At 72.7% G+C, this 57,079-nt stretch carries 51 protein-coding genes and 2 tRNA genes (2 of these 53 only partly in view); 35 read left to right on the top strand and 18 right to left on the bottom strand.

Going from position 1 to position 57,079, the window contains the following annotated elements; all coding sequences use genetic code 11:
• Positions 1 to 542 carry the beginning of an alpha/beta hydrolase gene (locus OG373_RS14650; RefSeq protein WP_405438705.1) on the bottom strand. 1,054 nt of this gene lie to the left of the window's left edge, so the window shows 542 of its 1,596 coding nt (coding positions 1–542); it begins with the start codon at positions 540 to 542; its stop codon lies off the left edge, out of view.
• 159 nt (positions 543 to 701) lie between these two features.
• Here OG373_RS14650 and OG373_RS14645 point away from each other — a divergent pair, with 159 nt between their 5' ends.
• The gene (locus OG373_RS14645; RefSeq protein WP_405438703.1) at positions 702 to 2,252 is read left to right on the top strand and encodes a hypothetical protein; all 1,551 of its coding nucleotides are present in this window, start codon (positions 702 to 704) and stop codon (positions 2,250 to 2,252) included.
• Here OG373_RS14645 and OG373_RS14640 read toward each other — a convergent pair.
• Complete coding sequence (locus tag OG373_RS14640; RefSeq protein WP_405438701.1) at positions 2,249 to 5,050, bottom strand: YbhN family protein; 2,802 nt, start codon at positions 5,048 to 5,050, stop codon at positions 2,249 to 2,251. The two genes, OG373_RS14645 and OG373_RS14640, sit on opposite strands and share 4 nt — an antisense overlap.
• Positions 5,051 to 5,217: 167 nt before the next feature.
• Between OG373_RS14640 and OG373_RS14635 the strand changes: the two genes are divergently transcribed.
• The 5 genes from OG373_RS14635 (at position 5,218) to nudC (ending at position 15,429) form a co-directional block, all read left to right on the top strand.
• Positions 5,218 to 5,580 (top strand): MGMT family protein, encoded by a 363-nt coding sequence (locus tag OG373_RS14635; protein WP_405438700.1) that lies wholly within the window; start codon positions 5,218 to 5,220, stop codon positions 5,578 to 5,580.
• 207 nt (positions 5,581 to 5,787) lie between these two features.
• Positions 5,788 to 9,333: a UvrD-helicase domain-containing protein gene (locus OG373_RS14630; RefSeq protein ID WP_405444057.1), complete on the top strand. Its 3,546-nt coding sequence runs from the start codon at positions 5,788 to 5,790 to the stop codon at positions 9,331 to 9,333.
• Between the two features lie 44 nt (positions 9,334 to 9,377).
• Positions 9,378 to 12,998: a UvrD-helicase domain-containing protein gene (locus OG373_RS14625; RefSeq protein ID WP_405438698.1), complete on the top strand. Its 3,621-nt coding sequence runs from the start codon at positions 9,378 to 9,380 to the stop codon at positions 12,996 to 12,998.
• Between the two features lie 10 nt (positions 12,999 to 13,008).
• A complete protein-coding gene (locus tag OG373_RS14620; protein ID WP_405438696.1) occupies positions 13,009 to 14,418 on the top strand; it encodes a dipeptidase in 1,410 nt (469 codons plus the stop codon).
• Between the two features lie 54 nt (positions 14,419 to 14,472).
• Positions 14,473 to 15,429: an NAD(+) diphosphatase gene (gene nudC, locus OG373_RS14615; RefSeq protein WP_405438694.1), complete on the top strand. Its 957-nt coding sequence runs from the start codon at positions 14,473 to 14,475 to the stop codon at positions 15,427 to 15,429.
• An 86-nt stretch (positions 15,430 to 15,515) separates the two neighbouring features.
• Here the strand turns inward: nudC and OG373_RS14610 are convergent, their stop codons facing one another.
• Positions 15,516 to 15,776, bottom strand: a complete 261-nt coding sequence (locus OG373_RS14610; RefSeq protein WP_030850057.1) for a mycoredoxin — start codon at positions 15,774 to 15,776, stop codon at positions 15,516 to 15,518.
• 170 nt (positions 15,777 to 15,946) lie between these two features.
• On the opposite strand from OG373_RS14610, the gene OG373_RS14605 reads away from it, so the two are divergent.
• The 5 genes from OG373_RS14605 (at position 15,947) to OG373_RS14585 (ending at position 19,831) form a co-directional block, all read left to right on the top strand.
• Positions 15,947 to 18,121, top strand: a complete 2,175-nt coding sequence (locus tag OG373_RS14605) for an ATP-dependent DNA helicase UvrD2 (protein ID WP_405438692.1) — start codon at positions 15,947 to 15,949, stop codon at positions 18,119 to 18,121.
• A gap of 167 nt (positions 18,122 to 18,288) precedes the next feature.
• Positions 18,289 to 18,612, top strand: a complete 324-nt coding sequence (locus OG373_RS14600) for a hypothetical protein (protein ID WP_371588414.1) — start codon at positions 18,289 to 18,291, stop codon at positions 18,610 to 18,612.
• A gap of 197 nt (positions 18,613 to 18,809) precedes the next feature.
• Positions 18,810 to 19,181 carry a WhiB family transcriptional regulator gene (locus tag OG373_RS14595; protein WP_052873852.1) on the top strand — a complete coding sequence of 124 codons (372 nt, stop codon included), beginning with the start codon at positions 18,810 to 18,812 and terminating at the stop codon, positions 19,179 to 19,181.
• Positions 19,178 to 19,531, top strand: coding sequence for a hypothetical protein (locus OG373_RS14590; RefSeq protein WP_405438689.1), 354 nt, complete (start codon positions 19,178 to 19,180; stop codon positions 19,529 to 19,531). Before OG373_RS14595 ends, OG373_RS14590 begins: the two co-directional genes overlap by 4 nt.
• A gap of 93 nt (positions 19,532 to 19,624) precedes the next feature.
• The gene (locus OG373_RS14585) at positions 19,625 to 19,831 is read left to right on the top strand and encodes a hypothetical protein (RefSeq protein WP_189972249.1); all 207 of its coding nucleotides are present in this window, start codon (positions 19,625 to 19,627) and stop codon (positions 19,829 to 19,831) included.
• Positions 19,832 to 19,852: 21 nt separating this feature from the next.
• On the opposite strand, the gene OG373_RS14580 is transcribed toward OG373_RS14585, so the two are convergent.
• On the bottom strand, positions 19,853 to 21,181 hold the full coding sequence (locus OG373_RS14580) for an ABC1 kinase family protein (protein WP_405438687.1): 1,329 nt from the start codon (positions 21,179 to 21,181) through the stop codon (positions 19,853 to 19,855).
• 55 nt (positions 21,182 to 21,236) lie between these two features.
• Positions 21,237 to 22,379, bottom strand: a complete 1,143-nt coding sequence (locus tag OG373_RS14575; protein WP_405438685.1) for a TOMM precursor leader peptide-binding protein — start codon at positions 22,377 to 22,379, stop codon at positions 21,237 to 21,239.
• 131 nt (positions 22,380 to 22,510) lie between these two features.
• Between OG373_RS14575 and OG373_RS14570 the strand changes: the two genes are divergently transcribed.
• The 4 genes from OG373_RS14570 (at position 22,511) to OG373_RS14555 (ending at position 26,426) form a co-directional block, all read left to right on the top strand.
• Positions 22,511 to 23,149, top strand: coding sequence for a M48 family metallopeptidase (locus tag OG373_RS14570; protein ID WP_397729179.1), 639 nt, complete (start codon positions 22,511 to 22,513; stop codon positions 23,147 to 23,149).
• Between the two features lie 138 nt (positions 23,150 to 23,287).
• On the top strand, positions 23,288 to 24,952 hold the full coding sequence (locus tag OG373_RS14565; protein ID WP_405438683.1) for a TerD family protein: 1,665 nt from the start codon (positions 23,288 to 23,290) through the stop codon (positions 24,950 to 24,952).
• Between the two features lie 20 nt (positions 24,953 to 24,972).
• The gene (locus OG373_RS14560; RefSeq protein WP_030011152.1) at positions 24,973 to 25,653 is read left to right on the top strand and encodes an AIM24 family protein; all 681 of its coding nucleotides are present in this window, start codon (positions 24,973 to 24,975) and stop codon (positions 25,651 to 25,653) included.
• Between the two features lie 17 nt (positions 25,654 to 25,670).
• A complete protein-coding gene (locus OG373_RS14555) occupies positions 25,671 to 26,426 on the top strand; it encodes an AIM24 family protein (protein WP_405438681.1) in 756 nt (251 codons plus the stop codon).
• Between the two features lie 131 nt (positions 26,427 to 26,557).
• On the opposite strand, the gene OG373_RS14550 is transcribed toward OG373_RS14555, so the two are convergent.
• Positions 26,558 to 27,088 (bottom strand): NUDIX hydrolase, encoded by a 531-nt coding sequence (locus OG373_RS14550; protein ID WP_405438679.1) that lies wholly within the window; start codon positions 27,086 to 27,088, stop codon positions 26,558 to 26,560.
• Entirely contained in the window at positions 27,085 to 28,491 is a 1,407-nt protein-coding gene (locus OG373_RS14545; protein WP_397729176.1) for a zinc-dependent metalloprotease, read from the bottom strand. The genes OG373_RS14550 and OG373_RS14545 overlap by 4 nt, the downstream gene beginning before the upstream one ends.
• Positions 28,492 to 28,683: 192 nt before the next feature.
• On the opposite strand from OG373_RS14545, the gene OG373_RS14540 reads away from it, so the two are divergent.
• From OG373_RS14540 to OG373_RS14525, 4 genes are all read left to right on the top strand, one after another.
• Positions 28,684 to 29,850, top strand: coding sequence for an SDR family oxidoreductase (locus tag OG373_RS14540; protein WP_405438677.1), 1,167 nt, complete (start codon positions 28,684 to 28,686; stop codon positions 29,848 to 29,850).
• A 147-nt stretch (positions 29,851 to 29,997) separates the two neighbouring features.
• Complete coding sequence (locus tag OG373_RS14535; RefSeq protein ID WP_405438675.1) at positions 29,998 to 30,459, top strand: molybdenum cofactor biosynthesis protein MoaE; 462 nt, start codon at positions 29,998 to 30,000, stop codon at positions 30,457 to 30,459.
• Positions 30,460 to 30,605: 146 nt separating this feature from the next.
• The gene (locus tag OG373_RS14530) at positions 30,606 to 30,812 is read left to right on the top strand and encodes a hypothetical protein (RefSeq protein WP_397729173.1); all 207 of its coding nucleotides are present in this window, start codon (positions 30,606 to 30,608) and stop codon (positions 30,810 to 30,812) included.
• 183 nt (positions 30,813 to 30,995) lie between these two features.
• Positions 30,996 to 32,081 (top strand): PDZ domain-containing protein, encoded by a 1,086-nt coding sequence (locus OG373_RS14525; protein ID WP_397729172.1) that lies wholly within the window; start codon positions 30,996 to 30,998, stop codon positions 32,079 to 32,081.
• Between the two features lie 73 nt (positions 32,082 to 32,154).
• Here OG373_RS14525 and OG373_RS14520 read toward each other — a convergent pair whose 3' ends face one another.
• Positions 32,155 to 32,724 carry a PPA1309 family protein gene (locus tag OG373_RS14520; protein ID WP_397729171.1) on the bottom strand — a complete coding sequence of 190 codons (570 nt, stop codon included), beginning with the start codon at positions 32,722 to 32,724 and terminating at the stop codon, positions 32,155 to 32,157.
• A gap of 130 nt (positions 32,725 to 32,854) precedes the next feature.
• Here OG373_RS14520 and OG373_RS14515 point away from each other — a divergent pair, with 130 nt between their 5' ends.
• The 3 genes from OG373_RS14515 (at position 32,855) to OG373_RS14505 (ending at position 37,906) form a co-directional block, all read left to right on the top strand.
• Positions 32,855 to 35,734, top strand: a complete 2,880-nt coding sequence (locus OG373_RS14515) for a UPF0182 family protein (protein WP_397729397.1) — start codon at positions 32,855 to 32,857, stop codon at positions 35,732 to 35,734.
• Positions 35,735 to 35,783: 49 nt separating this feature from the next.
• Positions 35,784 to 35,857 (top strand) — tRNA-Met (locus OG373_RS14510).
• Positions 35,858 to 36,049: 192 nt separating this feature from the next.
• Positions 36,050 to 37,906: a sel1 repeat family protein gene (locus OG373_RS14505; protein ID WP_405438673.1), complete on the top strand. Its 1,857-nt coding sequence runs from the start codon at positions 36,050 to 36,052 to the stop codon at positions 37,904 to 37,906.
• A 94-nt stretch (positions 37,907 to 38,000) separates the two neighbouring features.
• Here the strand turns inward: OG373_RS14505 and OG373_RS14500 are convergent, their stop codons facing one another.
• Complete coding sequence (locus OG373_RS14500) at positions 38,001 to 39,077, bottom strand: FAD-dependent oxidoreductase (RefSeq protein WP_405438671.1); 1,077 nt, start codon at positions 39,075 to 39,077, stop codon at positions 38,001 to 38,003.
• Positions 39,078 to 39,184: 107 nt separating this feature from the next.
• Here OG373_RS14500 and OG373_RS14495 point away from each other — a divergent pair, with 107 nt between their 5' ends.
• A complete protein-coding gene (locus OG373_RS14495; protein ID WP_405438669.1) occupies positions 39,185 to 39,781 on the top strand; it encodes a TetR/AcrR family transcriptional regulator in 597 nt (198 codons plus the stop codon).
• A 47-nt stretch (positions 39,782 to 39,828) separates the two neighbouring features.
• A tRNA-Met gene (locus tag OG373_RS14490) sits at positions 39,829 to 39,902 on the top strand.
• Positions 39,903 to 40,032: 130 nt separating this feature from the next.
• Here OG373_RS14490 and OG373_RS14485 read toward each other — a convergent pair.
• Complete coding sequence (locus OG373_RS14485) at positions 40,033 to 40,449, bottom strand: Fur family transcriptional regulator (protein WP_397729168.1); 417 nt, start codon at positions 40,447 to 40,449, stop codon at positions 40,033 to 40,035.
• A 129-nt stretch (positions 40,450 to 40,578) separates the two neighbouring features.
• Between OG373_RS14485 and OG373_RS14480 the strand changes: the two genes are divergently transcribed.
• The gene (locus OG373_RS14480; RefSeq protein WP_405438666.1) at positions 40,579 to 42,048 is read left to right on the top strand and encodes a catalase; all 1,470 of its coding nucleotides are present in this window, start codon (positions 40,579 to 40,581) and stop codon (positions 42,046 to 42,048) included.
• A gap of 70 nt (positions 42,049 to 42,118) precedes the next feature.
• Here the strand turns inward: OG373_RS14480 and OG373_RS14475 are convergent, their stop codons facing one another.
• Both OG373_RS14475 and hisN read right to left on the bottom strand, forming a co-directional pair.
• Entirely contained in the window at positions 42,119 to 42,511 is a 393-nt protein-coding gene (locus OG373_RS14475) for a cyclic nucleotide-binding/CBS domain-containing protein (RefSeq protein ID WP_383196603.1), read from the bottom strand.
• Positions 42,512 to 42,691: 180 nt separating this feature from the next.
• Positions 42,692 to 43,495 carry a histidinol-phosphatase gene (gene hisN, locus OG373_RS14470; protein ID WP_405438664.1) on the bottom strand — a complete coding sequence of 268 codons (804 nt, stop codon included), beginning with the start codon at positions 43,493 to 43,495 and terminating at the stop codon, positions 42,692 to 42,694.
• Between the two features lie 125 nt (positions 43,496 to 43,620).
• Between hisN and OG373_RS14465 the strand changes: the two genes are divergently transcribed.
• Positions 43,621 to 44,163, top strand: coding sequence for a TetR/AcrR family transcriptional regulator (locus OG373_RS14465; RefSeq protein WP_405438662.1), 543 nt, complete (start codon positions 43,621 to 43,623; stop codon positions 44,161 to 44,163).
• Here the strand turns inward: OG373_RS14465 and OG373_RS14460 are convergent.
• From OG373_RS14460 to OG373_RS14445, 4 genes are all read right to left on the bottom strand, one after another.
• On the bottom strand, positions 44,129 to 44,452 hold the full coding sequence (locus tag OG373_RS14460; protein WP_030011402.1) for a multidrug efflux SMR transporter: 324 nt from the start codon (positions 44,450 to 44,452) through the stop codon (positions 44,129 to 44,131). The two genes, OG373_RS14465 and OG373_RS14460, sit on opposite strands and share 35 nt — an antisense overlap.
• A 103-nt stretch (positions 44,453 to 44,555) precedes the next feature.
• Positions 44,556 to 45,566 carry a ribosome small subunit-dependent GTPase A gene (gene rsgA / locus OG373_RS14455; RefSeq protein WP_189972269.1) on the bottom strand — a complete coding sequence of 337 codons (1,011 nt, stop codon included), beginning with the start codon at positions 45,564 to 45,566 and terminating at the stop codon, positions 44,556 to 44,558.
• 8 nt (positions 45,567 to 45,574) lie between these two features.
• On the bottom strand, positions 45,575 to 46,948 hold the full coding sequence (aroA, locus tag OG373_RS14450; RefSeq protein ID WP_405438659.1) for a 3-phosphoshikimate 1-carboxyvinyltransferase: 1,374 nt from the start codon (positions 46,946 to 46,948) through the stop codon (positions 45,575 to 45,577).
• Between the two features lie 64 nt (positions 46,949 to 47,012).
• Positions 47,013 to 47,726 (bottom strand): M50 family metallopeptidase, encoded by a 714-nt coding sequence (locus OG373_RS14445; protein WP_405438657.1) that lies wholly within the window; start codon positions 47,724 to 47,726, stop codon positions 47,013 to 47,015.
• A gap of 79 nt (positions 47,727 to 47,805) precedes the next feature.
• On the opposite strand from OG373_RS14445, the gene OG373_RS14440 reads away from it, so the two are divergent.
• From OG373_RS14440 to def, 8 genes are all read left to right on the top strand, one after another.
• Entirely contained in the window at positions 47,806 to 48,624 is an 819-nt protein-coding gene (locus OG373_RS14440) for an SOS response-associated peptidase (protein ID WP_405438655.1), read from the top strand.
• Positions 48,625 to 48,662: 38 nt separating this feature from the next.
• Entirely contained in the window at positions 48,663 to 49,319 is a 657-nt protein-coding gene (locus OG373_RS14435; protein ID WP_405438652.1) for an alpha/beta family hydrolase, read from the top strand.
• Between the two features lie 288 nt (positions 49,320 to 49,607).
• On the top strand, positions 49,608 to 50,252 hold the full coding sequence (locus OG373_RS14430; RefSeq protein WP_030385954.1) for a sigma-70 family RNA polymerase sigma factor: 645 nt from the start codon (positions 49,608 to 49,610) through the stop codon (positions 50,250 to 50,252).
• A complete protein-coding gene (gene rsrA, locus OG373_RS14425) occupies positions 50,249 to 50,554 on the top strand; it encodes a mycothiol system anti-sigma-R factor (protein WP_030012982.1) in 306 nt (101 codons plus the stop codon). Before OG373_RS14430 ends, rsrA begins: the two co-directional genes overlap by 4 nt.
• Before the next feature lie 220 nt (positions 50,555 to 50,774).
• A complete protein-coding gene (locus OG373_RS14420; RefSeq protein ID WP_405438650.1) occupies positions 50,775 to 52,235 on the top strand; it encodes an HD-GYP domain-containing protein in 1,461 nt (486 codons plus the stop codon).
• Positions 52,232 to 53,494, top strand: coding sequence for an HD-GYP domain-containing protein (locus tag OG373_RS14415; protein ID WP_405438648.1), 1,263 nt, complete (start codon positions 52,232 to 52,234; stop codon positions 53,492 to 53,494). The genes OG373_RS14420 and OG373_RS14415 overlap by 4 nt, the downstream gene beginning before the upstream one ends.
• A gap of 105 nt (positions 53,495 to 53,599) precedes the next feature.
• Positions 53,600 to 54,586, top strand: coding sequence for a hypothetical protein (locus OG373_RS14410; RefSeq protein ID WP_030385957.1), 987 nt, complete (start codon positions 53,600 to 53,602; stop codon positions 54,584 to 54,586).
• 82 nt (positions 54,587 to 54,668) lie between these two features.
• Positions 54,669 to 55,304: a peptide deformylase gene (gene def / locus OG373_RS14405; RefSeq protein ID WP_030385958.1), complete on the top strand. Its 636-nt coding sequence runs from the start codon at positions 54,669 to 54,671 to the stop codon at positions 55,302 to 55,304.
• Positions 55,305 to 55,496: 192 nt separating this feature from the next.
• Here def and OG373_RS14400 read toward each other — a convergent pair whose 3' ends face one another.
• Positions 55,497 to 56,462, bottom strand: a complete 966-nt coding sequence (locus OG373_RS14400; protein WP_405438644.1) for a helix-turn-helix domain-containing protein — start codon at positions 56,460 to 56,462, stop codon at positions 55,497 to 55,499.
• 81 nt (positions 56,463 to 56,543) lie between these two features.
• On the opposite strand from OG373_RS14400, the gene OG373_RS14395 reads away from it, so the two are divergent.
• On the top strand, positions 56,544 to 56,756 hold the full coding sequence (locus OG373_RS14395; protein WP_397729158.1) for a hypothetical protein: 213 nt from the start codon (positions 56,544 to 56,546) through the stop codon (positions 56,754 to 56,756).
• Positions 56,757 to 56,859: 103 nt separating this feature from the next.
• Here OG373_RS14395 and OG373_RS14390 read toward each other — a convergent pair whose 3' ends face one another.
• A protein-coding gene (locus OG373_RS14390) for a ribonucleotide-diphosphate reductase subunit beta (protein WP_405438641.1) crosses the window boundary here: on the bottom strand, positions 56,860 to 57,079 show its final stretch. The gene runs 797 nt beyond the window's last position; only the last 220 of its 1,017 coding nucleotides appear in the window; its start codon lies off the right edge, out of view; the stop codon is at positions 56,860 to 56,862.

Below are 57,079 nucleotides of genomic sequence, written 5' to 3'. Positions count from 1 at the left end.
CGGATGTTCTCGACGAACGCCTTCTCCTCCTCCGGGGTCTCGGGGGAGGAGTCCTCGCTGAAGTACTGGTCCAGCTGCTTGTCGTTCTCGCACAGGACGGGGTCGCTGCCGCCCACCCCGCGGGGGTCGAAGCTGACGAGGTCGTACCGGGCGCGCAGAGTCTCGTACTCCTTCGCAGCGCCCGGCAGCGTACTGATCCCGGAGCCGCCGGGGCCGCCGAAGTTGAACACCAGCGAGCCCAGCCGGTTCTTCCGGTCGCGCGCCTTGGCCCGGATCAGGGCGATCGGGATGGTCTCGCCCTCGGGCTTCGCGTAGTCGAGCGGGACGTCGAGGGTGGCGCACTGCCAGTCCTTCGGCGGGGCCTGGCCGCCGCCCTGGGCGGCGCTCGGAGCCTCGCAGTCACCCCACTTGAGGGGCTTGACCTCCGGGGTGCCGTCGGCCGTCGTCTTCTTCCCGTCGCCGTCGTCGGAGCAGGCGGCCGTGGTGAGCAGCCCGGCGGCGAGCGCGGCGGCGGCGGTGACCCGCCAGGCGTGTGTCGGCATGTCCCCATCCTGTGCGCCCGGCGGCGACCCCGCCCGCGCGCTGACCCGAACGGGGGGCGCGCCCGGACGTCGCCGGCGCGGTGTCCGGCAGCCGTGTCGCCCAAGGGTGAAACACCTGATGGAAGCGGTCCGGGCGCGAGGGGGTGGCAGGATGACGCGGTGTCCGACTCTCTCCGTGAACCGTGGCTGCGCGGCATCGCCCTCAATCCGGCGGCGCCCTCCGACGTACTGATACGCCTGCTGGATCCAGCGGCCGGTGAGGTCGGCCTGCTGATGTGCAAGGACCGCGACCTGCCCGACGCCGTCATCGACGCAGCCCTGTGCCACCCGCAGTGGCGGATCCGCGGCGCGCTCGCCCGCAACCAGCACGTGGACCCCTCGCGACTCGCCCCCTTGGCAACGGACCCGTCGGGACTCGTCCGCGCGCGGCTCGCCCACCCCCACCTCCGCCCCTGGCCCCGCTGGGTCCGACCGCTGCCGGACGACATCCTCGTCACCCTCCTGACCGCCCGGGACGGGGGCGAGGACGGCAAGGTCACCGCGAAAGAGATCGTCTGGGAGCTCGACTCGTCCCGGCAGATCCCGCTGTCCTTCTTCCGCTCCATGGCCGGCAGCGAGGACCCCGAACTCCGGATACGGGCCACTTGGCGGTGGGAGTCGCTCACCCCGGCGCAGCGGGCGGGGCTGCTCGACGATCCGGACCCCGCGGTCCGTGAAGCGGCGAAAGTCAGGAACTGGGAGCTGGACCCGGAACGGGTGGAGGCCGAGCTGCCGTCCATCCGTCCGGGCAGCAGGCCGTACGTGCTCGGCAGGTGCGCCCTGTCGCCCGCGCTCGTCGAGCAGTGCTTCGCCGACGACACGGTGCACCCCCTGGCCCGGAACCCCCACACTCCGGCCGTTGTCGTCGCCCGGCTCGCCCGGCATCCCGAGGCGAAGGTCCGCGAGATGGTTGCCGCCCGGCCCGACCTGGGACCGGACCTGGTGGCGGAGCTGATGAAGGACCCGGACGAGGACGTGCGGATGCGCGCACGACTCCACCCCTTCCCCCGCACCTGGGTCGAGTACGACGTGATCGACCGGGTCATCGGGCACGGTCCTGGATGCATCTGCCCGATCACCGAGCCGGACCCCGACCCGGCCACCGTGCCGTCGCCCGACTGGTTCGCCGCCTGCGCGGTGTCCGGGGAACCGGTGCTCCGCCGGATTGCGGCGAGCTGGCCCGGCCTGCCCGCCGCACTTGTCGGGACACTCGCGCAGGACGACGACGAGGAGGTCCGGATCCGGCTGGCCTGCAACCACCCGCTGGCTCCGCCACGCCTCCTCCTGGACGTCTTCGTCACCCGCCCGGACCACCGTTCGGACCTGCTGACGCTGCCCGGCTTCCCGCGCACCGGCCGGACCCACCTCATCGGCCACCCGGATCCCGAGGTGCGAGCCCTGGCCGCAGCCGATCCCACCCTGCCCGAACCGCCGGTGGAGGACGCCGACGAGTCGGTGCGCCGGGCCGCCGCCGCCAATCCGGTCCTGACGCCCGAAGTCCTGGAGGCCCTCCTCGCCGACCCCCGGACCGCGGAGGGCGCCGCGGCCAACGCGTCCCTCCCCGTCCCCCGCATGCACGCGCTCCTCGACCGCTGCCTGAACGGCGCCGCCACCGCGCCGGCGCCGGACGTACCGGCCGGAGCCGCATCGGCAGACCGGGCCGGAGACTAGATGGCTTCCTTGCGGGTCAGGAAGTTGAACGAGATCCACCCCGGCAGCACCGGCAGCCAGAAGGTCATCAGGCGGAACAGCAGCACCGCCGAGATCGCGACCTCCTTCTCCAGCCCCGCCGCGATCAGCCCGAGGGTCAGCGTGGTCTCCACCGCGCCCATACCGCCGGGCGTCGGAGCCGCCGAGCCCAGCGCGTTGCCCGCCAGGAACACCACCGCGATGCTCGCGTAGCTGATGGCCTCGCCGCCCCCGAACGCGCGGATCGACGCGTCCAGGCACATCACGAAGCAGCCCGTCAGCAGCAGCATTCCGCCGATGCCGGTCATCAGCTTCTTCGGCCGCTGGAGCACGTCCAGCATGCGCGGCACCACACCCGCGAACAGCGCCCGGACCCGCGTCACCACGAACTTCCGCATGAACGGGACCGCCGTCACCACCAGCACCAGCACGGCCACCGTCAGCAGACCCGCGATCACCGCCCGGGACGGGGTCATCTCCGGGGTCTTCTCGGTCCCGGTCAGATAGCCGAAGGACAGCAGCAGCACGATGTGGCTGGCCAGCCCGAACAGCTGGGAGGCGCCCACGCTCGCGACGGCCAGCCCCGGCCGGACCCCTGCCCGCTGCAGGAACCGCGTGTTCAGCGCGACACCGCCGACGGCCGCCGGGGCCACCAGCTTCACGAACGACCCCGCGACCTGCGCGACCACGGTCCGCAGGAAGGACACCCGCTCCGGCACGAAGCCCAGCAGGCTCATCGCCGCCGCGAAGTACGTCAGCGCCGAGAAGGCGAGCGCCGCCCCGACCCAGCCCCACTCCGCCTGGCCGATGATCGTCGCGAAGTCCACGTGGGCCAGCTGCGTGAGCAGGAAGTACGCACCGAACGCGCCCGCGATGAACGAGACCAGCGTGCGCGGCCGGATCCGCTCCAGCCGGGCCGGCTCCACCGGCGCCTGAGGGCGGATCAGCAGCACCTGGTGGCGGATCTGCGTCAGCAGGTCCTCCTCGCGCGCCCCGTCCAGCGCGTCCTCCAGAGCCTTCTTCTCGGCCTTGCGGTCGGCGGCGGCCGACGCGGAGACCGGGGTCGCGGAGGCCGCCGACTCCGCCTCGCGCGCCGCCTTCGCCGCGCGCGAGGACTCCAGTACGGCCTCCCGCTGCCGATCGGCCCGCTCCCGGGCCAGCTTGCGCAGCGTCGCCCGGGTGGAACGGCTGAGCGCGATCGGCTGGAGCAGCGGCAGGCAGTCCGCCACCGCGTCCGGGCCGAGCACCGACACGGCCGAGGCCACCGCGCGCTCCGCGCCGACCCGTAGGCCGACGGTGGTCAGCAGCTGGGCGATGTCCATCCGCAGCACCAGGTCGCCCGCGGCGATCTCACCGCCGCGCAGGTCCGTGAGGACGACATTGCCGGAACGATCCACCACCAGGGCGTCCCCGGTGAGCCGCCGGTGGGCGATCCGCCGCGACTGCAGGGCCCGTACCTGCTTCCACGTGGTGTGGATCAGCTCGTCGGTGATCTCGTCGTCGGCGAGCGCGTCGAGGGGCCGGGCGTCCAGGTGCTCGTACACGAGCATCACCGCGTCCGGGCCGAGCTCGGAGGTGGCGATCAGCTTCGGCGCGTTCGCCCCGGCCGCGATGGCCGCGTACGCGAGCAGCGCCTCCTGCTCCAGCGCCTGGCGCAGCGACTGCAGACTGCGGCCCGTGGTGATGCCGCGCAGCGTGAGCCGGCGCCAGACCCGGTAGAAGAAGCCGTGGGCCTGCTGCTCGCGGTCGACGATCGTGACGTCGAGCGGCGGCCCGTCCTCCAGGGTCACGTGGTAGCGGCGCCCCCGGTCGTTCGCCTCGGACGGCTCGGGGCCCTCGGGCAGCTCGGCGCGCATCGCGCTGACCGGCTGGAAGCCGACCCGGCGCAGCCCGGCGAGGAGGTGCTGCCCGGTGGGGCGCACGTTGGGCGAGCCGACGGCGTACAGGGTGCCGTAGGCGACGCTCCAGCCGATCAGCACGGTGAGGATGATCGAGAAGGGGGTGGTGTAGCCGTTGACCAGCATGGCCAGGGCGTTCAGCAGCAGGACGACCCACAACGCGACGCGCCAGTGGGGTCTGCGGGTCATGCCGACCGCGGTCATGTACGCGATGACGGGTGCCAGGTAGCCGTGGACCGGATCGGTGAGGGTCCCGCCGGCCGCGGGGCGGGTGAGGGCGTCCTGGATGGTGTCGGGGGCGGCCTGCGAGACCCACAGGTCGGTGGCGAGGGTGACGCCGTGCGCGAGGACGGCGGCGAGTACGCCGTCGGCGATGCGCAGCCCGTCGCGTTTGATCAGCCGCTCGATGGCGAAGGCGACGGGCAGCAGCAGCACCGCGATGCTGGACACCAGCGCGGCGACCTTGATCAACAGGGCGGGCGCCTGGCCGGTGCCCTTGCTGATGTCCTCCTCCAGGCCGACGGTGGTGCCGTGGGCGAAGGCGGCGATGGCGAGGAGGACGGCGATGCCGAGGATGCCGACGAGCAGGCGTACGAGGTCGGAGGGGCGGTGCACGCGGGCGGCGAGCAGCGGTTCGTCGACCTCGACCCGGTCGGCGGCCGTGGAGGCGTGGCCGTGCGACCCCTCGGCCTCAGGGCCCTCCGCCGCCCCGGCTGCTTCCGGCGCCCCGGCTGTTCCCGCGGCTTTCGCCCCGTCGGCGCGCGGGGGCTCCGGACGGGGCTCGGGGACGGGTTCGCGGTGGGAGGCGGAGCCGTCGTCAGGGCGTGCGCCGTCGTCAGGGCGTGCCCCGTCGTCCGTCGCCGCGCCGTCCGGAGGGCTCACACCCTGCTCCTTCGTCGTCACTTCCGTCTCTTCTTGATCACGTATCACCAGTCACCGCCCGGAAGATGGTGGCACGGACCGACGGGCCTGCGGGGCATCAGGGTGCGCGCCGGTGCGGAAGCGAGACCTCCGCCGGAGCGCGGCCGATGTACTGCACCATGTGCCGAATGAGTGAGGAGCTGCCCGCCTACGCGGAGCGCGTGCTGGAGGTGGTCGAGCGTATTCCGCCCGGCCGGGTGATGACGTACGGGGACGTCGCCGAGTGGCTCGGCGAGGGAGGACCGCGTCAGGTCGGGCGTGTCATGGCCCTGTACGGGGGAGCCGTGCCCTGGTGGCGCGTGGTGCGGGCGGACGGCCTGCCGCTCCCCGACCACGAGGTGCGCGCCCTGGAGCACTACCGGACCGAGGGCACCCCGCTGCGCATGACGGCGGGCGGCGAGCCGCGGCTGGACATGCGCCGGGCCCGCTGGGACGGGTCCCCCGGACAGGCTGGCGGACAGGACGGCATGCGCGACGAGGGTCACATCTGACAGCTTCGGCCATGCGGGGCCGAGGCGGGCGATCGGGCGACGGTCCGAACGCCCGTCCGGGGTACCCGGGGGGACTGCGCGGCGTCGGCGGGTTGCCGTAGCGTGGCCCCTTCGGCTTCCGCCTCGGCCGCTGCTCCGGCCTCCGCGCGAGCCGTCACGGCAGCACCGCCACACCCCGCAGACCCACCAGGACCGGCACCCCACGTGATCACCTCTTCCTCCGACCGCACCGAACGGCGGCGTACGCGGACCCCCGACGCGTACCGCCTCGTGCGCACCGGGCCGGAACGGGTGGATCCCCCTGAGCTGGACGCAGCGCAGCGGGCCGTGGTTGACCACACCGGCGGACCACTGCTGGTCCTCGCCGGACCGGGCACCGGCAAGACGACGACGCTGGTCGAGGCCGTCACCGCCCGGGTGGAAGCGGGCACCGACCCCGCCCGGATCCTCATTCTCACCTTCAGCCGCAAGGCGGCGGTGGAACTGCGCGACCGGGCCGCCCTGCGCCTCGGCGGCGCACGCGCCCCGCAGGCCACCACCTTCCACTCCTTCTGCTACGGACTGGTCCGCAGCCACCAGGACACGGACCTCTTCGCCGACCCGCTGCGGCTGCTGTCCGGCCCCGAGCAGGACGTCATGGTCCGCACCCTCCTGGAGGGCCAGCGCCGGATCCGCTCCATCCGCTGGCCGGACGACCTGCGGGCGGCGCTGACCACGCGCGGCTTCGCCGACGAGGTCCGTGCGGTGCTGGCCCGCGCCCGCGAACTGGGCCTCGGCCCGCAGGCCCTCTCCTCGTTCGCCGAGCGCATCGGCCGTCCGGACTGGAAGGCGGCGGCGGCGTTCCTCTCCGAGTACCTGGACGTCCTGGACATGCAGGGCACGCTGGACTACGCGGAGCTCCTGCACCGCGCGGTGCTCCTCGCGGAACGCACGCCGTCCCTCGCCTCGGCCTACGACGTGATCTACGTCGACGAGTACCAGGACACGGACGCCTCCCAGCTGCGCCTGCTGCGGGCCCTGACCGGCCCGGGCGGCACGCTGGTCGCCTTCGGCGACCCCGACCAGTCGATCTACGCCTTCCGCGGCGCGGACATCAACAACATCCTGGACTTCGAGTCGGCCTTCCCGGGCGCGCGGGTCAAGGCCCTGACCGTCGGCCGCCGCTCCGGCGCGGCCCTCGTGGCCGCGACCCGCCTGCTCACCACCCGGATGCCGGTACCGCGCCTGCCGTCCGAGGCGGTCCGCGCCCACCGGAACCTCGCACCCGTGCGGGAGGGCGGCCGGGTGGAGGTCCTCACGTACCCGACGGCGGGTGCCGAGCTGGACAACATCGCGGACATCCTGCGCCGGGCCCACCTGGAGGACGGCGTGCCCTGGCAGGACATGGCCGTCCTGGTCCGCGCCGGCGGCCGCACCCTCCCGGCGATGCGCCGCGCCCTGATCTCGGCGGGAGTCCCCACCGAAACGGACGCCACGGACACCCCCCTCCGCCACGAACCGGCGGTCGCCCCCCTCCTGACGGCCCTCCGCATCACCGCCACCTCGGCGGAGACCGAGCCGCGCGAACCGGCGGCGGGTCGCGCCGCCGACGCCCACACCGCTGACGCGGCCGAGCCCGGCCAGGGGCGGAGCCCCGAGGCCCCCACCGGCTCCGCCGAGGCCGAGGCCCAGGCCGACGCGGTCGGGCCGGACCCGCAGACCCCCGTCGGCCCCGCCGCGGGCGAGCCGGACGCGGACCGGGACCCCGAGGCCGCCGACAGCCCGGCGGTGCCGCTTGCGGCCGACGCCGTCGAGCCCGGGACCGGCCCCGAGGCACCCGTCGGTCCCGCCGGCGAGCTCGGCCCGGGGGCCGGGCCCGGGGACTTCGCCGACCCCGCCGGAGGCGTCACCGTCGAGGCGGCCCTCACCCTGCTCGCCTCCCCCCTCGGCGGGATGGACGCCGCCGACCTGCGGCGGCTCGGCCGGGCCCTGCGCGACGAGGAGCGCGCCGCGGGCGTCAAGGTGCCCGCGCCCTCCGACGTACTGCTCGCCCGCGCCCTCGCCGAGCCCGAGCGGCTCACCGCGCACGACCCCGCCTACGCCCGCGGCGCCCAGCGCCTCGGCCTGCTCCTGCGCAAGGCCCGTGAGCTGCTCCAGGGCGGCGGCACCGCCGAGGAGGCCCTCTGGGTCCTCTGGGACGGCACCCCCTGGCCGCAGCGGCTGGAGCGCAGCGCCCGCCGCGGCGGCGCGGCCGGCCGCAACGCCGACCGCGACCTCGACGCCGTCTGCGCCCTCTTCGACACCGCCGCCCGCGCCGAGGAGCGCACCGGAGGCCGCGGCGCGCTCAACTTCCTCGAACAACTGGAGGCGGAGGACATCGCCGCCGACACGTTGACGGCCCGCGCCACCCGCTCCGACGCCGTCCGCCTGATGACCGCCCACCGTTCCAAGGGCCTGGAGTGGTCCCTCGTCGTCGTCGCCGGCGTCCAGGAGGGCCTGTGGCCCGACCTCCGCCGCCGCGGCTCACTCCTGGAGGCCGACCGCATCGGGCGGGACGGTCTCGCCGAGCCCCTCACCCCCGGCGCGCTCCTGGCGGAAGAGAGAAGGCTCTTCTACGTCGCCGCCACCCGCGCCCGCGACCGCCTCGTCGTCACCGCCGTCAAGGCCCCCGCCGACGACGGCGACCAGCCCTCCCGCTTCCTCACCGAGCTCGGCGTCCCCCTGCGCGACGTCACCGGCCGCCCCCGCCGCCCCCTCGCCGTCGCCGCGCTCGTCGCCGAGCTGCGCGCCACCACCGTCGACCCCGACGCCTCGCCCGCCCTGCGCGACGTGGCCGCCCGCCGCCTCGCCCGCCTCGCCGCGCTCACCGACGACGAGGACCGCCCCCTGGTCCCCGCCGCGCACCCGCAGCGCTGGTGGGGCCTGTACGAGCCCACCCGCAGCAGCGTCCCGCTGCGCGACCGGGACCGGCCCGTCGCCCTGTCCGGCAGCGCCCTGGAACAGCTCGCCAACACCTGCTCCCTCCAGTGGTTCCTCGGCCGCGAGGTCAAGGCCGACACCCCCTCCACCGCCGCCCAGGGCTTCGGCAACGTCGTCCACGTCCTCGCCGACGAGGTCGCCTCCGGCCGCACCCCCGCCGACCTGGCCGTCCTCATGGAACGCCTCGACTCGGTGTGGGACGCGCTCGCCTTCGACGCCCCCTGGAAGTCCCGCCAGGAGAAGGACAACGCCCGCGCCGCCCTGGAGCGCTTCCTGCGCTGGCACACCACCGACCGCGGGGGCCGCGCGGCCGTCGCCACGGAGCACGAGTTCGACGTCACACTCGAAGCCGGTGACGTTGCCGTTCGCATCCGGGGCTCCATGGACCGGGTCGAAGCGGACGCGCAGGGTCGTGCGTACGTCGTCGACTTCAAGACCGGCAAGGCCGCGCCCACCCGCGACGAGGTGGCCCGCCACCCCCAGCTCGCCGTCTACCAGCTGGCCGTGCGCGAGGGCGCCGTCGACGAGGTCTTCGACGGCCTGCGCCCCGCCCCCGGCGGCGCCGAGCTCGTCCAGCTCCGCCAGGGCGCGCCGATCCGCGAGGGCGGCGACACCGTGCCCAAGGTCCAGGCCCAGCAGCCGCTCGACGGCGAGTGGGTCGGCGACCTGCTGGCCACCGCCGCCGGCCGGGTCCTGGACGAGCGGTTCGCGCCCGCCGCCGGCCGTCACTGCGACCACTGCTCCTTCCGCAGCTCGTGCAGCGCCCGCCCGGAGGGCCGCCAGACGGTCGAGTGAGCTCGGCGGTCGGGGCTGTCGGTGGGGGCGGCTAGCCTTTTTGGGTGCCCGCGCGTCCGCCCGCCCTCTCCGACCCCGAGCAGCTCAAGGAGCTCCTCGGGATCCCTTTCACGCCCGAGCAGATGGCCTGCGTCACCGCCCCGCCCGCCCCGCAGGTCGTCGTCGCCGGCGCGGGCTCCGGCAAGACCACGGTCATGGCCGCCCGCGTGGTCTGGCTCGTCGGCACCGGCGCGGTCGCGCCCGAACAGGTCCTCGGCCTGACCTTCACCAACAAGGCCGCCGGTGAACTGTCCGAGCGCGTACGCAAGGCCCTGGCGCGGGCCGGCATCACCGACCCCGACCCCTCCCCGGCCGACGCCGACGCGGCCGGCGGCGAGCCGCGCATCTCCACGTACCACGCCTTCGCCGGACAGCTCCTGAAGGACCACGGCCTGCGCATCGGCCTGGAGCCCAGCTCCCGGCTGCTCGCCGACGCCACCCGCTTCCAGCTCGCCGCGAAGGTGCTGCGCGAGGCCCCCGGCCCGTACCCCTCGCTCACGAAGTCCGTCCCCGACCTGGTCGGCGACCTCCTCGCGCTCGACGGGGAGCTCTCCGAGCACCTGGTCGAGCCCGAGCAGCTGCGCCTCCACGACACCGGACTGCTGGGTGTGCTCGCCGACACCAAGCTCACCAACGAAGACCTCCGCAAGGTCCCGGAGGCCGTGCGCGGCCGCCTCGAACTGCTGGAGCTGGTCGCCCGCTACCGCACCGCCAAACGCTCCCGCGACCTCTTCGACTTCAGCGACCAGATAGCCCTCTCCGCGCAGCTCGCCACCACCCGGCCCGAGGTGGGGGTGATGCTGCGCGAGGAGTTCCGGGTGGTCCTGCTCGACGAGTACCAGGACACCTCCGTCGCGCAGCGGCTGCTGCTGTCCGGCCTCTTCGGCGCGGGCTCCGGCCACGCCGTGACCGCCGTCGGCGACCCCTGCCAGGCGATCTACGGCTGGCGCGGGGCCTCCGTCGCCAACCTCGACGACTTCCCGGAGCACTTCCCGCACGCCGACGGGACCCCCGCCACCCGGCTCTCCCTCAGCGAGAACCGGCGCAGCGGCGGCCGCCTGCTCGACCTGGCCAACGGCCTCGCCGCCCCGCTGCGCGCCATGCACGAGGGCGTGGAGGCCCTGCGCCCGGCGCCGGGCGCGGAGGCCGCCGGGCAGGTCCGCTGCGCCCTGCTGGAGACCCACGCGCAGGAGCTCGACTGGCTCGCCGACTCCGTCGCCCACCTGGTCCGCACCGGGACGGAGCCGCGCGAGATCGCCGTACTGTGCCGCTCCGCCGGGGACTTCGCACAGATCCAGGCCGTGCTGGTGGACCGGGACGTCCCGGTGGAGGTCGTCGGGCTCTCCGGGCTGCTGCACCTGCCCGAGGTCGCCGACCTCGTCGCCGTCTGCGAGGTCCTCCAGGATCCCGGCGCCAACGCCTCCCTGGTGCGGCTCCTGATCGGCCCGCGCTGGCGGATCGGTGCGCGCGACCTGGCCCTGCTGGGCCGCCGGGCGCGGCTCCTGGTGAGCCGTGCGCCCGCCGGGTCCGACCCGGACGAACGCCTCGCGGCGGCCGTGGAGGGCGTGGACCCGGCCGAGATCGTGTCGCTGGCCGACGCCCTGGAGACCTTCCTCGACGGCGCCGGACAGGCCCCGGACGACCTCCCCTTCTCGGCGGAGGCCCGGATCCGCTTCGCGCACCTCGCCCAGGAACTGCGCGACCTGCGGCGCTCCCTCGCGGACCCGCTGATGGACGTCCTGCACCGGGTGCTGACCGCCACCGGCCTGGAGGTGGAGCTGTCCGCCTCCCCGCACGCGCTGGCGGCCCGCCGCCGCGAGACCCTGTCGAACTTCATGGACGTGGCGGCCGGTTTCGCCGCCCTGGACGGCGAGGCCACGCTGCTGGCCTTCCTGGCCTTCCTGCGCACGGCCGCCCAGTACGAGAAGGGCCTGGACCATGCCCTGCCGGGCGGCGAGAACACGGTCAAGGTGCTCACCGCCCACAAGTCCAAGGGCCTGGAGTGGGACGTCGTGGTGGTCCCGGACCTGTGCGCGGGCGCCTTCCCGAAGGAGAAGCCGCCGGAGGCCTGGACCTCGTACGCGAAGGTGCTCCCGTACGCGCTGCGCGGCGACGCCCCCACCCTGCCCGGGGATCCGGCCTGGACCTCCGCGGGCCTGAAGTCCTTCAAGGCCGAGCTGAAGCACCACAAGTCGGTGGAGGAGCTCCGCCTCGGCTACGTGACCTTCACCCGGCCGCGTTCCCTGCTGCTTGCCTCGGGCCACTGGTGGGGGCCGAGCCAGAAGAAGCGCCGCGGCCCGTCGCAGTTCCTGGAAGCCCTGTACGAGCACTGCGCGGCCGGTTTCGGCGAGATCGAGGCCTGGGCGGACGAGCCCGACCCCACCGCCGAGAATCCGGCGCTGTCCGGCGAATCCACCCCGGACCACTCCTGGCCCCTCCCGCTCGACCCGTACTCCCTGACCCTGCGCCGCGCGGCGGCCGCCCTGGTGGAGTCCTACCTCGCGGCCCCGCCGCCGGAGGAGGACGACTCCTACCTCTGGCCCCCGGACTGCGAGGACCCCTCGTACGAGGAGGAACCCTGGCCGGACGACGCCCCCTGGCCCGACGACACCCCCTGGCCGGACAGCCCGCAGGGCGACGGCCTCGCGGCCCCCGCCGGGGTCCGCGGCAGCGCCCCGGATTCGGGACGGGGCGGGGCGGGGGAGGAACCCGGCTCCGCCGGCCCCGCCGCGCCGCTCGAGGCCGACCTCTGGCCGGAGGCGGCCCTCTGGGCCCCCGCCCCGCCGGACGGCGCCCTCCGGCCGGAGGCCGAGACCCGGCCCGCTCGCCGCGGCGGCGCAGCCCCCTCGCCGGGCACCGGCGCGGCCCGCACCGGCGGCGCCGCAGCCGGACCCGACCTGTCCCCCGAGGAGGCGCGGGCCGTCGCCTCCTGGGACCGTGACCTCGACGCCCTGGAGGGCGAGCTCCGCCGTGCCCGCGCGGCCGTCCGCGACGTCGAGCTGCCCTCCGCCCTGTCCGCCAGCCAGCTGCTCCGGCTCGCCGCCGACGAGCAGGGCTTCGTACGCGACCTCGCCCGCCCCATGCCCCGCCCCCCGCAGCCCGCCGCCCGCCAGGGCACCCGGTTCCACGCCTGGGTCGAGTCCCGCTTCGACGAGCTGCCGCTGCCGTTCCTCGACGTGCTCGACCCCGTCACCGATCTCCCCGGCGCCGGCTCCGACCAGGAGATCGCCGACGAGGCCGACCTCGACTCCCTCAAGGCGGCCTTCGAGCGCAGCCCGTACGCGGACCGGCCCCCCCACCGCATGGAGGCCCCGGTCCAGCTCACCCTCGCCGGCCGGGTCGTCCGCGGCCGGATCGACGCCGTCTACCGGAACGAGGACGGCTCGTACGAGATCGTCGACTGGAAGACCGGCCGCACCACCGAGGCCGATCCCCTCCAGCTCGCCGTCTACCGCGTGGCCTGGGCCGAGGCCACGAACACCCCCCTCGACCGGGTCTCCGCCGCCTTCCTGCACGTTCGCAGCGGCCGCGTGATCCGCCCACGCAACCTCCCGGACCGGGCCCGCCTTGAGCGGATCCTCCAAGGCGAATCGGACCCGGACGGTGACCATCAGGCGGACAGCTAGGCTCGTGGGCATGAGCGACACCCCGCCGGACAACGTCGTCCGCACGTACATCGACACCCACCGCGCCGCCTTCCTCGACGACCTCGCCGAGTGGCTCCGCATTCCCTCCGTCTCGGCCCAGCCCGAGCACGCGGGCGACGTACGCCGCAGCGCCGAATGGCTCGCCGCGAAGCTCAAGGAGACCGGCTTCCCGGTCTCCGAGGTGTGGGAGACCCCCGGCGCGCCCGCCGTCTTCGCGCACTGGCCGAGCGAGGACCCGGACGCCCCGACCGTCCTCGTGTACGGGCACCACGACGTGCAGCCCGCCGCCCTCGCCGACGGCTGGCACACCGACCCGTTCGAGCCGGTGATCCGCGACGGCCGGATGTACGGGCGCGGTGCCGCCGACGACAAGGGCCAGGTGTTCTTCCACACCCTCGGGGTACGGGCGCACCTGGCGGCCACCGGCGCCGCCGCCCCCGCCGTGCACCTCAAGCTGATCGTCGAGGGCGAGGAGGAGTCCGGCTCCGCCCACTTCCGCGATCTCGTCGAGACCCGCGCCGCCGAGCTCGCCGCCGACGTCGTGATCGTCTCCGACACCGGCATGTGGTCCGAGACCACCCCCACCGTCTGCACCGGCATGCGCGGCCTCGCCGACTGCGAGATCGACCTGCACGGTCCGGACCAGGACATCCACTCCGGCGCCTTCGGCGGGGCCGTGCCCAACCCGGCCACCGCCGCCGCCCGGCTGGTCGCGGCCCTGCACGACGCCGACGGACGGGTCACGGTCCCCGGCTTCTACGACAACATCGCCGAACTCACGGACGCGGAGCGCGCGCTCATCGCCGAGCTGCCCTTCGACGAGTCGGAGTGGCTGCGTACGGCCAAGTCCCACGCGGCCGCGGGCGAGGCCGGGTACTCCACGCTGGAGCGCGTCTGGGCCCGCCCCACGGCCGAGGTCAACGGCATCGGCGGCGGCTACCAGGGCCCCGGCGGCAAGACCATCGTGCCCGCCTCCGCCCACCTGAAGCTTTCGTTCCGCCTGGTGTCCGGCCAGGACCCGTACGAGGTCGAGGCGGCCGTCAGGGACTGGGTCGCGGCCGGGATCCCGGACGGAATCCGCCACTCCATCACCTTCGGCGCACCGACCCGGCCGTGCCTGACCCCGCTGGACCACCCGGCCCTCCAGTCGGTCGTCCGGGCCATGGGCCGCGCCTTCGGCGAGAAGATCCGCTTCACGCGGGAGGGCGGCTCCGGCCCCGCGGCCGACCTCCAGGACGTTCTGGACGCGCCCGTCCTCTTCCTCGGCATCTCGGTACCGTCCGACGGCTGGCACGCGCCGAACGAGAAGGTCGAGCTGGACCTCCTGCTCAAGGGCGTCGAGACAAGCGCCTACCTCTGGGGAGACCTCGCCGCCGCCCACCACCGCACCACCGCCTGACACCCGACGCACACACATGACGTACCGAGCCTGCCTGTCCCACCACCGGGGGAGTTGGAAGTACCTGTGAGCACCCATACCGAGCGCCCTCTCACCGAGCGCCCTCTTTCGCTCGCCGCGCCGAGCGGGATCGACCGCGCCGCGCACCACCGTCTCGACGAGGCGTGGCTCGCCGCGGCCTGGAGCCACCCGACGACCCGCGTCTTCGTCGTCTCCGGCGGGCAGGTCCTGATCGACGACACCCCCGACGGCGGCACCGGCATCGTGATGACCCCGGCCTTCGAGGCCCCGGTCACCGAGACCCACCGCTACTTCCTGGGCACCGACGAGGACGGCGTACGGTACTTCGCGCTGCAGAAGGACGCCCTGCCCGGCCGCATGGACCAGTCGGCCCGCCCGGCCGGCCTGCGCGAGGCCGGACTGCTGCTGAACGACCGCGACGCCGGGCTGATGGTGAACGCGGTGGCGCTGGAGAACTGGCAGCGGATGCACCGCTTCTGCTCCCGCTGCGGGGAGCGGACGGTGGTCGCGGCCGCCGGGCACATCCGCCGCTGCCCGGGCTGCGGCGCCGAGCACTACCCGCGCACCGACCCGGCCGTGATCATGCTGGTCACGGACGAGCACGACCGCGCGCTGCTGGGCCGCCAGGTGCACTGGCCGGAGGGCCGCTTCTCCACGCTCGCCGGTTTCGTGGAGCCGGGCGAGTCGATAGAGCAGTCCGTCGTCCGCGAGGTGTGGGAGGAGGCGGGCGTCCGGGTCGGGAAGGTCGAGTACGTGGCCAGCCAGCCCTGGCCCTTCCCGTACAGCCTGATGCTGGGCTTCACGGCCCGCGCCACCACCTCCGAGATCACGGTGGACGGCGAGGAGATCCAGGAGGCCCGCTGGTTCTCGCGGGAGGAGCTGCGTGCGGCGTTCGCCTCGGGCGAGGTGCTGCCGCCGTCGGGCATCTCCATCGCCGCCCGGCTGGTCGAGCTCTGGTACGGCGAGCCGCTGCCGAAGGCGGCCGCGTAACCTTCGTCACTTTCCCGCTTCGTGACACAGCGGAGGGCCCCCGCTCCTCGGCGGGGGCCCTCCGCTGTGTTCGTTCCTGGAGCCGGTCAGACGGCGAGGGCCTGCTTGACCTGGGCCAGGCTCGGGTTCGTCATGACGGACTCGTTGCCCGCGGCGGAGGTCACGAGCACGGTGGGAACGGTCTGGTTGCCGCCGTTGGCCTTCTCCACGAACGCGGCGGACTCCGGGTCGAGCTCGATGTTGATCTCGTTGTACGCGATGCCTTCCCGGTCCAGCTGGGTCTTCAGCCGACGGCAGTAGCCGCACCAGGTCGTGCTGTACATCGTGACGGTGCCCGTGTCCTGCATGCTGCGCTCTCCTTCGTGAGGGCTCGGTGGTCCGAGTAGACGAACGTACGGGACCCGGCGGCCATTCCCGTACGGTCGCCTCCGGGCACCCGGTGTGACCGATACGACTGCGAGGCGCTGCCTGTGGACAACTTTCCCGCCCGCCCCACGAGACCTGGCAGCATGGCGGGGTGACAGCAGCAACGCACTCCTCATCGTTCCCGGGTGGCCCCGCCTCCGCCGACTCGGCCGACGCGGTGCTCCTGGGCCTCGACCCGGAGCAGCGCGAGGTCGCGACGACCCTGCGCGGACCGGTGTGCGTGCTGGCGGGCGCCGGTACCGGCAAGACCCGCGCGATCACCCACCGCATCGCCTACGGCGTCCGGTCCGGCCAGCTCATGCCGGCCAGCGTGCTCGCCGTCACCTTCACCAACCGCGCCGCGGGCGAGATGCGCGGACGCCTGCGCACCCTGGGCGCGGACGGGGTGCAGGCCCGCACCTTCCACTCCGCCGCCCTGCGCCAGCTCCAGTACTTCTGGCCCAAGGCCGTCGGCGGGGAGGTGCCACGGCTGCTGGAGCGCAAGATCCAGTTCGTCGCCGAGGCCGGCGCGCGCTGCCGTATCCGCCTCGACCGGGGCGAGCTGCGCGACGTCACGGGCGAGATCGAATGGGCCAAGGTCACCCAGACCGTGCCCGCCGACTACCCGGTGGCCGCCCTCAAGTCGGGCCGCGAGGCCCCCCGGGACCTGGCCGAGATCGCCCAGATCTACGGGACGTACGAACAGCTCAAGCGCGACCGCGGCATGATCGACTTCGAGGACGTGCTGCTGCTGACCGTCGGCATCCTCCAGGACCGCCACGACATCGCCGAGCAGATCCGCGCCCAGTACCAGCACTTCGTCGTCGACGAGTACCAGGACGTCAGCCCGCTCCAGCAGCGGCTGCTGGACCTGTGGCTCGGCGAGCGCGACAGCCTCTGCGTCGTCGGTGACGCCAGCCAGACCATCTACTCCTTCACCGGCGCCACCCCCGACCACCTGCTGAACTTCCGTACCCGCTACCCGCAGGCCACCGTGGTCAAGCTGGTCCGCGACTACCGCTCCACCCCCCAGGTGGTCCACCTCGCCAACGGGCTCCTGAACCAGGCCAAGGGCCGCGCCGCCGAGCACCGGCTGGAGCTGATCTCCCAGCGCGAGACCGGCCCCGACCCCGTCTACGCCGAGTACGCGGACGAGCCCGCCGAGGCCGAGGGCGTCGCCCACCGGATCCGCGACCTGATCGCCGCGGGCGTCCCGGCCGGCGAGATCGCCGTGCTCTACCGCATCAACGCCCAGTCCGAGGTCTACGAGCAGGCCCTCGCCGACGCCGGGGTCCCCTACCAGCTGCGCGGGGCCGAGCGGTTCTTCGAGCGCCCGGAGGTCCAGAAGGCGATCCTCGCGCTGCGCGGAGCCGCCCGCTCCGGCGGGAACGACCCGCTGCTCGACGACGTCGTGGAGCTGGGTTCGCAGGTCCGGGCGGTGCTCAGCTCCACCGGCTGGACCACCGAGCCGCCCGCCGGCTCCGGCGCCGTGCGCGACCAGTGGGAGTCGCTGGCCGCGCTGGTCCGGCTCGCCGAGGACTTCGCCCGCAGCCGGCCCGGAGCCACCCTCGCCGACCTCACGATCGAGCTGGAGGAGCGCAAGGCCGCCCAGCACGCCCCGACCGTCCAGGGCGTGACCCTGGCCTCGCTGCACGCGGCGAAGGGCCTGGAGTGGGACGCCGTGTTCCTCGCCGGCCTCACCGACGGCATGGTGCCGATCACCTATGCGAAGACCGACGAGCAGGTCGAGGAGGAGAGGCGGCTGCTCTACGTCGGCGTCACCCGGGCGCGGTTGCACCTGACCCTCTCCTGGGCCCTCTCCCGCGCTCCCGGCGGCCGGCCCTCCCGGCGGCCCAGCCGCTTCCTGAACGGCCTGCGGCCGGGCTCCGTGGCCCCGGGCGCCGGGCCCGGCTCCGCGGACGGGCGAGGGGCGCGCAAGCGCGGCCGTCGCGGTCCCGCGCTGTGCCGGGTCTGCGGCAAGACCCTGACCGAGGCCGGCGAGCTGAAGCTGATGCGCTGTGAGGACTGTCCGTCCGACATGGACGAGGGGATCTACGAGCGGCTGCGGGAGTGGCGCGCGGCCCAGTCGAAGGAGCAGGGCCTGCCCGCCTACTGCGTCTTCACCGACAAGACGCTGATCGCCATCGCGGAGGCCGCGCCCTCCGAGGCGGGGGAGCTCTCGATGATCTCCGGAGTGGGGGGTCGTAAGCTTGAGCGGTACGGAGCCGAGGTCCTGGCCATCTGCGCAGGTCAGGAGCTTGGGGCCGGACAATCTGACGACGCGTAGAAACTCGTCGGAAAAATAGTTTGCACATGCCCAGCGAAGACCCATAGGTTCTTAGCAACGGAAACGGTGGCTTCTCCGAAGCCCTGGATCCGTGCTGTACTTATCCGAATACGCATGGGACAGGCCCTCGGGCCGAGTCCCCGAGACGCCGAGAGGAGGCGAGACCAGTGACCAGCTTCATGACCTTCACCAAAATGACCGATCGCTCGGTCGACGCTTCCTGCCTGCTCGGTTCCGTCTCCCTCCTGGGTACCGGTGTGTCCGCGATTTCCGCCGACCGCCCCGCCCTGCTGGCGACCCTTCCGGTCAGTGAGCGCAACGAGCGACCGACCCAGGCACCGGTGGCAGTACTGGCAGCAGAAGCGCAGACGCATGGCGCCTATGGATTCGCTGCCGCAGCCGGTGCCGGATCCCTGAAGAAGCAGACGAAGCAGCAGCACCACCTGATGTGGGCCTTCCGCGGGCTCGAACCCTGGAGTGATCCAGCCTGATCGCATGATCAGGCCGGCGCCTTCAGGGCCGCGGAACCCCACCCGGGATCCGCGGCCCTTCTGTTTGTCCCCCACCGGGGGCGACGGAGCGAAGGGGTCTCGGGACTGGCAGAGCCAGTCGGTGTGAGAGCACAACCCAGCCGAACCCGGCCGACCGGCCGGAACGACTAGCCGAACAAGACGAGGAAGAAACCACCGTGCAACTCGAAGCGCACGCCCCGTCCGTACCGCAGACCCGACTGATCTCCCCGCCCGCAGTCCCGGAGGACCACACCTTGACCCCGCTCACCGCGCTGACCGCGCTCGACGACGCCATCGAGAACCTCGGCGTGCCCGTCCCCTGCCGCACCTTCGACCCCGAGGTCTTCTTCGCCGAGTCCCCGGCCGACGTCGAGTACGCCAAGTCCCTCTGCCGCACCTGCCCGCTGGTCGAGGCCTGCCTCGCCGGGGCGACCGAGCGCCGCGAGCCCTGGGGTGTCTGGGGTGGCGAGCTCTTCGTCCAGGGTGTCGTCGTAGCCCGCAAGCGTCCCCGTGGCCGTCCGCGCAAGAACCCGGTTGTCTCGGCATGACCGCCATCGGAACCATCGACCGCCCCCTGACGCACGACCCCTTGAAGCAGGCCCTCATGACCGCCCACACCACGAGCGAGCAGCCCCACGGCGCCGCCCACGCAGACTTCATCACCGCCGGCGCGATGACCTCGCGTCAGAACAGGACCCGCGAAATGCAACTCATCCCAGAAGCCCTGGCTCGTGCCCATATGGACGAGCTCATGCGTGAGGTGGACGCCGAGCGTCACGCCGTGCGCCTGGTCGCCGCCCGCCGCATGCAGCGGCGTGCCGAGCGCGTCTCCATGCGCGCCCGGCGTGCGCTGGCCATGGCCGTCATGCAGCAAGAGCCGTCATGCAGTAAGAGCTGAAAACAGCATCCCCGGGGGGACCGGTCCGCACGGACCGGTCCCCCCGGTGCGTTGCGGCCCGTTGTCCGCCCCGGACGGGGATATCGTCCGGAGGTGGACCAGCCGACTCCCCATCCCGGCCCGTCGGGATCCGAGGCCCAGCCCGTCGTCTGCGCGAGCTGTGGCACGAGGCCCCCGGGCGAGATCCCGCCCACCTGGACCTGCTCCGTGGAGAACGGGACCAGACAGTACTTCTGCGTCGACTGCGCGCGCGCCAACCTCCGGGCGATCGAGGGCAGGCTCGACTCGTCCTGGTGGTGACGTCGGGTCACCCCGCAGCCGTCACTCGGCCGGGGCGAACCCCGGCAGCCAGGTGTCCAGTTCGTCCCGCAGCCGCACCGTCGCGCCCAGCTGGCACAGCACTCCGATGGTGCTCAGCGTCACGCGGTGGATCAGCAGGTACGAGGGCGGCAGATTGATCTGGCGGCCCAACTGGTGCGCCGGGGAGCGGGGATCGGCGATCCTCGCGGCCTGGCCGCGCAGCCACGGCCGGGTGAAGGTGAACTCCTCGGCCTCGGCGGGCTCGATGATCGGCTTCAGGTAGTCCAGCACCGCGTCGGGGTCCAGCTCGATGGACTCCTTCACGAATCCCTCGGCGCACAGGTGCCCGTAGACCCCCTCGGCGTCACCGTCCAGCGTCATCCGCAGCGACCTGCCGATCGGCTTGGGCCAGCCGCCGGGCAGCCGGTCGACCGTGCCGAAGTCCAGGACCCCCAGCCGCATCCGGCCGTCCGCGCCCGGTATCAGCCGGAAGTTGCCCGGGTGCGGGTCCGCGTGCAGCAGGCCGGTGCGCGCCGGCCCGGAGAACAGGAACCGGGACAGGAGCTGTCCCGCGCGATCCCGCTCCTCCTGGGTGCCGTCGGCTATCACCTCCGACAGCGGGGTCCCTTCCATCCACTCGGTCACCAGCACCTGGTCGCCCTGGTGCACGACTTCCGGCACGACCACGTCCGGGTCGTCCACGAAGGCGTCCGCGTGCGTCCGCTGCGCCTCGGCCTCCAGCTCGTAGTCGAGTTCCTCGGCGACCCGGTCGCGCAACTCCTTGATCAGGGGCTTGATCTCCATGCCGGGGATCAGCGGTCCCAGCAGCCCCGCGAACCGGCCCAGCTGCTTCAGGTCCGACAGCAGCGCCTCACCGGCCCCCGGGTACTGGACCTTGACGGCCACCTGCCGCCCGTCGTGCCACACCGCCCGGTGCACCTGCCCGATGGAGGCCGCTGCGGCCGGCTTGTCCTCGAACTCCTCGAACATGTCGCGCCAGTCGGAGCCCAGACGGTCCGTCAATACCTGATGCACCGTCGCCGCGGGCAGTGGCGGAGCCGCCTCCTGAAGCTTGGTCAGCGCCGCCCGGTAGGGCCCCGCGACCTCCTCGGGCAGCGCCGACTCGAAGACCGACAGGGCCTGCCCGAACTTCATCGCGCCGCCCTTCAGTTCCCCGAGCGTGCGGAACAACTGCTCGGCGGTGCGCTGCTGGAGCTCGCGCGCCACGATCTCCGCGGACTTGCCCCCGATCCGCTTGCCCAGCCCCCACGTGGCCCGTCCCGCGATGCCGAGCGGCAGCGCGGCCAGCTTGACGGTACGGGTGACCGCCTTCCGGGGAAGATCAGACATACGCCCCTCCATGTCCCAGACAGCTGCGCCGCGAACAGCGGTTCTCCGCATCCTGTCATGGCCTCCTCGCGGCTCGGAGGAGGGCACCATCCCCAGACCCCTGCGGGGTGGCCGTGCGCTCCGCGGCCGCCCCGCAGGGGCAGTCGGGATGGGGGAGGAGCGGGGTGTGTTCCCAGTGGAGGGTGGGGAGGGCCGCCTCCCAGCGGGCGGCGGTCGACGCGGGGAGCCGGCCGTCGAGGAAGGCGAGGGCGTGGGCCGCGGCCAGGCCGGCCACCGCCGTGGACAGGCCCAGGTCGCACGGCGCGGCCGCGCGGCGGCGGTGGGCCGAGCGCCACTGGACCAGCATCCTCGGCCAGGCCGCGTCCCGGTCCACGCGGTCGCGCTCCATGCACCCCGCGCAGGCCGTCGTGCCCGGCAGTACCAGAGGTCCCACCAGGCCCGTGCCCTCCAACACCCCCGCGTACAGGTGGGGGATGCCCGCGCCGACCCAGTCGGCCGCGGTGTCCGGGTCCGGGGCCCAGGCGTGCAGACCGTCCCGGGGCGCGACCACCACCAGGGCCAGCGCCGGCTCCGCCCCCTCGTCCTCCCCGGCCCGCGGGGCGCGGCCCGGGGCCGACTCGCGGACCAGCCGGCCCGCGGACTCCGCCCGCGGCCGGCCCACGCTCGCGGGGTCCAGCCCGCCCGGCGCCACGTCCGCCGGCTCCACCCGGCCGCCGTCGAGCACCTCGACCCGGCCCACGCCCGCTCCCGCCAGGACCGCGGCGATCACGGCCCCCACCCGGCCGCTCCCGCGCACCCGGACCCGTATCGCCCGGCGGGCGGCGATCCCCCGTAAGTCCCCGCCCGGCTCCCGGTGGACCAGTGACAGCGAACCCAGGTCGGGCCCCAGTCGCTCCACGGTCTCCGGATGCCCCCGCAGGGCCTGGGCCCGCGGGCCGCCGGCCGTGGCGTCGTCGAGCAGGCCGGCCCCCGCGAGTGTCCTGACCACCTCGTCGACCCGGCCGTCCGGCAGTCCCATCCCGCAGGCCTCGGCCCGCAGCAACTCCATCCCCCGGGTCCCGTCGATCCGGTCGATCAGCGTGCCCGTCGCCGTGTCCACGGGTCCGAGCACCACCGCATGGGCGGGCGTCACCCCGAACTGAACCGTCTGCAGATCCCGCCATGCCCGTGCCAGCGCCGGCTTCACCTTCGGATACATGTCGCGTCCCCCTCGATCTCGATATCCCGAGCGCATGTGCGCCGCCCGTTTCCCGTTCTTCCGCAACAGTGCCCGCCCGCCGGAATCCATGCCGGAATTTGTCCACAGGTGCGAGCTATTAGGCATATGAGATGAAGGGAAATGCCGTTCCGGAAATCGGCCTGGAATCCCTCGTGTTCGAACCCCGGACGGACGGGACTTCCGCCGCCACGACCGGGTACCGTCGTGGCGTGTCCGCCGACCCACCGCAGCGCGCCGTCGAAGTCCGCCGGAGCGCGCGCCGCCGCAGGACCGTATCGGCCTATCGCGAGGGTGACCGTACGGTCGTCCTCATCCCTGCCCGGATGTCCGAGGCGGAGGAGCAGCGCTGGGTGGGCGTCATGCTCGACAAACTGGCCGCACAGGAGAGCAGGCGCACCTTCGGGGACGCGGAACTCACCGAACGCGCCGCCCAGCTGTCCGAGCAGTACTTCGACGGCCGCGCCCGCCCCCGTACGGTCCGCTGGGTCACCAACCAGAACACCCGCTGGGGCTCCTGCACCCCGGCCGAAGGCAGCATCCGGCTCTCCCACCGGCTCCAGGGGATGCCCGAGTACGTCGTCGACTACGTGCTCCTGCACGAGCTGGCCCACCTCCTCGTACCCGGCCACGGGCCCCGCTTCTGGGAACTGCTGGAGGCCTACCCGCGCACCGAGCGGGCCCGCGGCTACCTGGAGGGCGTGGTCGCCGCCGAGCGGCTGCCGAAGGTCCCGGCCGCCCGCGAGGAGTGAGCCCGCGGCGGGCGACGGCGTTCGTCACGTCACGCAGAGTGTTTTGTACCGGGTCGGTACCGGCTTGGCCGGATGTCGGCAGTTGCCGTTAGCCTGAGCGGCACGCATTCACAGTCGGGATGGGGGACGGTCGTACGTATGGCCAGGGAATTCCAACGCGGCCACAAGGCCAAGATCAGTGATCTCACCGCGGGCACCGATCTGTACGTAGGTGTCCAGATCGCCGGGTCCGGACTCGCCTTCGACATCAGCTGTTTCGGCCTGGACGCCAATGAGCAGCTGTCGGACGACCGTTACTTCGTCTTCTTCAATCAGCCGAAGTCGCCGGAAGAGTCCATTCAGCAACTCGGTGCGCAAGCGGGCGACACCGAATCCTTCCGGGTGACGCTGGACCGCATTCCGGCGTCCATCCACAAACTGTCCTTCACCGCCACCATCGACGGCGCCGGACAGATGTCGCAGATCGGCCCGGGCCACATCCGGATCGTGGCCGGCGGCGAAGAGGTCGTCCGCTACGCGTTCACCGGTGCGGAGTTCACCACCGAGCGGGCCGTGATGCTCGGCGACTTCTACCTGAAGGACGTGTGGCGCTTCGCCGCCGTCGGCCAGGGCTTCGACGGCGGACTCGACGCGCTGCTGCGGAACTTCGGCGGCGAGGTCGCCGAGGAGGCGCAGCCGGAGCCGCAGGCCCCGGCCGCCGCCGCCTCGCCCGGGTTCGCCCCGCCGCCGCAGGCGGCCGCCCCGGCCCCGTCCTTCGGCGCCCCGGCCCCGGCGCAGCAGGCCCCCCAGGCCCCGGCTCCCGCGCCGTCCTTCGGCGCGCCCGTGCCGGCGCCCGGCGCCGCGCCGCAGCCGCAGTACCAGCAGCCCGCGGCCCAGGCTCCCGCCCCGGTGCACGCCGCGCCCACCATGGCCGCGCCGCTCGCCCCGCCGGCCCCCGCGCCGTACGGCCAGCCGCAGCAGCCCTCGTACGGCCAGGTCCCCGGACAGGTACCGGGCCAGGTCCCCGGTCAGTACCCCGGCCAGGTCCCGCCGCCCGCCCCGGCCCCCGCCCCCTACGGGCAGCAGCCGGGCTACGGCCAGGTCCCCGGCCAGCCCCCGGGCCAGCAGCCCGGGTACGCCCCGCAGGGCGTACCCGCCGCCGGCGCCGGTCTCGCCGCCGCGCTCCAGCCGTACAAGGAAGCCCCCACCGGCACCCGCTGGACCCCGCAGAACGCACAGCTCATGCGCGTCGACCTCGCCATGGGCGGCCAGGCCGTCCTCGCCCGCCAGGGCAGCATGGTCCTCTACCAGGGCAAGGTCGACTTCAGTTATAAGGGCGCGGGCTTCGCCGGCCGCATCGTCGGCAACGCCACCGGCCAGGAGATGCAGCTCATGCGCTGCACCGGCCGCGGCCAGGTCTTCCTCGCGGAGGACGGCGCCCACCTGCACGCCATCGAGCTGCAGGGCGACGGGATCTGCGTCTCCGCCGAGGCGGTCCTCGCCTTCGACGAGTCGCTCCAGCACGAGGTCCGCCGCATCGAGGGCCACGGCATCCCCGGCGGCGCCCTGTTCACCATGCAGTTCCAGGGCACCGGCACGGTGATCGTCAAGACGCACGGCGTCCCGGTGGTCCTGCCCGTCACCCCGACCACCTTCGCGGACAGCAACGCCATCGTCGCGTGGTCCTCCGCCTCGCAGGTGATCATCTCCAGTCAGGTCCGGCTGCGGCGCAACGCCTACCCCGGCCACAGCGGGGAGACCGTGAACCTCCAGTTCCGCGGCGCTCCCGGCAACTTCATCGTCGTCCAGCCGTACGAGGTCTGAGGGAGCCCGACATGAACGCAATGAACCAGCAACTCGCGGGCTTCGCCCCGACCCCCGTCACGGCCCGCATGGAGAACCACGGCCGGGCCATGCTCAAGGTCGCCATGCAGAGCGGCCAGGACCTCTTCGCCCGCACCGGCTCGATGGTCGCCTACGAGGGCTTCGTCCAGTACGAGCCCAACCCGCCGGCCGTCCGCCAGATGGCCTCGCAGTGGATCACCGGCGAGGGCGCACCGCTGATGAAGTGCACCGGAGACGGCCTGCTCTACCTCGCCGACTACGGCGCCGACGTGGTCGTGATCAACCTCAACAACGACTCGCTCTCGGTCAACGGCACCAACCTGCTCGCCTTCGACGCCCACCTCCAGTGGGGCGTCGAGCGGGTCAAGGGTCTCGCCAAGTTCGCCGGTCAGGGCCTGTTCAACGTGCAGATCGCGGGCACCGGGTGGGTCGCACTGACCTCCCGCGGCACCCCGATCGTGGTCGACTGCGGCCGTGGCGAGGACGAGACGTACGTCGACCCCGACGCGCTCGTCGCCTGGTCGCCGAATCTCAAGGTCAAGGGCAAGCGCAGCTTCAAGGCCTCGTCGATGATCGGCCGGGGCAGCGGGGAGGCCTACCAGATGGCCTTCTCCGGCCAGGGCATCGTCGTCGTACAGCCCAGCGAGGACAGCACCGACCGGCTCCGGGCCCGGGGCTGAGGGGGAGCGGACACATCATGCAGAGCGCACTTTTCGCCCACACCGAGGCGCAGTCCCAGGACCGGTACGCCATCCAGAACCCGCAGCTGCTGCGGGTCTCGCTGACCGGCTCCGACGACGTACTCGCCCGCAAGGGCGCGATGGTCGCCTACCAGGGCATCATCGACTTCGACGGCGAGTACCAGAGCAGCAGCCAGCGGGGCGCCCGCCGCCGCACCGGCGAGGGCCTGGACCTCATGCGCTGCTCCGGCCAGGGCACGGTCTACCTGGCCAACCTGGCCCAGTACGTGCACGTGGTGGACGTGGACCAGGACGGCCTCACGGTCGACAGCAGCTATGTGCTGGCCCTGGACTCCACCCTGCACACCGAGGTCATCGCGGTGGACAGCCAGTACGGGATCTCCGGCTCGGGCAAGTACCAGCTCAACATCTCCGGCCGCGGCAAGGTCGCCCTGATGACCTCCGGTCAGCCGCTGATGATGCACGTCACGCCCGACAAGTACGTCAACGTCGACGCGGACGCGATCGTCGCCTGGTCCACCTCGCTGCGGGTGCAGATGCAGGCCCAGACGCACTCCAGCGGCGTGTGGCGGCGGCGCGGCAACACCGGCGAGGGCTGGGAGCTGAGCTTCCTCGGCACCGGCGTCGCGCTGGTGCAGCCCAGTGAGGTGCTGCCGCCGCAGAACGCCCAGCTCGGCCAGGGCGCCGCCGCGCAGTTCGGCATGGGCCAGCACGGTTCCCACGCCCAGAACCAGAACAACGCCTGGAACTGACCGTTCCCGGCACGGCGAAGGGGCGGTCCCGTCGGGGACCGCCCCTTCGCCGCGTTCGCGTTCTCGATCCGCGTCGGCGTGCTCGGCCGCTCGGGCCGCTCGGCCGAGCGGCCGTTCAGCCGAGCGGCCGTTCAGCCGCCCAGCCGGGCCAGTGTCGCCTCCAGCAGCCGTACGACGGACGTGTCGGCCACCGCCGCCACCTCCTCGTACGGGAACCAGCGCAGGTCCAGGGACTCCTCGCTGATCTCCGCCACCGCGCCGGCCGGGGCCAGCGCCGCGTACTGCACGTCCAGGTGCCAGTGGCACGGAGCCGGGATCGCATGCCGGTCCAGGCGCACCGGCCCGCCGTCCAGCAGGGTCAGCCCCGAGGCGATGCCCGACTCCTCGCGGGCCTCGCGCAGCGCCACCTCGGCGAGGGTCCGGTCACCGGACTCGCAGTGGCCGCCCATCTGGAGCCACATGCCGAGCTTCTTGTGCAGGGTCAGCAGTACGCGCCCCCGCGCCGGGTCGATGACGAGCGCGCTGCCCGTGACGTGCCCGGCCCCGCAGGGCTTGTAGACCCCGTCCGGGTGGGCCGCCAGGTGCTCCAGGTAGAGATCGCGCAGTTCCGGCTGGTCCTCGTACGCCTTCAGGACGAGGACCGCGTCTTCGTGCAGGCTCACTTCTTCTCGTCGCCGTCCTGTTCGCGCTTCTCGGCGGCCTCGCCGAGCATCTTGTCGATCTCCGAGAAGTCCAGCTGCTCGCGGTGCACGAAGCCGTCCGGGTCGTCCAGGTCGGAGGCCGTCGGCAGCATGTCCGGGTGCTCCCACAGGCCGTCGCGGCCGTCCACGCCCCGGGCGTCGGTGAGCGAGGCCCACAGCCGCGAGGCGTCCCGCAGCCGGCGCGGGCGCAGCTCCAGGCCGATCAGCGTCGCGAAGGTCTGCTCGGCCGGACCGCCCGAGGCGCGCCGCCGCCGCATGGTCTCGCGCATCGCGTCCGCCGAGGTCAGCCGGGGCTTGGCGGCCTCGTGCACCACCGCGTCGACCCAGCCCTCGACCAGCGCGAGCGCCGTCTCCAGGCGGGCCAGGGCGGCCTTCTGCTCGGGGGTGTCCTGCGGCTGGAACATGCCGCCCTGGAGCGCTTCCTGCAGCTGCTCCGGGTTGGACGGGTCCAGCTGGCCGACCACGTCCTCCAGCTTCGAGGTGTCGACCTTGATGCCGCGGGCGTAGCCCTCGACCGCGCCGAACAGGTGAGAGCGCAGCCACGGCACGTGCGCGAAGAGCCGGGCGTGGGCCGCCTCGCGCAGGGCCAGGTACAGCCGCACCTCGTCCGAGGGGACGCCCAGGTCCTTGCCGAAGCCCTCGATGTTCAGCGGCAGGAGCGCGGCCTTTCCGGCCGGGCCCAGCGGCAGGCCGATGTCCGTGGAGCCGACTACCTCGCCCGCGAGGGTGCCGACGGCCTGGCCGATCTGCTGGCCGAACATGGCGCCGCCCATGGAGCGCATCATGCCGAGCAGCGGGCCCGCCATGGCCTGCATCTCCTCGGGCAGGACGCCGCCCATGGCAGCGCCGACCCGCTCCGCGACCGGGTCCACGAGCTCCTTCCACACCGGGAGGGTCGCCTCGACCCACTCGGCGCGGCTCCAGGCCACGGCCGTGGTGGCGCCCGAGGGCAGCGAGGTCACCCCGTCCAGCCAGTGGTCGGCGAGGCGCACGGCCTCTTCGACGGCGGACTTCTCGGCGATGCCGACGCTCGTGTCCTTCACGCCGTCCGCGGTGCCCTGCGCGACGGTCTGGCGGGCGATGTCCTTGGCCATGTCCCAGTTCACGGGACCGCCCTCGTAGCTCAGCATCTGGCCGAGCTGCTGGAACGCGGCACCCAGGTCGTTCGGGTTCATCGAACCGAACATCGCGGCGAACGGGTTGTCCGCTCCGGGAGCGCCCGCCCCGCCCGGCAGGCCCATGCCGGGGAACCCGAAAGGATTCGCCGGGCCGCCCTGACCGCCCTGATTGCCCTTCTTCTTGCCTTCGTCGCCGTCTTCCGGCTCCTCCGGCGGAAGGCCGAATCCGAATGGGGTGTCGCTCACGGGTTTCCTCGGCTCGTAGGGCCGCCGGCGGGAGCCGACGGGCAATGGTCCGACAACACCACCCAGCGTAGACACCGCGGCCGCATCCGGGCTCGGTGCTCCGCCGACTCCTGGGCTGCGGCAGGATGGACATCACCTGGTGGGTACGCGTCACGGCGCGTCCCTACTGAAGACAACCGCTGGAGACGCCCGGTGAGTTCCCCAGATCCGCAGTTTCGCGCGATGCCCGACGACGAAAACAGCTCCGAGCACGGTGACGGCGCCCCCGGCGTTCGCCAGCCGCGAAACCCGGCGGACTTCCGCCGGCACAGCCCCGTGATCGCCGTGACCGGGGCCGCGTCCGGAGTCGGCGCGGCCCTCGTGAGCCGCCTGGCCGCCTCCGACGAGGTCAAGCAGGTCGTCGCCATCGACGAGCGGCGGGGGGACTGTGCCGCCGCGCAGTGGCACATCCTGGACGTACGGGACCCCGCGATCGCCGAGAAGCTGCGCGGGGCGGACGTCGTGGTCCACCTCGCCCTCGACCTCGACCTGGAGACGGATCCGGCCGCCCGCACGGCGTACAACGTGCGCGGCACCCAGACCGTCCTGACGGCGGCCGCCGCGGCCGGCGTGCACCGGGTCGTGCTCTGCACCTCGGCGATGGTCTACGGGGCCCTGCCGGACAACGACATCCCGCTGTCCGAGGACTCCGAGCTGCGGGCCACCGCCGAGGCGACCGGCGTCGGCGACCTGCTGGAGATCGAGCGGCTCGGCCGCCGGGCCCCCCGCGCGCACCCGGGACTGAACGTCACCGTGATCCGCCCGGCCGTCCTGGTCGGCGGCACCGACACCGCCCTGACCCGGTACTTCGAGTCCCCGCGGCTGCTCGTGGTGGCCGGATCCCGCCCGACCTGGCAGTTCTGCCACGTGGAAGACCTGGTCAGCGCCCTGGAGTACGCGGCCCTGGAGAAGGTCGAGGGCGAGCTCGCCGTGGGCTGCGAGGGGTGGCTGGAGCAGGAGGAGGTCGAGGAGCTGAGCGGCATCCGCCGCATGGAGCTGCCCTCGGCGGTCGCGCTGGGCGCCGCGGCCCGGCTGCACCGGATCGGCCTGACCCCGTCACCGGCCGGGGACCTCGCCTACACGATGCACCCCTGGGTGGTCAGCGTCAGCGGGCTGCACGCGGCGGGCTGGCGGCCGCGCTGGACCAACGAGGAGGTGCTCGCCGAGCTCCTCCAGGAGGTCTCGGGCCGCCACACGGTCGCGGGCCGCCGGCTGGGCCGCAGGGACGCCGCCACGGCCGCCGGTGCGGCGGGCGCCACGGTGGCGCTGCTGGGCGCGGCCGCGGCGGTCCGCCTGGCGCGCAAGCGGCGCGGTATCTGACCGGCCCGGACCCGCGGAAGCCCGCCGTCCGCCCGGGTGGACCGCGGGCCTGCGCGGGCCCGTCCTGTAGGAGGCTCCCAAGGTGCCGGGCCCGCCCCGGGCGAATCTGCTATTTCGCCGTGTCAGCGGCTAGGGCACGATGAAGGCATGGCACCGCACTTCGACCACCCCGGTGAGCAGGCCGCTTCGGACCCGATCCGGCTGCTCCAGATCCGCGAGACCCCCCTGTCGATCGACGAGGTCTTCCAGGCCGTCGGCGACGACGCCTCGGGCGGTACGACGCTCTTCGTCGGCACGGTGCGCAACCACGACAGCGGGGCGGACGTCGACTCGCTCGGCTACTCCTGCCACCCGACCGCCGAGGCCGAGATGCGCCGCGTGGCCGAGCGGGTCGTGGCCAAGTTCCCGGTCCGCGCCCTGGCGGCCGTGCACCGCGTCGGTGACCTGGCCGTGGGCGACCTGGCCGTCGTCGTCGCGGTGTCCTGCCCGCACCGCGGCGAGGCCTTCGAGGCCGCCCGGATGCTGATCGACGACCTCAAGCACGAGGTCCCGATCTGGAAGCACCAGACGTTCAGCGACGGCAGCGAAGAATGGGTCGGCGCCTGCTGAACCCCCCGGTCGGGGAGCGGCACCCGGAAGGCGGTACCCTCGCACCCGTTCGGCCGCGCAACACGCCCTCGATTTGCGTAACCCCCCCACGGGCACGAGCGTTGAAGCCACCAACGAAACGTACTTCGGGGTAGGGAGGCAGGCCCATGGCGTCTTTGGCGTGGTTGCTGATTCCGCTGTTCGCCGCGATCGGAGCGGCGATATGGGGCAGCTGGGCGGCACGCGACCGCACACAGGGTGACATATCCGAGCTGGCGGGCTACGCGCGTTTCCGCGAAGCCATGGCCAATGCCGATCAGCCCCGGGCCACGGCGGACGCCCATTCCGCACACCCCGCCTCCGATGCCGTCTGACTCCGAGCGACGCCCGTCCGGCGCCGTGCGACGACGCCGGGCCCACGCTCCGCGTCCGTCCCGTTCCGGACTGCTGCCGACTCCACCGCCCCCGGTGAGATTCCGCTGAGAGTTTCGCGCACGGCCCCCGTACGGACCGGCCCCGAGGGCCGCCCTGCAGGGCCGTCCCGTACTGTCGGATCCATGCCACGCCGCACCGCGACGATGCTCGCCTCCACCCTGGTGCTGTTCGCGCTGCTCTGCGCAGGGGTGTTCATCAAGGTCCCGTACTCCGAGATGAGCCCCGGCCCGACCGTGAACACCCTCGGGGACTCGCACGGCGCGCCCGTCCTCAACATCTCGGGGCGCAAGACGTACCCGACCAGCGGGCACCTCAATATGACGACGGTCCGCGTCACCGGCGCCGACTACGACATGAGCCTGGTGGAAGCGGTGTACGGCTGGCTGGCCGGCGACAACATCGTCGTCCCGCACGAGAACCTCTACCCGAACGGCAAGACGGACGCGGAGTCCACCCAGGAGAACGCCGAGGAGTTCAGCCAGTCGCAGCAGAGCGCCAAGGTGGCGGCCCTGAAGCAGCTCGGCATCCCGGTCACCGCCCGGGTGATCGTCTCCACCGTGGTCAAGGACAGCCCCTCCGAGGGCCGGCTGCACGCCGGTGACGTGATCAAGGCCGTGGACGGCGCCCCCGTCACCGCCCCCGAGGACGTGGCCAAGCTCGTCACCAAGCACAAGCCCGGTGAGCCGGTGGAATTCACCATCGTGCCCGCCAAGGACGCGGCCGAGGCGGCGAAGGCGAACGACAACGACCCCGCCACCTCGAAGGTGACGATCACCGCGGGCAAGGCGGAGGGCGACGGTCACGCCATCGTCGGCATCCGGGCCGGCACCGACCACGCCTTCCCGTTCACGATCGACATCAAGCTCGCCGACGTCGGCGGCCCGAGCGCCGGTCTGATGTTCGCCCTCGGCATCGTCGACAAGCTGACCCCGGAGGACCTGACCGGCGGGAAGTTCGTCGCGGGCACCGGCACGATCGACGACGCGGGCAAGGTCGGCCCCATCGGCGGTATCCAGATGAAGACCATCGGAGCCCGGCAGGCCGGCGCCCGGTACTTCCTGACGCCCGCCGAGAACTGCGCCTCCGCGGCCTCGAACGTGCCCGACGGGCTGACCCTGGTCAAGGTCGCCACCATCGACGACGCCACCAAGGCGCTGCAGAAGATCAGCAAGGGGGACACGGCCGGGCTGCCGCAGTGCAAGCCCTGACCGCTCCGTCCCCCGTCCGCCCGTCCCCCGACGTGCCGCCGCCGTGCCCGGCGCGACCACCTACGAGCGCGACCTACGAGAAGGTCGCAGCCAAAGCCTCCGCCAGCCCGGGCACCAGGCCCGCACCGGTGAGGACCTCCGTCGAGGCGTCCTTCTCGCGCAGCCGTACGGCCGACTCGCGCGAGCCGTCGCGCAGCACGGCCACGGTCAGGCGGACCTCCTGCCGCTCCGGGTGACCGGCGACCCACTTCGACAGCTGCTTGTCGCTCAGGCCCTCCGGTACGGACGCCTCCGCCGACGGCGGCAGCATCAGACGCTCCACGGTCAGCGCGCAGCCGACGACCGCGTCGGGCCAGGCGATGGTGCCCAGGAACTTGTCGAGGGGGGTCCCCTTCGGGACCTCGTCCTGCTCGATCGGGGTCAGCGAGGACTTGCCGGCGTCGTCCTGGTCGACACCGAGCTGGCTCGCGAGCCGCGGCTCCTGCTTCTTGAGCCGGGCCGTGTCGACGAGCGCGAAGAGCCGTGCGGGCTTGTCCCAGCCGAGGCCGGCCGCGTACTCGTCGATCTCGAGGCAGGCACGGGTCAGCGGGCTGGCAGCCATGGGGGTGCCGGGGGAAGGCGAAAGGTTGGACATGGGCAACATCCTGCCTCCTTTCCACCGGATACCGGGAACTGACCGAAGCCTCAGTAAGTTGCATGAGTGGGCTCTACGATCGGGGGCCCGTTCATTACCAGACTCAGCGACTTTCGAGGTGCGCACCTTGGCTTTCCAGATGCCGGACCGCGGCGGAGGCCCCTCCGGGCCACGGATGAGAGTCGGCCGCCCCTCCCGGCGGGCCAGAACTCTCCTCATGACCTTGGGCGTGCTGGCCGTCCTGGCCATGCTCTTCATCATGTTCGCGGGCTTCTGGACTGACTGGCTCTGGTTCCGCTCCGTGAAGTACTCCACCGTCTTCACCACCACGCTGTGGACCAAGATCGGCCTCTTCGCCGTGTTCGGTCTGCTGATGGCGGGTGCCGTCGGTTTCAACATCTGGCTGGCCCACCGGCTGCGGCCGCCGCTCAGCGCGATGTCGATGGAACAGCAGAGCCTCGACCGCTACCGGATGAGCATCGCCCCGTACAAGAAGTGGCTGCTCCTGGGCATCGCCGTGCTCGTCGGCCTGATCGCCGGCGCCTCGGCGGCCGGTCAGTGGAAGACCTGGCTCATGTATGTGAACGGGGTGACCTTCGGTACGAAGGACCCGCAGTTCCGCATGGACGTGTCCTTCTACACCTTCGACCTGCCCTGGTACCGCTTCCTGCTCGGCTTCGGCTTCGCCGCCGTCGTGCTGTCGGTGATCGCCGCGGCCGTCGTGCACTACCTGTACGGCGGACTGCGCGTGACCAGCCCGGGCGCCCGGGCCACCGCCGCCGCGACCGGGCACCTGTCGGTGCTGCTCGGCCTCTTCGTCACGCTGAAGGCGGTCGCCTACTGGCTCGACCGCTACGGGCTCGCCGTGAAGTCCAGCGACTTCAAGGCCGCCGACAACTGGACGGGCCTGCGCTACGTCGACGCGAACGCCTATCTGCCGGCGAAGACGATCCTCGTCGCCATCGCCGCGATCTGCGCCCTGCTGTTCTTCGCGACGCTGTGGCGCCGCACCTGGCAGCTGCCGGTCATCGGCTTCGGCCTGATGGTGCTCTCGGCGATCCTGATCGGCGGGCTCTACCCGGCGATCGTGCAGAAGTTCCAGGTCCAGCCGAACGAGCAGGCCAAGGAATCCCCGTACGTCCAGAAGAACATCAAGGCCACGCGCGACGCCTACGACATCGCAGGCTCCGAGGTCACGGACTACCCGGGCGTCCCGCAGACGGAGGACCGGGGCAAGCTGCGGCCGCAGGCCGACACCACGGCCAGCATCCGCATCCTCGACCCGAACATCGTCTCGCCGGCCTTCCAGCAGCTCCAGCAGGTCAAGGGCTACTACGCCTTCCCGTCCACGCTCGCCGTGGACCGGTACAGCGGCCAGGACACGGTCATCGGGCTGCGCGAGCTGAACATCGGCGGCATCCCGAAGAACAACTGGATCAACGACCACTTCAAGTACACGCACGGCTACGGAGTGGTCGCGGCCAAGGGCACCACCGTGAAGGACGGCGCTCCCGACTTCACGCAGTCCGACCTGCCCTCCAAGGGCATGTTCGGCACGGACTTCGAGCAGCGCATCTACTACGGCGAGCAGACGAAGCAGTACTCGATCGTCGGCGGTCCGCAGAAGGAGCTCGACTACTCGGACGACAAGGGCGAGAAGGAGACGAGCTACAAGGGCGACTCCGGCGTCAATCTCGACAGCCCGGTCAACCGGGCCGCCTACGCGCTCACCTTCAACGAGCCGCAGATCCTCTACTCGGGCGCCATCGGCGACGGCTCGCGGATCCTCTACAACCGCACGCCCAAGGAGCGCGTCGAGGCGGTCGCCCCGTGGCTGACCATCGACGGCGCGCCCTACCCGGCCGTGATCGACGGCCGGATCAAGTGGATCGTCGACGCCTACACGACCACCAACGGCTACCCGTACGCCTCGCGCACCACCCTGGGCCAGAGCACCGCGGACTCGCTGACCAACAGCCAGCGTGCGGTGGTCGCCCAGGAGAACCAGGTCAACTACATCCGCAACTCGGTGAAGGCCACCGTCGACGCGTACGACGGCTCGGTCGACCTGTACCAGTGGGACACCCAGGACCCGGTCCTGAAGACCTGGATGAAGGCGTTCCCGGGCACGGTGAAGCCCAAGGCCGACATCGCCAAGCCGCTCATGGACCACCTCCGGTACCCGCAGGACCTCTTCAAGGTCCAGCGCGAGCTGCTGACCCGGTACCACGTCACCGACCCGCAGACCTTCCTCAGCGGCAGTGAGGCGTGGGCGGTCCCGGACGACCCGACGACCAAGGCCGGTACGGCCGTTCCGCCGTACTACCTGTCGATGAAGATGCCGGGCCAGAAGGAGAAGGACCAGGTCTTCTCGCTCACCACGACGTTCACGCCGAACGAGCGGCCCAACCTGAGTGCCTTCATGGCGGTCAACGCCGATCCGGGCACCCCGGACTACGGCAAGATCCGCATTCTGAAGATGCCGACGAGCAAGCCGCCGGACGGCCCCGGTCAGGTGCAGAGCAAGTTCCAGTCGGAGCCGAAGATCGCCGAGTCCATCCGCCTGCTGCGCGGTGGTGACTCGGAGATCGAGTACGGCAACCTGCTCGCGGTGCCGCTCGACGGCGGCATGCTCTACGTCGAGCCGGTCTACGTCCGCAGCTCCGGCCTCAAGTACCCGCTGCTGCGCAAGGTGCTCGTGACCTACGGCAACCAGACCGCCTTCGAGGACACGCTGGAGAAGGCGCTCAACGTGGTCTTCGGGGCCGAGGCGCCGACCGTTCCGGTACCCCCGGACCAGCCGCCGGGCGACGGCACCGTCACGCCGCCGACCATCACGGACCCGACGGTCAAGGCGGCGCTCGGCGACGCGCAGAAGGCCATCGAGGACGCCGAGAAGGCCCGACAGGCCGGCGACTGGGCGGCCTTCGGCAAGGCCCAGGACGAGATCAAGGCGGCGCTGAAGCGGGCGATCGACGCCGAGGCGAAGCTCACGACGCCCGCGCCGTCGGGCCAGTGATCAATGGGTAATGGTTCCACCCCGTGTCGTGATACTGTGGTTTCACCGACGCGGGGTGGAGCAGCTCGGTAGCTCGCTGGGCTCATAACCCAGAGGTCGCAGGTTCAAATCCTGTCCCCGCTACTGAAGATGAAGGCCCGGATCCATGGGATCCGGGCCTTCGTCATGCCCGGGGCCAACACGCGGTAGCCGGGGAGGGTGAGTTGTCGGTGGAGCGTGTTTGACTTACCCCACTGTGGGCATGTCGACAAAACGCTGTAGTGACCTCACTGGCTGCGACATACCAGGTGTACGCGGGTAGCAGGTGATGCGACGATGGGATTTATGGGGGACAGGTCAACTCTGCTGGAGACAGGGCGGTTTGTGAGGGCGGAGTCCGGGACGGACACAGAGGCCGAGGGGGCGGCTCCGGTCGTCGACGCGCAGACCGCACTGACCGATGCGGATTTCGCGGAGGAGATGTTCGCCGAGACCGACGCGGCGAGTGACGCCGAGCTCGAAGCACGGCACCGGGTGGCCGCCGACAAGGGCGACCCCGGGGCCATGAGCGTGCTCGGCGCGCTGCTGCTGCGCCGCGGCGACCTCGACGGCGCCGAGCCCTACCTGCGGGGGGCCACCGGTGAAGGCGACCGCGCCGCCGCCAACAACCTGGGCGTCCTGCTGCACCAGCGCGGCTACCCCGAGGAGGCCGCCGACTGGTGGCGGGTCGCTGCCGTCGCCGGATCCGCTCCCGCCGCGCACGCCCTGGGCCGCTACTTCCGCGAGCGCGGGGACGAGCCCGCCGCCGAGTACTGGATGCGGCAGGCGGCCGAATCCGGCCACGCGCTGGGCGCGTACGGGCTGGCCGACCTGCTGGAGCACCGCGGGGACAAGGGCGTCGAACGCTGGTTCCGCGCCGCAGCCGAACAGGGGCACCGCGAAGCCGCGTACCGGCTGGCGAGGCACCTGCGCAAGGGCGACCCCGCCGAGGCCGAGCAGTGGTACCGGCAGGCCGCCGCGCGCGGGCACCGGCGTGCCGCGCTGCACCTGGGCGCGCTGCTGGAGGCACGCGGCGAGCTCAAGGAGGCCGGGCGCTGGTACCTGACCTCCGCCAAGCAGGGCGAGGCACGGGCGGCGTGCGCGCTCGGCTTCCTGCTGCGCGACGCGGGCGACGAGGAGAGCGCGGCCGTGTGGTGGCACCGGGCGGCGCAGGACGGCGACGGCAACGCCGCCAACGCGCTGGGCGCGCTGCACGCCGCACGCGGTGAGACCCAGACCGCGGAGCGCTGGTACCGGACCGCCATGGACGCGGGCGACCAAAACGGGGCGTACAACCTTGCTCTGCTGTGCGTCGCACAGGACCGGACCGCGCAGGCCGAGCAGTGGTACCGGCGCGCCGCCTACGCCGGCCACCGCGAGGCGGCCAACGCGCTGGCGATCCTGCTGCTCCAGGGCGGTGACGCGGCGGGCGCGGAGCCGTGGTTCTCGAAGGCGGCGGAGGCGGGCAGCGTCGACGCGGCCTTCAACCTCGGGATCCTGTTCGCCAGCCGCGACGAGGACCGGACCGCGCTGAAGTGGTACGAGCGGGCGGCGTCGGCCGGGCACACCGACGCGGCGCTGCAGGTCGGCATCGCCCTGGTCCGGGACGGCGAGGACCGGGCGGCCGAGCGCCACCTGCGCTGCGCGGCGGGCGGCGGCAGCGCGGAGGCGGCGTTCCGCCTGGCCGCGCTGCTGGAGTCGCTGGCCCCGCCGCCGGAGCCGGTGGCGCTGGGCGAGCCCGTGGGCGGCGCCCCGCGCACCGAGAGCGAGGAGTGGTACGAGCGGGCCGCCGAGCTGGGGCACCGCCGGGCCCAGGTGCGGGTCGGCATGCTCGCCGCCGCCCGCGGTGACCTGGCGGTCGCCTCGCGCTGGTACCGGGAGGCGGCCGAGGCAGGCTCCCGCAACGGCGCCTTCAACCTCGGGCTGCTGCTGGCCCGCGAGGGCAACGAGCCGGAGGCCGCCCTGTGGTGGACCCGCGCGGCGGTGGCGGGGCACGGCCGCGCCGCCCTGCGCCTCGGCCTGCTGGCGGCCCGCCACGGGGACCTCGCGGAGGGCCAGAAGTGGTGCGTGCGCGCCATGGAACTGGGCCCGGCCGAGGTCTCGGAACGCGCGGCCCGACTCCGCGAGGCCCTGGCCGAGGAGCTCTCGGCCTAGGCGGTCTCTTTCGGATCCTTCCGGGCGCCGCGGGCTCGGCCGACCGGACCGAAGGAGACGGCCCGGGCGCGCGGTCCGCCGCGGCTCTCGGCTCTCAGCGGTAGAGCCAGGAGGTGGAGCGGGCGTAGACGTGCCGGAAGGCGAGCGGCATCAGCAGGTCGTTGACGCGGCGCTGCACCGTGCCCGGGGTCTTCGAGTCGCGGTTCGTCGCCGCGGCACGGGTCATCCGGGCCACCCGGGGGCGCCGTACGCGGGTGTACTCGGCCAGGGCGGCCGCCACCCCCGGCGCCCCGGCGACGCAGCGGGCCAGGGCCACCGCGTCCTCGATCGCCATCGACGCGCCCTGCCCGGCTCCCACCGGGTGGGCGGCGTCGCCGATCAGCACGGTGCGCCCGTCGTGCCAGACGGGCACGTCCGCCAGCCGGTGCATCGGCATCGGGCGGTCGACGCGGGTCGCCGCCCGGATCAGGGACAGCGGCAGCTTCTCCCTGCCGTACAGCTCCGCCAGCAGGCCCCGGGTGACGTCCGCCGGGTCCGGGGGCCCCGGTGAGGGCACCTGGGCCGACCACCAGACCGTGCCGTCGGCCGCCGGGACGCACAGGAAGGCACCGCGGCGCCCGAAGACGAAGTGGTAGGTGCCCGGGGTGAGCCGCACGCCCTCGGAGACCCCCGACACGCTGTAGAGGCCCGCGTACCGCACCTGCGGCGCCGCCGGGTCCAGCGCGGTGCGGGTGGCGGACCAGATGCCGTCGGCCGCCACCACCAGGTCCGCGTCCAGGTCCGCCGGGTCCACCCGGCGTCCCGTCTCGATCCGGGCGCCGGCGCGCACCGCCTCGGCGCGCAGCACCTCCACCAGCCGTCCGCGCAGCAGGGTCGTGCTGTGCAGGCTGTCCGAGGCCCGCCGGCCGCGCGGCACCTCCCCGAGGAGCTTGCCCGAGGCGGACCACATCCGCTGCAGGGCGACCGGGAAGCCCGCGGCCCGGACCTCGGCGAGGCAGCCCAGCGCGTCCAGCCCCCGCAGCCCGTTGACGGCGAGGCTGAGGAAGGAGCCCACCTGGCCGGCCGGGTCCTCGTACGCCTCGTGGACCGTGACCTCCGCGCCGGTCGCGCGCCGCAGCGCGATCGCGCTCGCCGCTCCGGCCACTCCGCCCCCGATGACTGACACACGCATGTCCGACCCCTTTAGCTGAATCCACATTCACTGAATTTCGATTCGGTGAAACTGGGTTCAGTATGATGAGGCCGAGAAGACGGCGTCAAGCGGGAACGGGGATCGCGGTGGGAGTGCGCAAGGAGCGGGCGGCCGGCACGGAGGCGGCGCTCAAGGAGGCGGCGCGGGCCCTCTTCCTGGAGCGCGGCTACGCACAGACGAAGATCACCGACATCACCAAGGCCGCCGGCCGGTCCACCGGGTCCTTCTACGAGCACTTCGCGGGCAAGGACGAACTGCTGGGCGCGCTGCTCGCGGACATGGAGGCCCAGGTGGACGTGGAGGTCGGCGCGCACGATCACCCCCGCGAACACGATCTCGCCGACCGGGCGCAGCTGCGGACACATGTGGCGGTCACCTGGCGCGTCTTCCGGGACCATCTGCCCGTCGTGGTCGCCCTCTTCCAGAAGTCCATGGCCGAGCCGCCCGGCTCGGGGCAGGCCTGGGGGCGGCTCCTCGCGGACACCGCACCGCTGCGCGAGCACCTCGCGTACATGCGCGAGCGGGGCCGTGAGCTGCCCGGGGACCCGGAACTGGTCGCCGCGGCGATGGGGGCGATGATCTCGATGCTCGGGTACGCCGCCATGGCCGGCGGAGCCGCGCTCGACGACGACGAGGTGGTGGAGACGCTGACAGCGCTGCTGCACCGGGGACTGGCCGGTTAACCGATTTGCATCTGCCGGGGGCCTTCACGTAACGTTGGGTTTACCGACGCGGGGTGGAGCAGCTCGGTAGCTCGCTGGGCTCATAACCCAGAGGTCGCAGGTTCAAATCCTGTCCCCGCTACTGAAGACTCAGGGCCCGGATCCAATGGATCCGGGCCCTGAGTCGTTTCCGCCTGCCAAGAGCGCGAACAGAAGTCGAACGCGGAAGGGCCCGGACCCCCAGGGGTCCGGGCCCTTCCATGTCGGTGTTCTCAGGCGCCGGCGCAGTTCGGGCAGACGCCGCGATACGTCACCTCGACCGCCGACACCACGAAGCCGAAGCGCTCCGCGTCGGGCAGATCGGCCAGCGGGTTGCCCGCCGGGTGCACGTCGCGGATCGCGCCGCACTGGGCGCAGACCAGGTGCTGGTGGGGCCGGTGGGCGTTGGGGTCGTACCGCTTGGCGCGGCGGTCCGTGGAGACCTCCAGGACCTCGCCGAGGGTGACGAGCTCGCCCAGGGTGTTGTAGACGGTCGCGCGCGAGATCTCGGGCAGCCTGGCCACCGCGAGCGCGTGCACCTCGTCCGCCGTCAGGTGCACGTGGTCACCGTCGAGCACCTCGGCCACGACGCGTCGCTGCGCCGTCATGCGCCAGCCGCGTCCGCGAAGTCGATCCAGCAGGTCACTCATAGACATCAGCCTAACAGTGAGGGATTCGGTGTAACTCCCGAATCAGTGCGGACTTGGATCCTTACTTGACTTAGACAAAGTCCATCGTAGGATCGAGTACGGCAAACGCCAAGGACAGGACATGCAGGGATGACGCAGGAGGCGCACGTGACGCAGGGACCGCTCACCACGGAGGCCGGAGCGCCGGTCGCCGACAACCAGAACAGCGAGACCGCCGGCATCGGCGGCCCCGTCCTGGTCCAGGACCAGCTGCTGCTGGAGAAGCTCGCGCACTTCAACCGCGAGCGCATCCCGGAGCGCGTGGTGCACGCCCGCGGCGCCGGTGCCTACGGCACCTTCACGCTGACCCGCGACGTCTCGCAGTGGACCCGCGCCAAGTTCCTGTCCGAGGTCGGCAAGGAGACCGAGACCTTCCTGCGCTTCTCCACCGTCGCGGGCAACCTCGGCAGCGCCGACGCGGTCCGCGACCCCCGCGGCTGGGCGCTGAAGTTCTACACCGAAGAGGGCAACTACGACCTCGTCGGCAACAACACCCCGGTGTTCTTCATCAAGGACGCCATCAAGTTCCCCGACTTCATCCACACCCAGAAGCGGGACCCGTACACGGGCTCGCAGGAAGCGGACAACGTCTGGGACTTCTGGGGTCTGTCGCCCGAGTCGACCCACCAGGTGACCTGGCTGTTCGGTGACCGCGGCATCCCGGCGTCCTACCGCCACATGAACGGCTACGGCTCGCACACGTTCCAGTGGAACAACGAGGCCGGCGAGGTCTTCTGGGTCAAGTACCACTTCAAGACCGACCAGGGCATCAAGAACCTCACCCAGGCCGAGGCCAACGCCCTCGCCGGGGAGGACCCCGACTCGCACCAGCGCGACCTGCGCGAGGCCGTCGAGCGCGGCGACTTCCCGACCTGGACCGTGCAGGTCCAGATCATGCCCGCGGCCGAGGCGGCCGAGTACCGCTTCAACCCGTTCGACCTCACCAAGGTGTGGCCGCACGAGGACTACCCGCCGATCGAGATCGGCAAGCTGGAGCTCAACCGCAACCCGGAGAACGTCTTCGCGGAGGTCGAGCAGAGCATCTTCAGCCCGGCGCACTTCGTCCCCGGCATCGGTCCCTCCCCGGACAAGATGCTCCAGGGCCGCCTCTTCGGCTACGGCGACGCCCACCGCTACCGCGTCGGCATCAACGCCGACCACCTGCCGGTGAACCGCCCGCACGCCACCGAGGCGCGCACCAACTCCCGTGACGGCTACCTGTACGACGGCCGCCACAAGGGCGCGAAGAACTACGAGCCGAACAGCTTCGGCGGCCCGCACCAGACGGACCGCCCGCTGTGGCAGCCCGTCCCGGTCACCGGCGGCACGGGCAACCACCCGGCTGCCGTCCACCGCGAGGACAACGACTTCGTCCAGGCGGGCAACCTCTACCGCCTGTACTCGGAGGACGAGAAGGCCCGCCTGGTCGAGAACCTGTCCGGCTTCATCGCCAAGGTCTCCCGCGACGACATCGTCGAGCGCGCGATCAACAACTTCCGCCAGGCGGACGGTGACTTCGGCAAGCGGCTCGAGGCCGCGGTCCAGGCCCTCCGCGGCTGATCCCGGATCGCTTGTCGTAGCAGGACGCCGGGCCGCAGCCCTCTTCGGAGGGCTGCGGCCCGGCGTCGTTTCACGCGGAGACCGTGCGCCGCGCCGGTACCCAGCAGCGGATGACGTCCCGTACGGACACGATGCCGACCGGTCCGCCGTGCTCCAGCACGATCAGGTGCCGGAAACCGCCGTGGGCCATCGCCTCGGCGGCTTCCTGCACCGTGGCTTCCGGGGTGCAGAACACGACGTTGTTGGTGGTGTGCGCGCCCACGGACTCCCGGTCCGGATCGTGGCCCGCGCCTATGGAGTTGAGGATGTCGCGCTCGGTCAGAATGCCGATTCCGCTGTGGTCGGGGTCGAGGACGACGGCCGCGCCGACGCGCCGGCCGGACATCAGGCAGGCCGCCTGCCGGAGGGTGTGTGCGGGTCCGAGGGTGAGGATCACGGTGCTCATTGCGTCACGGACGAGCATGAAGAGAGCCACCTCCTGGGGTGAGTCCCCCCGCTTGGGTGGGTGCGCCGAGTGGCCCTGGAGCAGCAGCCTCCAGTGAAATGCTTCACAAGCGCACAAGCGTGGGGACTTTCAGACTCCCACGGACCCGGAGGCCCGACAAGAAGGCGCGGGGCGGAGCGTGAGCAGCGCGCGGCGGACTCAGGCGCGCGGGCGCAACAGGCCCAGCATCTCCTCGTGGAGCAGTCCGTTCGAGGCCGCGGCGTTCCCGCCGTGCACCCCGTCCACCCCGTCGAGGCTGGTGAAGCGGCCGCCCGCCTCCTGGACCACGACCGCGATGGCCGCCATGTCCCACAGGTTGAGCTCCGGCTCCGCGCACAGGTCCAGCGAGCCCTCGGCGACCATCATGTACGGCCAGAAGTCGCCGTAGCCGCGGGTGCGCCAGCACGCGCGCGTCAGGTCCAGGAATCCGGCGAGCCGGCCCTGCTCCTCCCAGCCGCTCAACGAGGAGTACGCGAACGAGGCGTCGCCCAGTCCGGCCACCTTGGACACGCCGATGGCCGTGGTCGCGCCGAGCGCGCCGCCCGCGTACGCACCCCCGCCCCTGGTCGCCCACCAGCGGCGGCCCAGCGCCGGTGCGGACACCACGCCGACCACGGGGCGGAACCCGCCGTCCTCGCCCTCGGCCATCAGGGAGATCAGCGTCGCCCAGACGGGCACCCCGCGCACGTAGTTCTTCGTGCCGTCGATCGGGTCCACGACCCAGCGGCGCGGACCGCTGCCCTTGAGCCCGTACTCCTCGCCCAGGATGGCGTCGTCGGGCCGGGCGGCCGCGATGCCGGCCCGGATGATCTCCTCGGCGGCCTTGTCGGCCTCGCTCACCGGGGTCATGTCCGGCTTCGTCTCGACCTGCAGGTCGAGGGCGCGGAACCGCTCCATCGTGGCGGCGTCCGCCGCGTCGGCGAGGTCGAGGGCAAGGCGCAGGTCATCGTCATACTCGGGCATGCCCGAACAGTATCGAGACTCCCCGAGCCCCACCAACGCTGTCCACGGTGCGGCCCCGATGCGCCCTTGACAGGATCTGGCGACCCGTCAACTCTGGCCGGAGAGAGCCGAACGGGGAGGCGCGGATGCCGGCAGCCCGGGAGTCCTTGCTGGAGGCGGCGGGAGCGGCGCTCGCGGCGCGCCCCTGGCCGGACGTGCGCATGGTCGACGTGGCCGCCGCGGCCGGGGTGTCCCGGCAGACCCTCTACAACGAGTTCGGCGGCAAGGCGGGCCTCGGCCGCGCCCTGGTCCGCCGCGAGGCCGACCGCTACCTCGACGGGGTGGACCGGGCCCTGTCCACCCCGGCCCGGGCCACCGAGCGGCTCGTCGCCGTCGCGGAGTGGACGGTACGGGCGGCCCGCGCGCAGCCCCTCGTACGGGCCCTGCTCACCGGAGCCTGGGACGCGGGCCTGCCCGCGGCCGACGGCCGGGCGCCCGGGCCGGGTGAGCTGGCCCGGGCCGTCCGGGACCGGTCGGCCGCCGCCCTGACGCCGGGGGAGGGCCCGCAGCGCTGCGAGCTCGCCGTGCGCCTCGCCCTGTCCTACGTGATCGCGCCGGGGGAGGAGCCGGGACCGGGCGAGCTGCGCAGGCTGCTCAGTGTGCCGAGCCGGACAGCTGGAGCCCGATGACGCCCAGGATGACCAGCGAGATCGAGACGAGTTTGAGGGTGGAGACGAGGTCGCCGAGGAAGACCATGCCGTAGATCGCCGTCCCGGCGGCGCCGATGCCCGTCCACACCGCGTACGCCGGGCCCACGTCCAGCTTCTTGAGCGCCAGCGTCAGCAGACCGAAGCTGCCGAGCGCGAAGCACGCGAAGGCGACGGTCGGCCACAGCCGGGTGAACCCGTGGGAGAGCTTGAGGCAGACCGCGAAACCGGTCTCCAGGAGTCCCGCGACCACGACCAGCAGCCACGCCATGTCGAATGCCTCCCCGCGTCACGTGACATTGCGTCACTTGGTGCGATTATGCATTTATCCAGACAGGGCCCTCGACAAACGCGGCCGAGCCCTGCCCGGACGGTCAGTCGCCCTCGCGGCGTTCGCGCGTCTCCAGCAGCCGCCGCAGCGAGTACAGCCGCGCCGGGTCCGCGTGGCCGTCCTCCACCCACTTGTCGAGCGCGCAGTCCGGCTCGTCGTGGCTGCACGCGCGCGGGCACTCCTCGGTCCCCGGCACCAGGTCCGGGAAGGCCAGGATCACCCGGGACGGGTCCACGTGGTGCAGGCCGAAGGAGCGCACGCCCGGGGTGTCGATGACCCAGCCGTCGCCGCTCGGCAGCGGCAGCGCCAGCGCCGAGGTGGTGGTGTGCCGACCGCGGCCGGTGACCGCGTTGACGTGGCCGGTGGCGCGCTGGCGGCCCTTCGCGACGAGCGAGTTCACCAGGGTGGTCTTGCCGACGCCCGAGTGCCCGACGAAGGCGGTGATCCGGCCGTCGAGCCGCTCGCGCACCCGGTCGGCCGCGTCACCCGTGGCCAGTTCCTCGCGGTTGGTCACCACGTAGTTCACGCCGAGCGTCGAGTAGATCTCCAGGATCTTGTCCGCGGAGGTCAGGTCCGACTTGGTGAGGACCAGCAGCGGCTCCAGCCCCGCGTCGTACGCCGCCACCAGGCAGCGGTCGATCATCCGGGGCCGCGGCTCCGGATCGGCCAGGGCCGTGACGATGGCCAGCTGGTCGGCGTTGGCGACGACCACCCGCTCGTACGGGTCGTCGTCGTCGGCGGTGCGCCGCAGGACGGACCTGCGCTCCTCGATCCTCACGATGCGGGCCAGCGTGTCCTTCTTGCCGGACAGGTCACCGACGATCCAGACCCGGTCACCGACCACCGCCGCCTTGCGGCCCAGTTCACGGGCCTTCATGGCGTGCACCGTGCGGTCCTCGACCAGGCAGGTCAGCCGGCCGCGGTCCACGGTGAGGACGAAACCCTCGGCCGCGTCCTCGTGTTTGGGCCGGATGCTGGTCCTCGGCCGGTTGCCCTTGGGGTTCGGGCGCTGGCGGATGTCGTCCTCGTCGGTGTGCTTGCCGTACCTGCGCATGACGGGCCCTACGCTCCCGCACCCGCTCCGGGCGCCCCGGCCCCACCGGCGTCCCCGGCGAGCATGTCCGTCCACATCGCCGGGAAGTCCGGCAGGGTCTTCGCGGTCGTCGCCACGTTCTCGATCTGCACGTCCTTCACCGCCAGGCCGATCACCGCGCCCGCGGTGGCCATGCGGTGGTCGTCGTACGTGTGGAACACGCCGCCGTGCATCCGGCGCGGCCGGATGTGCAGACCGTCGGCGGTCTCGGTGACATCGCCGCCGAGCGCGTTGATCTCCTTGGTCAGCGCGGCCAGCCGGTCCGTCTCGTGCAGCCGCAGGTGCGCGACTCCGCGCAGCACCGACTCGGAGTCGGCCAGGGCCGCCACCGCCGCGATGCCCGGGGTGAGCTCGCCGACCTCGCTCAGGTCCACGTCGATGCCGTGGATCTTGCCGGTGCCGGTGAAGACCAGGCCCGCGTCGGTCAGCTCGCAGGAGCCGCCCATCTCCGTGAAGATCCGGCGCAGCGCGTCACCGGGCTGCGTGGTGCGGCGCGGCCAGTCCGGGACGGTGACCGTGCCACCGGTGATCAGGGCCGCGGCCAGGAAGGGCTGCGCGTTGGAGAGGTCCGGCTCGACGACCATGTCGCGGCCCAGCAGCGCGCCGGGGGTGACCCGCCAGACGTTCTTCTCGCCGCCCGCCTCGGGGGTGTCGACCTGGGCGCCCGCCGCGCGCAGCATCTCCACGGTCATCCGGATGTGCGGCATCGACGGCAGGTTGCCGCCCACGTGCCGGACCTCGACGCCCTGGTTGAAGCGCGGGGCGGAGAGCAGCAGCGCGGAGACGAACTGCGAGGAGTTGCTGGCGTCGATCTCGACCGTGCCGCCCTCCAGGGCCCCGCCGCCCAGGACGGTCATCGGCAGCGCGCCCCGGCCGTCGTCGTCGATCCGGGCACCGAGGGTGCGCAGGGCGCTGATGACCTGGCCGAGCGGGCGCTCGTAGGAGCGCGGGTCGCCGTCGAAGCGGATGTCACCGTCGGCGAGCGTGGCGACGGGCGGCAGGAAGCGCATGACGGTGCCCGCGTTGCCGACGTCCACGGTCGTCGGGCCGTGCAGGGCCGCCGGGATGACCCGCCAGGCCTCGCCGCCCGCGCCGTCACCGGCGGAGCTGGAGGAGACGGTCTCCTCGATGCCGACGCCCATCGCGCGCAGCGCGTCCGACATCAGCTGGGAGTCGCGCGAGCGCAGCGGGCGGCGCACCCAGCCGGGCTCGGAGGCGAGCGCGGCGAGCACCAGGGCCCGGTTGGTGACCGATTTGGAGCCCGGCACCGTGACGGTGGCGTGGACGGTCCCATCGGCGAGCGGAGCGGGCCAGAGGGCAGGGAGCGCGGGGGTCTCGGTCATGGCCCCCACTTTAGTGGCTTCCCCCGACCCCAGATCTTGATCCCGGTCCCGTCTCAGGGAGCGGTCACAGGTCGAGCAGCCAGCGGGCGCCGCCGATCAGCGAGCACAGGGCGACGACGTGGAAGAAGAGCAGCCACACCACCGGGTGCAGGTGCGTGAGCCGGCCGAGCTGGTCGGCGTCGGAGTCGGGCGCCCCGCCGCCCCGGCGCTTGGCGCCCAGCTCGAACACCGGCCGGACCCCGCCGAGCAGCAGGAACCACACCACCAGGTACACGAAGCCGGCCTGCACCTCGGCCGGGGTCAGCCAGGACACCAGCAGGAAGGTTCCGCCGGTCAGTACCACCGTCAGCGCCCCGTACGCGTTCCGGATCATCACCAGCATCGCGAGCAGCAGGGCGGTGGCCACCCACAGCAGCAGGGTGATCCGGTGCGCGGACAGCAGCGCCGCGCCGCCCAGTCCGAGCAGCGAGGGCGCCGTGTACCCGCCCGCGGCGGTCAGGATCATCCCGAGCCCGGTCGGCCGCCCCCGGCTGACGGTGACCCCGCTGGTGTCGGAGTGCAGCCGTATCCCGCTCAGGCGCCGCCCGGTCAGCAGCGCCAGCAGGCCGTGCCCGCCCTCGTGCGCGATGGTGATCGCGTTGCGCGACAGCCGCCACAGCGGGCGGGGCCCCACCGCGGCCAGTGCGACCAGCCCCGTCGCGATCACCAGCCACCGGTCGGGCAGGGCCTGTATGCCCGTGAGCCGGTCCCACAGACCGGCCGTATTGCTGCTGTCCATAAGGTGGCGGACTCCTTGTGGTGGTGTTCCGGGGGCACCACCCAGCGGTAGCTGGGGGCGGCATGGCAGTGTGACAGCCATGTGCGGACGGTATGCGGCGAGTCGTAGGCCCGAGGACCTCGTGGAGGCATTCGGCATCGAGAAGTGGGAGCCGGAGGAGGCCCTGGCCCCCGATTTCAACGTGGCGCCGACGAAGAAGGTCCACGTGGTCCTCGACCGTCCCCTCAAAGACGCTTCGCACCCCCGTCCGGTTCGCCAGCTGCGCGTCCTGACATGGGGGCTGGTCCCCTCCTGGGCCCAGAACCCCGACGGCGCCGCCCGGATGATCAACGCCCGGTCGGAGACCCTGCACGAGAAGCCCTCCTTCCGCCGGGCCTTCGCGCAGCGCCGCTGCATCGTCCCCGCCGACGGCTACTACGAGTGGGTCACCGCCCACGACGAGCGGCAGCTGGAGGCGGAGGGGAAGAAGAAGCGCGCCCGCAAGCAGCCCTACTTCGTGCTCCCGTCCGACGGCTCCGTCTTCGCCATGGCCGGGATCTACGAGTTCTGGCGCGACCGGACCCTGCCCGACGAGCACCCGCTCGCCTGGTGGGTCACCTGCTCGGTGATCACCACCGAGGCCGAGACCACCCCCCTGGGCGTGGCCCCCGCCGAAGGCCCGCGCTCGCTCTCCGAGATCCACCCGCGGATGCCGCTGATGCTGACCCCGGACCGCTGGGACGCCTGGCTGGACCCCGCGAACACCGACACCGAGGGCTCCCTGCGGGACCTGCTGGCGCCGCCGCCCGGCGGGCTGATGCGCGCCTACCCGGTGTCCACCGCCGTGAGCAGCGTGCGCAACAACGGCCCCGAGCTGCTGACGGAGCTCGCCGCGCCGGAGGAGGCCACCCTCTTCTAGCCCGCCGCTGCCGGATACCGCCCGGCAGGATGGGTCGCATGACCACGCGTACCGAGAGTGTCGACACCACGGCGGGCGAGGCCCGCATCACCTGGCACAGGGCGGTGAAGCCGAGGCCGAGGCTCGTGCTCGCCGTGAGTCACGGGGCCGGCGGGGGCATCGAGGCCCGCGACCTCCAGGCGCTGGCCGCCGCCCTGCCCGCCCGCGGGATCACCGTGGCCCTGGTCGAACAGCCCTGGCGGGTCGCCGGGAAGAAGGTCGCCGCCGCGCCCAGGGTGCTGGACGAGGGGTGGCGCGGGCTGTGGCCCGCGCTCACGGAGCCCGGGCTGCCGGTGGTCGCGGGCGGGCGCAGCGCCGGGGCCCGGGTGGCCTGCCGGACCGCGGCCGAGCTGGGCGCCGCCGGGGTGCTGGCGCTGGCGTTCCCGCTGCATCCGCCGGGCCGGCCGGAGAAGTCCCGCGCCGGGGAGCTCACCGGCGCCGGCCGGCCGACCCTGGTGGTCCAGGGCGGCCGGGACCCCTTCGGGCGGCCCGAGGAGTTCCCGGAACCGGGCGGACAGGACCCGTACGAGCTCGTGGAGGTGGCCCACGGGGACCACGGCTTCGCGGTGCCGAAGAAGGCGGACACCACCCAGGAGGAGGCCCTCCTGACGATCACCGAAGCGGTGGCGGAGTGGCTCGGGAGGCTCCCGGTGTGAGGCCGGCCGCCCGGCGCCCGGCGCGAGCCGAAATCGCGCCGGGTGCCCGGGAATGCCCTGCCCGCCCCCTCTGTTGTCTCGGATGTCGGAACGTACGGGAACTCGTCGGAGGAGAGGGAGCGCATGACCCAGGTCATCAGCCAGAACCGTCGGCAGGCCGCTGACCTGGACTGGACCGTGCTGCCCGCGCCCAAGCGCAGCTCGCTTCGGGCGGCGGAGGGCCGGGAAGGTCGACTATTCTCCGATTCGAGCGGATCCGCTTTCGGAGCCGCCACGCTGTCGGAGGAGGTGGGTCCTGTCGCTGGGACCGACGAAGGCCACGCGGAGGAGACGACCCTGGAGCGCAATGCGCGCTTCGAACGGGACGCCCTCGGCTACCTCGACCAGATGTACTCGGCCGCGCTGCGCATGACGCGCAACCCGGCCGACGCCGAGGACCTGGTCCAGGAGACGTACGCGAAGGCATACGCGTCCTTCCACCAGTTCCGCGAGGGCACCAACCTGAAGGCGTGGCTCTACCGCATTCTGACCAACACCTTCATCAACTCCTACCGCAAGAAGCAGCGTGAGCCCCAGCGCAGCGCCGCGGAGGAGATCGAGGACTGGCAGCTGGCGCGCGCCGAGTCGCACATGTCGACCGGACTGCGTTCCGCCGAGTCGCAGGCGCTCGACCACCTGCCCGATTCGGATGTGAAGGAAGCCCTGCAGGCCATTCCGGAGGAGTTCCGCATCGCGGTCTACCTTGCCGACGTAGAGGGCTTTGCGTACAAGGAGATCGCGGACATCATGGGTACACCCATCGGTACGGTCATGTCGCGACTGCACCGTGGCCGCCGTCAACTCCGCGGAATGCTGGAGGACTACGCCCGTGAGCGCGGGCTGGTTCCCGCGGGCGCGGGAGAGTCGAACGACCGGAAAGGCTCGGGCTCATGAGCTGCGGAGAGCCGCACGAGACAGAGTGCTCTGAGGTCCTGGATCACCTGTACGAGTTTCTCGACCAGGAGATGCCGGACAGTGACTGCACGAAGTTCGAGACGCACTTCGGCGAGTGCAATCCCTGCCTGGAGAAGTACGGCCTGGAACAGGCCGTGAAGAAGCTGGTGAAGCGCTGCTGCGGGTCGGACGACGTGCCGACCGACCTGCGGTCGAAGGTCATGGGCCGGATCGAGCTGATCAGGTCTGGCCAGGCGGTGCCCGACCACGACGTCACCGCCGACAATCCCGCTCCCGGCTGACCCGCTCCGGTATCGGTAACCGGTGATCGGTAACCGGTCCGGCGATTGAACAACCGCCCCCGGAAGGGCAGTTCATTCACCCGAATGTGCTAATCCGGGGGCGTCCGCATGGCCCAATGCGGAAATATGGCCCGCCGCGCTCCGGGCCCCACCTATTCTCCCCAATCGGTGCTGGTTCCATTCAGCACCCGGTGTGCACGGCACAGGGGAGGAGAACGCCATGCGGGCACTTCCGCCGGGGGCGCGCGCCTACATCCTGTGCGCCGTCCTCGTGGCCGCCGCGTGCGTCACCCCCGCCCTCACGGATTCCGGTACGCCCTGGGCGGCCGTGGCCGTGCTGGCCGTGCTCTACCTCGGCTGCGAACTCCTCGGTGTCTGCCCGCTGCCGGGCAGCCGGGTGCCCGAGGGCATCGGCTCCTTCCTCCCCGTGGTGCTCGCCGCCGTCTTTCTGCTGCCGCCCGCAGCCGCCGGGCTCGTGGCCCTGCCCGGCGCCTTCGCGGGGACCGTGGTCCAGCGGCCCGCCGGCGTGCGCCGGGTGTGGCACGCCGCGCAACAGGCGACGGCCGCCTGGGTCGCGGGGCAGGCGTACGGGCTGCTGCGCGGCCCGGCCGCGCTCGGCGGCGGGGCCGCCACCGGGTCCGGGCCGTCCGCCGAGCTCGCCGACTTCCCCTACGTCCTGCTGCCCGCGGCCGTCGCCGCCGTCGCCTTCAGCCTCGTACTCACCGCCCTCGACGGCGGCGTCCTGGCCCTCGCCGAACGCCGGCCCGCCGCCACCGCCTGGCGCGGACTCGCGACCCGCTCCCTCGCCCCGCACTGCGTCCACGGCCTCGCCGGACTGATGATGGCCGTGATGTGGCGCAGCCCGTACGGGCTCCCGGCCGCACTGCTCGTCCTGCTGCCGATGTACATCTCCTGCTGGCTCTTCGCCCAGTACCACCGCGAGCGCGGCGCCCACCGGGCCACCATCCGCGCACTCGTCCACGCCGTCGACATCAAGGACCGCTACACGCGCGGCCACAGCGAACGGGTCGGCCAGGCCTCCACGATGATCGCCCGCGAGCTGGGCATGACCGAGGACCGGCTGGAGACGGTGCGCATCGCCGGGATCCTGCACGACGTCGGCAAACTCGGCGTCCCCACCCGGCTGCTGCGCAAGGACGGGCCGCTCACCCCGCAGGAACGCCGGATCATTGAGCTGCACCCCGAGTACGGGCACGAGATGGTGCGCGGCATCGGCTTCCTGGGGGAGGCCCGGTCCGCGATCCTGCACCACCACGAGCGGGTCGACGGCTCCGGCTATCCGTACGGGCTGACCGGCGAGCAGATCCCGGTACTGGCCCGCGTGGTGGCCGTGGCCGACGCCTTCGACGCGATGACCTCGACCCGCTCGTACAGCCGGGCCCGGCCTGTGCCGGTCGCCCTGGCCGAGCTGGAACGGTGCGCGGGGGCACACTTCGACCCGGCGATGGTACGGGCACTGGTCGACGCGATCGGCCGGACCGGCTGGCACCCGGTGGTGACCTCGGACGAGGACCTCCAGGTGATCCCGGCGAGGGCCGCCCCCACGGGGGACGAGGCGAAGGCGGAGCCGGTGCCGGGGCCGGAGCGGCCCGGTGTGCCCGTGGGCCGTACGCGGCAGGGGGCGGGCCGTGACGCCGGCGGCACCGGGGCGGGCGCGTGAGGACGACCCCGGCGGTGTGGACGGTGCGGGGAGCCGCGGCCGTGCTCACCGTCGCCGGCCTCGCCCACACCCTGTGGAACGGCGTCGCCGAGCCCGGCGCGGCCCTGGCCTTCGGCGCACTGATCACCATCGGCGAGCTCGCCCGCCGCGACCGCCAGGACCCGCCGGGCCGCCACCCCGCACCGCTCGGCTCCGCCGGAGCCCTGGCCTACGCCCTGCTCGGGCAGAGCGCCGGGCAGCCCACCCGCCACGGGGTGCTCCAGATCGTCGCGGTCGTCGTCGCGGCCGCCCTCGCCGGGATCGTCCCGCACATCGCCCGGGGCCGCGGGCCCGCCGTCGACCACCTGTCCCGCCGGGTGCTCACCGTCGCCTTCGCCGCCGCCTGTTTCCAGCCGCTCTACAACTCGGGCCGACTGGAGGAACGGGTCGGCCAGGGCCCGTACCTCGTCCTCTTCCTGCTCCTCCTGCTGGGCCTCACCGCCCTGTGCGACGCCGTGCTCGCCGCCGCGCCGGCCGGGGCGGCGACGGGCCGGCCCTACGGGCCCCTGCTGCGCGACGAACTGCGCGCGCAGCTCGGCATCGGCTCGGCGATCTGCGCCACCGGGGTCGTGATGGCGCTCGGCGCGGCCGTCGCGGGCCTGTGGGCCCTGCCGGTCTTCAGCGTGCCCCTGCTGCTGACCCAGCTCTCCCTCCACCGGATCATCGCGATCCGCACCACCTACCGCCAGACCATCACCTCCCTGGCCCGTGCCACCGAGATCGCCGGCTGCACCAGGCCGGGCCACTCCCGCCGGGTGGCCGCCCTGAGCTGCGCCGTCGGGCGCGAGCTGGGCCTGTCGGAGCGGGAGCTCACGGTGCTGGAGTACGCCGCCCTCATGCACGACATCGGGCAGCTCTCCCTCGTCGACCCGGTCCCGGACGGGGCCACGGCCGGGCTGCCCGGCGCCCAGGCCCGCCGGATCGCCGAGCTGGGCGGGGAGGTCGCCCGGCAGACGGGGGTGCCGGCCGAGGTCGCCGTGGTCGTGGAGCGGCAGGCGGATCCGTACCGGGAGCAGCCCACATCGGCCCGGATCGTGCGTACGGTGAATGCGTACGACGATCTGGTCGGCGGGAGCCGTCACCCGGGTGGCTCACTGGCCGCCCTGGAGCGGCTCCGCCTGGGCACCGGGCACGATTACCAGCCGGAGGTCGTGGAATGCCTGGCAAGGGTTCTGGCCAGGGGCGGACGTGACAGAGTGGTGCCCGTCCCACCTGGGTAACCCATGGGTAATGAGCGGCCGTCCGAGTGGGCATGGTTGGATGCCAGTAAGAGGGACCGTAGGAGTGTCCGCAAGGCTGCACCGTTGGACCGGCAGGCGGGAATCGTGAGGATCTTCGGGAAGGTACGGCATCGGCCCTCCGCCTCGTGGCGGCAGGCCACCGACCGCGCGTTCACGCTGATCGGCGACGGGCGGTACGAGGACGCGGGCGCGCTCCTGACCAGAGCCGCGGACCTGGAGCCCTGGCTGTCCGAGTCCTGGTTCAATCTGGCGCTGCTGCACAAGTTCCGGCACGACTGGGAGCAGGCGCGGGCCGCCGGGCTGCGCGCCGTGGCCCTGCTGGACCGGGAGACCGGCGCCCCGGACTGGTGGAACGTGGGGATCGCCGCCACCGCGCTGCAGGACTGGCCGCTGGCCCGGCGGGCCTGGCAGGCGTACGGGCTGAAGGTGCCCGGGGACGCCGCCGGGGCGGGCGAACCGGTCGGCATGGAGCTCGGCAGCGCCGCCGTGCGGCTCTCGCCCGAGGGCGAGGCCGAGGTGGTCTGGGGGCGCCGGCTGGACCCGGCCCGGCTGGAGGTCCTGTCGATCCCGCTGCCGTCCTCGGGGCGGCGCTGGGGCGAGGTGGTGCTCCACGACGGTGTGCCGCACGGCGAGCGGGTGACCGCGGCCGGACCCTCGTACCCCGTGTTCGACGAGATCGAGCTGTGGGCGCCGTCGCCCGTGCCCACCTGGGTGGTACTGCTGGAGGCGGCCACCGAGGCGGACCGCGATGCGCTGGAGCAGCTGGCCTCGGACGCCGGGTTCGCCGCCGAGGACTGGTCCTCGTCGGTGCGGCTGCTGTGCCGGACCTGCTCGGAGAGCGAGATGCCGAGCGACGAGGGCGACGGCGAGCACCTCGATCCGCACGACCACAGCGAGCCGGGGCACCCCGGACCGCTCGGGCACCGTACGGCCGGCTCCGGGTCCCTGTGGGTCCCCGAGCGCGAATGCGGGATCGCGGCACCGGCCGGTCTGGTGCGCGGACTGCTCGACGGCTGGGTCGCGGACAGCCCGGGCACCCGCGAGTGGCGGGATCTCGAAGAAGTCTGCTGACCCGGGGCCGTAGGCTGTACGGGCACATCGATGGCCACGACGACCATCGGTGACCGGGACTTACGGAAGGCGTACGGCGGACATGTCGCAGCAGGAGAACGAGGTTGTCGAGAGCGTGAACGACGGGTACGTCGTGGACACCGAGGACTGTGAGGCGCGCGAGCTCGCCCACCGTCAGCGCGGCACGGCCCGTCCGATCACCGTGGTCGGCAACCCGGTCCTGCACCGGGAGTGCAAGGACGTCACCGAGTTCGGCGACGAGCTGGCGCAGCTGATCGACGACATGTTCGCGAGCCAGAAGGCCGCCGAGGGCGTGGGCCTGGCCGCGAACCAGATCGGCGTGGACGCCAAGGTCTTCGTCTACGACTGCCCGGACGACGACGGCAACCGGCACACCGGTGTCGTGGTCAACCCGAAGCTGATCGAGCTGCCGGCCGCCGCGCGGGTGCTGGACGACTCGAACGAGGGCTGCCTGTCGGTCCCGACGGCGTACGCCTCGCTGGCCCGCCCGGACTACGCCGAGGTCGAGGGCCAGGACGCGCAGGGCAACCCGATCAAGGTGCGCGGCACCGGCTACTTCGCCCGCTGCCTCCAGCACGAGACCGACCACCTGTACGGCTACCTCTACATCGACCGCCTCTCGAAGCGGGACCGCAAGGACGCCCTGCGGCAGATGGAAGAGGGCACCCCGCGCTACGAGACCGTCCCCAACGCCTGACCGTCCCCCACACCCGGCCGGCCATGACGGTCCAGGCCGTCTCCTTCGGATCCTGCCGGGCCCGCGCCGCCCGGCACCGCACCCGGCCGCGTTGTCGGGGCGCCCGAGTACGTCCAGTACAAGGGCGCCCCTCCGCCTTGCCGGGCACGGCACAGGACGCCGCGGGCCCGGCGGACCTTTCCGGTCACAGCACTAGGCGGCCTGCGGGCCCCGGAAGGCGCGCCGGAACGAGTTCGGCGTGGTGCCCAGGGTCCGCAGGAAGTGGTGGCGCAGGGCGGCCGCGTTGCCGAAGCCGCAGCGGCCGGCGATCGCGTCCACCGTGTCGCCGGTCGACTCCAGCAGCTCCTGCGCCAGCAGGACCCGCTGGCGCAGCACCCACTTGTACGGGGTGGTGCCGGTCTCCTGGAGGAAGCGGCGGGCGAAGGTCCGCGGGGACATGTGCGCGCGCTCCGCGAGCTGCTCGACGGTGATCTCCTCGTCCAGGTGGCGGGCCATCCACTCGATCACCTCGCCCACCGTGTCGCAGGCCGTGCGCGCCATCGGCCGCTGGATGAACTGGGCCTGCCCGCCGTCGCGGTGCGGCGGCACGACCATCCGGCGCGCGATGATGTTGGCCACCTCGGCCCCGTGCTCCTGGCGGACCACGTGCAGGCACGCGTCGATGCCCGAGGCCGTGCCGGCGGCGGTGATCACCGGGCCCTCGTCCACGTAGAGCACGTCCGGGTCGACGACCGCCCGCGGGAAGCGGCGGGCCAGGGCCCCGGCGTGCATCCAGTGCGTGGTGCACCGGCGGCCGTCCAGCAGCCCGGCCGCGCCGAGGACGTACGCCCCGCTGCACACGCTCAGGACCCGCGCACCGCGGTCCACGGCCCGGCGCAGGGCCGCGAGCAGGGGTTCGGGGTAGATGCGCCGGTCGGCGTTGCCCGCGGCGGGCAGGCAGATCAGGTCGGCCTCCTCCAGCCGGTCCGGCCCGTGCGCGGGCGTGATCGAGAAGGCGCCCCCGCCCACGGTCAGTGGCCCCTCCTCCGCCGCGCACACGGCGAAGTCGTACACCGGTACGCCCATGTCACTGCGATCGATTCCGAACACCTCGCAGAAGATCCCCAGCTCGAAGGGGGCGACTCCGTCGACGAGGGCCACGGCCACGTTGTTCATCATGAGAGCAGTGTGGCAGTAATTCGGTCTTCCATGACAGTACTGCCACTGTCGATCATGGGCGATCAGGCGGACAGTAGAGGTATGACCACCTTCGTGAGTTACCTCGTCGTCCTCGCCTTCGCCGCCCTGCTGCTCGGACCCGGCCTGTACGGGATCCTGCGCGACCGGCGCATCGACCGGCAGCTGCGGGCCGTCGCCACCCGGCTGGTGTGGCTCCCGCGCCAGCGGTCGGGCGGCCTCCCGCCCACCCCGCGCCGCTCCGGCGGGTGGCACCTGGGCCCCGTCATCCACTGAACCGGGGAACGCGAGAAGCCGGGACACGGATCGACCGCATCCCGGCTCCCCGGTGAGTCCCGGGCCCCTGGAAGTCCTCGAAGCCCTGGAAGTTCTAGAAGTTCTAGAAGTCCTCGTCCAGGTCGACCGTGCCCTCGACCGCGACCTGGTAGGCCGACGGACGGCGCTCGAAGAAGTTCGTCAGCTCCTGCACGCCCTGGAGCTCCATGAAGGAGAACGGGTTCTGCGAGCCGTACACCGGCGGGAACCCGAGACGGACCAGACGCTGGTCCGCGACGCACTCCAGGTACTCGCGCATCGACTCGGTGTTCATGCCCGGCAGG

The sequence above is a fragment of the Streptomyces avidinii genome, assembly GCF_045161815.1.
Lineage (GTDB): Bacteria > Actinomycetota > Actinomycetes > Streptomycetales > Streptomycetaceae > Streptomyces > Streptomyces avidinii.
This window is presented reverse-complemented; position numbering and strand designations above follow the sequence as displayed.

Bases quoted from the DNA above. Each gene is read 5' to 3' on its own strand.
- OG373_RS14635 (WP_405438700.1), top strand. From the start codon at position 5,218: ATGAGTGAGGAGCTGCCCGCCTACGCGGAGCGCGTGCTGGAGGTGGTC.
- OG373_RS14620 (WP_405438696.1), top strand. From the start codon at position 13,009: ATGAGCGACACCCCGCCGGACAACGTCGTCCGCACGTACATCGACACC.
- OG373_RS14610 (WP_030850057.1), bottom strand. From the start codon at position 15,776: ATGCAGGACACGGGCACCGTCACGATGTACAGCACGACCTGGTGCGGC.
- OG373_RS14590 (WP_405438689.1), top strand. From the start codon at position 19,178: ATGACCGCCATCGGAACCATCGACCGCCCCCTGACGCACGACCCCTTG.
- OG373_RS14580 (WP_405438687.1), bottom strand. From the start codon at position 21,181: ATGTCTGATCTTCCCCGGAAGGCGGTCACCCGTACCGTCAAGCTGGCC.
- OG373_RS14575 (WP_405438685.1), bottom strand. From the start codon at position 22,379: ATGTATCCGAAGGTGAAGCCGGCGCTGGCACGGGCATGGCGGGATCTG.
- OG373_RS14570 (WP_397729179.1), top strand. From the start codon at position 22,511: ATGAAGGGAAATGCCGTTCCGGAAATCGGCCTGGAATCCCTCGTGTTC.
- OG373_RS14565 (WP_405438683.1), top strand. From the start codon at position 23,288: ATGGCCAGGGAATTCCAACGCGGCCACAAGGCCAAGATCAGTGATCTC.
- OG373_RS14560 (WP_030011152.1), top strand. From the start codon at position 24,973: ATGAACCAGCAACTCGCGGGCTTCGCCCCGACCCCCGTCACGGCCCGC.
- OG373_RS14555 (WP_405438681.1), top strand. From the start codon at position 25,671: ATGCAGAGCGCACTTTTCGCCCACACCGAGGCGCAGTCCCAGGACCGG.
- OG373_RS14535 (WP_405438675.1), top strand. From the start codon at position 29,998: ATGGCACCGCACTTCGACCACCCCGGTGAGCAGGCCGCTTCGGACCCG.
- OG373_RS14530 (WP_397729173.1), top strand. From the start codon at position 30,606: ATGGCGTCTTTGGCGTGGTTGCTGATTCCGCTGTTCGCCGCGATCGGA.
- OG373_RS14525 (WP_397729172.1), top strand. From the start codon at position 30,996: ATGCCACGCCGCACCGCGACGATGCTCGCCTCCACCCTGGTGCTGTTC.
- OG373_RS14520 (WP_397729171.1), bottom strand. From the start codon at position 32,724: ATGTTGCCCATGTCCAACCTTTCGCCTTCCCCCGGCACCCCCATGGCT.
- OG373_RS14515 (WP_397729397.1), top strand. From the start codon at position 32,855: ATGCCGGACCGCGGCGGAGGCCCCTCCGGGCCACGGATGAGAGTCGGC.
- OG373_RS14505 (WP_405438673.1), top strand. From the start codon at position 36,050: ATGGGATTTATGGGGGACAGGTCAACTCTGCTGGAGACAGGGCGGTTT.
- OG373_RS14500 (WP_405438671.1), bottom strand. From the start codon at position 39,077: ATGCGTGTGTCAGTCATCGGGGGCGGAGTGGCCGGAGCGGCGAGCGCG.
- OG373_RS14485 (WP_397729168.1), bottom strand. From the start codon at position 40,449: ATGAGTGACCTGCTGGATCGACTTCGCGGACGCGGCTGGCGCATGACG.
- OG373_RS14480 (WP_405438666.1), top strand. From the start codon at position 40,579: ATGACGCAGGAGGCGCACGTGACGCAGGGACCGCTCACCACGGAGGCC.
- OG373_RS14475 (WP_383196603.1), bottom strand. From the start codon at position 42,511: ATGCTCGTCCGTGACGCAATGAGCACCGTGATCCTCACCCTCGGACCC.
- hisN (WP_405438664.1), bottom strand. From the start codon at position 43,495: ATGCCCGAGTATGACGATGACCTGCGCCTTGCCCTCGACCTCGCCGAC.
- OG373_RS14465 (WP_405438662.1), top strand. From the start codon at position 43,621: ATGCCGGCAGCCCGGGAGTCCTTGCTGGAGGCGGCGGGAGCGGCGCTC.
- OG373_RS14460 (WP_030011402.1), bottom strand. From the start codon at position 44,452: ATGGCGTGGCTGCTGGTCGTGGTCGCGGGACTCCTGGAGACCGGTTTC.
- rsgA (WP_189972269.1), bottom strand. From the start codon at position 45,566: ATGCGCAGGTACGGCAAGCACACCGACGAGGACGACATCCGCCAGCGC.
- aroA (WP_405438659.1), bottom strand. From the start codon at position 46,948: ATGACCGAGACCCCCGCGCTCCCTGCCCTCTGGCCCGCTCCGCTCGCC.
- OG373_RS14445 (WP_405438657.1), bottom strand. From the start codon at position 47,726: ATGGACAGCAGCAATACGGCCGGTCTGTGGGACCGGCTCACGGGCATA.
- OG373_RS14440 (WP_405438655.1), top strand. From the start codon at position 47,806: ATGTGCGGACGGTATGCGGCGAGTCGTAGGCCCGAGGACCTCGTGGAG.
- OG373_RS14435 (WP_405438652.1), top strand. From the start codon at position 48,663: ATGACCACGCGTACCGAGAGTGTCGACACCACGGCGGGCGAGGCCCGC.
- rsrA (WP_030012982.1), top strand. From the start codon at position 50,249: ATGAGCTGCGGAGAGCCGCACGAGACAGAGTGCTCTGAGGTCCTGGAT.
- OG373_RS14420 (WP_405438650.1), top strand. From the start codon at position 50,775: ATGCGGGCACTTCCGCCGGGGGCGCGCGCCTACATCCTGTGCGCCGTC.
- def (WP_030385958.1), top strand. From the start codon at position 54,669: ATGTCGCAGCAGGAGAACGAGGTTGTCGAGAGCGTGAACGACGGGTAC.
- OG373_RS14400 (WP_405438644.1), bottom strand. From the start codon at position 56,462: ATGATGAACAACGTGGCCGTGGCCCTCGTCGACGGAGTCGCCCCCTTC.
- OG373_RS14395 (WP_397729158.1), top strand. From the start codon at position 56,544: ATGACCACCTTCGTGAGTTACCTCGTCGTCCTCGCCTTCGCCGCCCTG.